Source organism: Luteipulveratus mongoliensis (assembly GCF_001190945.1).
GTDB lineage: Bacteria > Actinomycetota > Actinomycetes > Actinomycetales > Dermatophilaceae > Luteipulveratus > Luteipulveratus mongoliensis.
The window spans coordinates 1,752,359-1,808,104 of record NZ_CP011112.1; the positions used below are offsets into that span (position 1 = coordinate 1,752,359).

General features: G+C 68.9%; 58 protein-coding genes and 2 tRNA genes (2 of these 60 only partly in view). 41 read left to right on the forward strand and 19 right to left on the reverse strand.

What is annotated here, in order from left to right:
• The 8 genes from VV02_RS08360 to VV02_RS26885 form a co-directional block, all read left to right on the forward strand.
• Positions 1-591, forward strand: partial view of a molybdopterin molybdotransferase MoeA gene (locus tag VV02_RS08360; protein WP_281177336.1) — the final stretch only. Its footprint begins 636 nt before the window's first position; 591 of the gene's 1,227 nt are visible here — the last part of the coding sequence; its start codon lies beyond the left edge, outside the window; it ends in the stop codon at positions 589-591.
• Entirely contained in the window at positions 588-1,085 is a 498-nt protein-coding gene (moaC, locus tag VV02_RS08365) for a cyclic pyranopterin monophosphate synthase MoaC (RefSeq protein WP_052590952.1), read from the forward strand. Before VV02_RS08360 ends, moaC begins: the two co-directional genes overlap by 4 nt.
• Positions 1,082-1,558 (forward strand): MogA/MoaB family molybdenum cofactor biosynthesis protein, encoded by a 477-nt coding sequence (locus VV02_RS08370; protein WP_083450014.1) that lies wholly within the window; start codon positions 1,082-1,084, stop codon positions 1,556-1,558. Before moaC ends, VV02_RS08370 begins: the two co-directional genes overlap by 4 nt.
• The gene (locus VV02_RS08375; RefSeq protein ID WP_052590954.1) at positions 1,558-2,175 is read left to right on the forward strand and encodes a GNAT family N-acetyltransferase; all 618 of its coding nucleotides are present in this window, start codon (positions 1,558-1,560) and stop codon (positions 2,173-2,175) included. Before VV02_RS08370 ends, VV02_RS08375 begins: the two co-directional genes overlap by 1 nt.
• 61 nt (positions 2,176-2,236) lie before the next feature.
• Positions 2,237-3,208 (forward strand): hypothetical protein, encoded by a 972-nt coding sequence (locus tag VV02_RS08380; RefSeq protein WP_052590955.1) that lies wholly within the window; start codon positions 2,237-2,239, stop codon positions 3,206-3,208.
• 114 nt (positions 3,209-3,322) lie between these two features.
• Positions 3,323-4,525, forward strand: a complete 1,203-nt coding sequence (locus VV02_RS08385) for an inorganic phosphate transporter (RefSeq protein ID WP_052590956.1) — start codon at positions 3,323-3,325, stop codon at positions 4,523-4,525.
• A 13-nt stretch (positions 4,526-4,538) separates the two neighbouring features.
• Positions 4,539-4,835, forward strand: a complete 297-nt coding sequence (locus VV02_RS08390; RefSeq protein ID WP_245633024.1) for a hypothetical protein — start codon at positions 4,539-4,541, stop codon at positions 4,833-4,835.
• Positions 4,832-5,524: a DUF3349 domain-containing protein gene (locus VV02_RS26885; protein ID WP_218917382.1), complete on the forward strand. Its 693-nt coding sequence runs from the start codon at positions 4,832-4,834 to the stop codon at positions 5,522-5,524. Before VV02_RS08390 ends, VV02_RS26885 begins: the two co-directional genes overlap by 4 nt.
• Before the next feature lie 7 nt (positions 5,525-5,531).
• On the opposite strand, the gene VV02_RS08400 is transcribed toward VV02_RS26885, so the two are convergent.
• The gene (locus tag VV02_RS08400) at positions 5,532-6,014 is read right to left on the reverse strand and encodes a hypothetical protein (RefSeq protein ID WP_052590957.1); all 483 of its coding nucleotides are present in this window, start codon (positions 6,012-6,014) and stop codon (positions 5,532-5,534) included.
• A gap of 74 nt (positions 6,015-6,088) precedes the next feature.
• Here VV02_RS08400 and VV02_RS08405 point away from each other — a divergent pair, with 74 nt between their 5' ends.
• The 3 genes from VV02_RS08405 (at position 6,089) to VV02_RS26890 (ending at position 8,795) form a co-directional block, all read left to right on the forward strand.
• The gene (locus VV02_RS08405; protein ID WP_052596734.1) at positions 6,089-7,042 is read left to right on the forward strand and encodes an aldo/keto reductase; all 954 of its coding nucleotides are present in this window, start codon (positions 6,089-6,091) and stop codon (positions 7,040-7,042) included.
• Between the two features lie 134 nt (positions 7,043-7,176).
• Positions 7,177-8,247, forward strand: a complete 1,071-nt coding sequence (gene tmpA / locus VV02_RS08410) for a 2-trimethylaminoethylphosphonate dioxygenase (protein WP_218917383.1) — start codon at positions 7,177-7,179, stop codon at positions 8,245-8,247.
• Entirely contained in the window at positions 8,244-8,795 is a 552-nt protein-coding gene (locus tag VV02_RS26890) for an HD domain-containing protein (protein ID WP_083450016.1), read from the forward strand. The genes tmpA and VV02_RS26890 overlap by 4 nt, the downstream gene beginning before the upstream one ends.
• On the opposite strand, the gene VV02_RS08415 is transcribed toward VV02_RS26890, so the two are convergent.
• Positions 8,770-9,528: a GntR family transcriptional regulator gene (locus VV02_RS08415; RefSeq protein WP_052590958.1), complete on the reverse strand. Its 759-nt coding sequence runs from the start codon at positions 9,526-9,528 to the stop codon at positions 8,770-8,772. The genes VV02_RS26890 and VV02_RS08415 overlap by 26 nt on opposite strands.
• 188 nt (positions 9,529-9,716) lie before the next feature.
• Between VV02_RS08415 and VV02_RS08420 the strand changes: the two genes are divergently transcribed.
• Genes VV02_RS08420 through VV02_RS08435 form a run of 4 tightly spaced genes read left to right on the forward strand, consistent with a single transcriptional unit; the run spans position 9,717 to position 13,665 of the window.
• Entirely contained in the window at positions 9,717-10,880 is a 1,164-nt protein-coding gene (locus tag VV02_RS08420; RefSeq protein ID WP_052590959.1) for an ABC transporter substrate-binding protein, read from the forward strand.
• A gap of 9 nt (positions 10,881-10,889) precedes the next feature.
• Positions 10,890-11,801 carry an ABC transporter permease gene (locus VV02_RS08425; RefSeq protein ID WP_218917385.1) on the forward strand — a complete coding sequence of 304 codons (912 nt, stop codon included), beginning with the start codon at positions 10,890-10,892 and terminating at the stop codon, positions 11,799-11,801.
• Complete coding sequence (locus VV02_RS08430) at positions 11,789-12,601, forward strand: ABC transporter permease (protein ID WP_052590960.1); 813 nt, start codon at positions 11,789-11,791, stop codon at positions 12,599-12,601. Before VV02_RS08425 ends, VV02_RS08430 begins: the two co-directional genes overlap by 13 nt.
• A complete protein-coding gene (locus tag VV02_RS08435; RefSeq protein WP_052590961.1) occupies positions 12,598-13,665 on the forward strand; it encodes an ABC transporter ATP-binding protein in 1,068 nt (355 codons plus the stop codon). The genes VV02_RS08430 and VV02_RS08435 overlap by 4 nt, the downstream gene beginning before the upstream one ends.
• 17 nt (positions 13,666-13,682) lie before the next feature.
• Here the strand turns inward: VV02_RS08435 and VV02_RS08440 are convergent, their stop codons facing one another.
• A complete protein-coding gene (locus VV02_RS08440) occupies positions 13,683-15,425 on the reverse strand; it encodes an ABC transporter ATP-binding protein (protein WP_052590962.1) in 1,743 nt (580 codons plus the stop codon).
• A complete protein-coding gene (locus VV02_RS08445; RefSeq protein ID WP_052590963.1) occupies positions 15,422-17,128 on the reverse strand; it encodes an ABC transporter ATP-binding protein in 1,707 nt (568 codons plus the stop codon). Before VV02_RS08445 ends, VV02_RS08440 begins: the two co-directional genes overlap by 4 nt.
• A 140-nt stretch (positions 17,129-17,268) precedes the next feature.
• On the opposite strand from VV02_RS08445, the gene VV02_RS08450 reads away from it, so the two are divergent.
• The gene (locus tag VV02_RS08450) at positions 17,269-17,829 is read left to right on the forward strand and encodes a dihydrofolate reductase family protein (protein ID WP_052590964.1); all 561 of its coding nucleotides are present in this window, start codon (positions 17,269-17,271) and stop codon (positions 17,827-17,829) included.
• 35 nt (positions 17,830-17,864) lie between these two features.
• Positions 17,865-18,458: a methylated-DNA--[protein]-cysteine S-methyltransferase gene (locus VV02_RS08455; protein ID WP_052590965.1), complete on the forward strand. Its 594-nt coding sequence runs from the start codon at positions 17,865-17,867 to the stop codon at positions 18,456-18,458.
• A gap of 10 nt (positions 18,459-18,468) precedes the next feature.
• Here VV02_RS08455 and VV02_RS08460 read toward each other — a convergent pair whose 3' ends face one another.
• The gene (locus tag VV02_RS08460; RefSeq protein WP_052590966.1) at positions 18,469-19,191 is read right to left on the reverse strand and encodes a TetR/AcrR family transcriptional regulator; all 723 of its coding nucleotides are present in this window, start codon (positions 19,189-19,191) and stop codon (positions 18,469-18,471) included.
• Positions 19,192-19,279: 88 nt separating this feature from the next.
• Here VV02_RS08460 and VV02_RS08465 point away from each other — a divergent pair, with 88 nt between their 5' ends.
• Positions 19,280-20,188: an alpha/beta fold hydrolase gene (locus VV02_RS08465; protein WP_052590967.1), complete on the forward strand. Its 909-nt coding sequence runs from the start codon at positions 19,280-19,282 to the stop codon at positions 20,186-20,188.
• A gap of 62 nt (positions 20,189-20,250) precedes the next feature.
• Here VV02_RS08465 and VV02_RS08470 read toward each other — a convergent pair whose 3' ends face one another.
• Positions 20,251-20,454 carry a hypothetical protein gene (locus tag VV02_RS08470; RefSeq protein ID WP_052590968.1) on the reverse strand — a complete coding sequence of 68 codons (204 nt, stop codon included), beginning with the start codon at positions 20,452-20,454 and terminating at the stop codon, positions 20,251-20,253.
• 165 nt (positions 20,455-20,619) lie between these two features.
• Positions 20,620-21,375, reverse strand: coding sequence for a C39 family peptidase (locus VV02_RS08475; protein WP_052590969.1), 756 nt, complete (start codon positions 21,373-21,375; stop codon positions 20,620-20,622).
• A gap of 88 nt (positions 21,376-21,463) precedes the next feature.
• Between VV02_RS08475 and VV02_RS08480 the strand changes: the two genes are divergently transcribed.
• The gene (locus tag VV02_RS08480; RefSeq protein ID WP_052590970.1) at positions 21,464-22,825 is read left to right on the forward strand and encodes a cryptochrome/photolyase family protein; all 1,362 of its coding nucleotides are present in this window, start codon (positions 21,464-21,466) and stop codon (positions 22,823-22,825) included.
• Between the two features lie 9 nt (positions 22,826-22,834).
• On the opposite strand, the gene VV02_RS08485 is transcribed toward VV02_RS08480, so the two are convergent.
• The 3 genes from VV02_RS08485 to VV02_RS08495 all read right to left on the reverse strand — a co-directional run bounded on the left by VV02_RS08485 (position 22,835) and on the right by VV02_RS08495 (position 26,485).
• Entirely contained in the window at positions 22,835-24,121 is a 1,287-nt protein-coding gene (locus VV02_RS08485) for an alkaline phosphatase family protein (protein WP_179945355.1), read from the reverse strand.
• Between the two features lie 109 nt (positions 24,122-24,230).
• A complete protein-coding gene (locus VV02_RS08490; RefSeq protein WP_052590971.1) occupies positions 24,231-25,208 on the reverse strand; it encodes a TolB family protein in 978 nt (325 codons plus the stop codon).
• Positions 25,205-26,485: an MFS transporter gene (locus tag VV02_RS08495; RefSeq protein ID WP_052590972.1), complete on the reverse strand. Its 1,281-nt coding sequence runs from the start codon at positions 26,483-26,485 to the stop codon at positions 25,205-25,207. Before VV02_RS08495 ends, VV02_RS08490 begins: the two co-directional genes overlap by 4 nt.
• A 155-nt stretch (positions 26,486-26,640) precedes the next feature.
• On the opposite strand from VV02_RS08495, the gene VV02_RS08500 reads away from it, so the two are divergent.
• Both VV02_RS08500 and VV02_RS08505 read left to right on the forward strand, forming a co-directional pair.
• Entirely contained in the window at positions 26,641-27,627 is a 987-nt protein-coding gene (locus tag VV02_RS08500) for a helix-turn-helix domain-containing protein (RefSeq protein WP_052590973.1), read from the forward strand.
• Positions 27,628-27,731: 104 nt separating this feature from the next.
• Positions 27,732-28,169, forward strand: coding sequence for a pyridoxamine 5'-phosphate oxidase family protein (locus VV02_RS08505; protein WP_157063334.1), 438 nt, complete (start codon positions 27,732-27,734; stop codon positions 28,167-28,169).
• 101 nt (positions 28,170-28,270) lie between these two features.
• Here the strand turns inward: VV02_RS08505 and VV02_RS08510 are convergent.
• From VV02_RS08510 to VV02_RS08520, 3 genes are all read right to left on the reverse strand, one after another.
• Positions 28,271-28,343: transfer RNA gene (locus tag VV02_RS08510), tRNA-Ala, on the reverse strand.
• Between the two features lie 119 nt (positions 28,344-28,462).
• Positions 28,463-28,792, reverse strand: a complete 330-nt coding sequence (locus VV02_RS08515) for a hypothetical protein (protein ID WP_052590975.1) — start codon at positions 28,790-28,792, stop codon at positions 28,463-28,465.
• 75 nt (positions 28,793-28,867) lie between these two features.
• The gene (locus VV02_RS08520) at positions 28,868-30,262 is read right to left on the reverse strand and encodes an amino acid permease (protein ID WP_052590976.1); all 1,395 of its coding nucleotides are present in this window, start codon (positions 30,260-30,262) and stop codon (positions 28,868-28,870) included.
• A gap of 82 nt (positions 30,263-30,344) precedes the next feature.
• Between VV02_RS08520 and VV02_RS08525 the strand changes: the two genes are divergently transcribed.
• Both VV02_RS08525 and VV02_RS08530 read left to right on the forward strand, forming a co-directional pair.
• Positions 30,345-30,827 (forward strand): PH domain-containing protein, encoded by a 483-nt coding sequence (locus VV02_RS08525; RefSeq protein ID WP_052590977.1) that lies wholly within the window; start codon positions 30,345-30,347, stop codon positions 30,825-30,827.
• Positions 30,824-32,368, forward strand: a complete 1,545-nt coding sequence (locus tag VV02_RS08530) for a PH domain-containing protein (RefSeq protein WP_052590978.1) — start codon at positions 30,824-30,826, stop codon at positions 32,366-32,368. The genes VV02_RS08525 and VV02_RS08530 overlap by 4 nt, the downstream gene beginning before the upstream one ends.
• A 99-nt stretch (positions 32,369-32,467) precedes the next feature.
• Here the strand turns inward: VV02_RS08530 and VV02_RS08535 are convergent, their stop codons facing one another.
• The gene (locus tag VV02_RS08535; protein ID WP_245633025.1) at positions 32,468-34,183 is read right to left on the reverse strand and encodes a dolichyl-phosphate-mannose--protein mannosyltransferase; all 1,716 of its coding nucleotides are present in this window, start codon (positions 34,181-34,183) and stop codon (positions 32,468-32,470) included.
• A 219-nt stretch (positions 34,184-34,402) separates the two neighbouring features.
• On the opposite strand from VV02_RS08535, the gene rsmI reads away from it, so the two are divergent.
• Entirely contained in the window at positions 34,403-35,254 is an 852-nt protein-coding gene (rsmI, locus tag VV02_RS08540) for a 16S rRNA (cytidine(1402)-2'-O)-methyltransferase (RefSeq protein WP_052590979.1), read from the forward strand.
• Between the two features lie 215 nt (positions 35,255-35,469).
• Positions 35,470-35,697, forward strand: a complete 228-nt coding sequence (locus VV02_RS25945) for a GIY-YIG nuclease family protein (RefSeq protein ID WP_245633026.1) — start codon at positions 35,470-35,472, stop codon at positions 35,695-35,697.
• A 175-nt stretch (positions 35,698-35,872) separates the two neighbouring features.
• Here the strand turns inward: VV02_RS25945 and VV02_RS08545 are convergent, their stop codons facing one another.
• Together VV02_RS08545 and VV02_RS08550 are read right to left on the reverse strand one after the other, a co-directional pair.
• A complete protein-coding gene (locus tag VV02_RS08545) occupies positions 35,873-36,229 on the reverse strand; it encodes a hypothetical protein (protein ID WP_157063335.1) in 357 nt (118 codons plus the stop codon).
• 3 nt (positions 36,230-36,232) lie between these two features.
• A complete protein-coding gene (locus tag VV02_RS08550) occupies positions 36,233-36,835 on the reverse strand; it encodes a DUF4126 domain-containing protein (RefSeq protein ID WP_052596740.1) in 603 nt (200 codons plus the stop codon).
• A 202-nt stretch (positions 36,836-37,037) separates the two neighbouring features.
• Between VV02_RS08550 and VV02_RS08555 the strand changes: the two genes are divergently transcribed.
• From VV02_RS08555 to VV02_RS27315, 4 genes are all read left to right on the forward strand, one after another.
• Complete coding sequence (locus tag VV02_RS08555; RefSeq protein ID WP_052590981.1) at positions 37,038-38,291, forward strand: MFS transporter; 1,254 nt, start codon at positions 37,038-37,040, stop codon at positions 38,289-38,291.
• 34 nt (positions 38,292-38,325) lie between these two features.
• The gene (metG, locus tag VV02_RS08560; RefSeq protein ID WP_083450019.1) at positions 38,326-40,392 is read left to right on the forward strand and encodes a methionine--tRNA ligase; all 2,067 of its coding nucleotides are present in this window, start codon (positions 38,326-38,328) and stop codon (positions 40,390-40,392) included.
• Between the two features lie 8 nt (positions 40,393-40,400).
• Complete coding sequence (locus VV02_RS08565; RefSeq protein ID WP_052590982.1) at positions 40,401-41,258, forward strand: TatD family hydrolase; 858 nt, start codon at positions 40,401-40,403, stop codon at positions 41,256-41,258.
• A gap of 302 nt (positions 41,259-41,560) precedes the next feature.
• A complete protein-coding gene (locus tag VV02_RS27315; protein ID WP_169787663.1) occupies positions 41,561-42,337 on the forward strand; it encodes a resuscitation-promoting factor in 777 nt (258 codons plus the stop codon).
• A 36-nt stretch (positions 42,338-42,373) separates the two neighbouring features.
• Here VV02_RS27315 and VV02_RS08575 read toward each other — a convergent pair whose 3' ends face one another.
• Positions 42,374-43,231 carry a helix-turn-helix domain-containing protein gene (locus VV02_RS08575; protein ID WP_052590984.1) on the reverse strand — a complete coding sequence of 286 codons (858 nt, stop codon included), beginning with the start codon at positions 43,229-43,231 and terminating at the stop codon, positions 42,374-42,376.
• 72 nt (positions 43,232-43,303) lie between these two features.
• Between VV02_RS08575 and VV02_RS08580 the strand changes: the two genes are divergently transcribed.
• The 5 genes from VV02_RS08580 to VV02_RS08600 all read left to right on the forward strand — a co-directional run bounded on the left by VV02_RS08580 (position 43,304) and on the right by VV02_RS08600 (position 49,309).
• Entirely contained in the window at positions 43,304-44,155 is an 852-nt protein-coding gene (locus VV02_RS08580) for a phytanoyl-CoA dioxygenase family protein (RefSeq protein WP_052596741.1), read from the forward strand.
• A 46-nt stretch (positions 44,156-44,201) separates the two neighbouring features.
• Complete coding sequence (gene rsmA, locus VV02_RS08585) at positions 44,202-45,059, forward strand: 16S rRNA (adenine(1518)-N(6)/adenine(1519)-N(6))-dimethyltransferase RsmA (protein ID WP_052596742.1); 858 nt, start codon at positions 44,202-44,204, stop codon at positions 45,057-45,059.
• A gap of 56 nt (positions 45,060-45,115) precedes the next feature.
• A complete protein-coding gene (locus VV02_RS08590; RefSeq protein ID WP_052590985.1) occupies positions 45,116-46,051 on the forward strand; it encodes a 4-(cytidine 5'-diphospho)-2-C-methyl-D-erythritol kinase in 936 nt (311 codons plus the stop codon).
• A 98-nt stretch (positions 46,052-46,149) separates the two neighbouring features.
• Entirely contained in the window at positions 46,150-47,982 is a 1,833-nt protein-coding gene (locus VV02_RS08595; RefSeq protein ID WP_052590986.1) for an ABC-F family ATP-binding cassette domain-containing protein, read from the forward strand.
• A 184-nt stretch (positions 47,983-48,166) separates the two neighbouring features.
• Positions 48,167-49,309, forward strand: coding sequence for a helix-turn-helix domain-containing protein (locus VV02_RS08600; RefSeq protein WP_052590987.1), 1,143 nt, complete (start codon positions 48,167-48,169; stop codon positions 49,307-49,309).
• 19 nt (positions 49,310-49,328) lie between these two features.
• Here the strand turns inward: VV02_RS08600 and VV02_RS08605 are convergent, their stop codons facing one another.
• A complete protein-coding gene (locus VV02_RS08605) occupies positions 49,329-49,832 on the reverse strand; it encodes a MarR family winged helix-turn-helix transcriptional regulator (protein ID WP_052590988.1) in 504 nt (167 codons plus the stop codon).
• 115 nt (positions 49,833-49,947) lie between these two features.
• On the opposite strand from VV02_RS08605, the gene VV02_RS08610 reads away from it, so the two are divergent.
• Complete coding sequence (locus VV02_RS08610; RefSeq protein WP_052590989.1) at positions 49,948-50,742, forward strand: methyltransferase domain-containing protein; 795 nt, start codon at positions 49,948-49,950, stop codon at positions 50,740-50,742.
• Positions 50,739-51,098, forward strand: a complete 360-nt coding sequence (locus tag VV02_RS08615) for a VOC family protein (RefSeq protein ID WP_052590990.1) — start codon at positions 50,739-50,741, stop codon at positions 51,096-51,098. The genes VV02_RS08610 and VV02_RS08615 overlap by 4 nt, the downstream gene beginning before the upstream one ends.
• A gap of 3 nt (positions 51,099-51,101) precedes the next feature.
• Here the strand turns inward: VV02_RS08615 and VV02_RS08620 are convergent, their stop codons facing one another.
• Positions 51,102-51,734 carry a TetR/AcrR family transcriptional regulator gene (locus VV02_RS08620; protein WP_342667825.1) on the reverse strand — a complete coding sequence of 211 codons (633 nt, stop codon included), beginning with the start codon at positions 51,732-51,734 and terminating at the stop codon, positions 51,102-51,104.
• A 182-nt stretch (positions 51,735-51,916) separates the two neighbouring features.
• Here VV02_RS08620 and VV02_RS08625 point away from each other — a divergent pair.
• From VV02_RS08625 to VV02_RS08645, 5 genes are all read left to right on the forward strand, one after another.
• Positions 51,917-51,995: transfer RNA gene (locus tag VV02_RS08625), tRNA-Gln, on the forward strand.
• Between the two features lie 173 nt (positions 51,996-52,168).
• Entirely contained in the window at positions 52,169-53,665 is a 1,497-nt protein-coding gene (gene glmU, locus VV02_RS08630) for a bifunctional UDP-N-acetylglucosamine diphosphorylase/glucosamine-1-phosphate N-acetyltransferase GlmU (protein WP_052590992.1), read from the forward strand.
• A complete protein-coding gene (locus VV02_RS08635; protein ID WP_052590993.1) occupies positions 53,662-54,645 on the forward strand; it encodes a ribose-phosphate diphosphokinase in 984 nt (327 codons plus the stop codon). The genes glmU and VV02_RS08635 overlap by 4 nt, the downstream gene beginning before the upstream one ends.
• A gap of 337 nt (positions 54,646-54,982) precedes the next feature.
• On the forward strand, positions 54,983-55,645 hold the full coding sequence (locus tag VV02_RS08640; RefSeq protein WP_052590994.1) for a 50S ribosomal protein L25/general stress protein Ctc: 663 nt from the start codon (positions 54,983-54,985) through the stop codon (positions 55,643-55,645).
• Positions 55,646-55,729: 84 nt separating this feature from the next.
• A protein-coding gene (locus VV02_RS08645; RefSeq protein WP_245633028.1) for a phosphotransferase enzyme family protein crosses the window boundary here: on the forward strand, positions 55,730-55,746 show its 5' end (the start). It continues 754 nt past the right edge of the window; the window shows 17 of its 771 coding nt (coding positions 1-17); its start codon is at positions 55,730-55,732; its stop codon lies off the right edge, out of view.

Below are 55,746 nucleotides of genomic sequence, written 5' to 3' on the forward strand. Positions count from 1 at the left end.
GCCGGAGCCACCTGCGTCGAGGTGCTCCACGTCGGTGACCGCGACGACGAGTCGCTCGCGGACGTCGTACACCGCATTGCCGCCGAGGTCGACGCGATCGTGACGTCCGGTGGGATCAGCGCGGGCGCGTACGAACCGGTCAAGGAGGCTTTCGCTGGAGGCGGGGCCGTGCAGTTCGACAAGGTGGCGATGCAGCCGGGCAAGCCGCAGGGCTTCGGTGTGGTGGGGGAGCGCGGCGTCCCGCTGTTCGCGTTGCCGGGCAATCCCGTGTCGTCGCTGGTGTCGTTCGAGGTGTTCGTGGTGCCGGCGCTACTCCGGATGGCTGGACGTTCCGGCGATCGAATTTCGGTGCGGGCCAAGGCTGTTCGTGGTTGGCGGTCGCCGCCCGGACGCGTCCAGGTCGCCCGGGTCGTGCTGTCTCACGGTGACGAAGGCTGGGTCGTCTCGCCGTCCGGAGGCCAGGGCAGCCACATCCTCGGCGGCTTGGCGGTCGCGAATGCGTTGGCGCTCGTGCCCGCTGAGGTGGTCGAGGTAGGGCAGGGTGACGTCGTGGAAGTTCACCTGCTGCCCGGCGAGGAGCTGCCCTCATGATCGTGTCGCAAGGTCCCAGCACGGATCCGCGGCTGACGCACGTACGCGAGGACGGCACCGCACAGATGGTGGACGTCAGCGCCAAGCCGGTGACGGCGCGCGAGGCGTCCGCGGCCGGTCGGGTGCTGCTGTCCGCTCAGGCGGTGGCGGCGCTACGCGATCACACGGTGCCCAAGGGCGACGCGCTCGCGGTGGCCCGCATCGCCGGCATCCAGGCGGCCAAGCGCACCCCCGACCTGATCCCGTTGGCCCACCCGGTGGCGGTGCACGCGGTCACCGTCGAGCTGACCGTGGCCGACGACGGCGTCGACATCACCGCGACCGTCCGCACGGCTGACCGCACCGGCATCGAGATGGAGGCGCTGACCAGCGTCTCGGTTGCCGCGCTGGCCCTGGTCGACATGGTCAAGGCGGTCGACAAGCACGCCCGCATCACCGACATCAGGGTGACCGCCAAGTCCGGCGGCCGATCGGGCGACTGGACCGAGGCGTGAGATCCTCGGCCGTCGTCATCACCTGCTCGACGCGGGCGGCTGCTGGGACGTACGCCGATCGCACGGGTCCGCTGATCGTCGAGGCCGCGCGTGGCTGGGGCTTCCAGGTGGAGGCGGCCGTCGTCGTACCCGACGGCCCGCAGGTCGAGCAGGCGCTACGGGATGCTCTCGCGTCCGGGGCTGTTCTGGTCGTCACGACTGGTGGCACCGGACTCACTCCGACCGACCGGACCCCCGAGGCCACCCGCGCGGTCATCGACCGTGAGGTGCCCGGCATCGCGGAAGCGATCAGGGCCGCGGGAGTGGCAGCCGGCGTACCGACCGCGATGCTGTCCCGCGGCGTGGCCGGTCTCTCCGGGCGCACCCTGGTCATCAACCTGCCCGGCTCGACCGGCGGCGTACGCGACGGGCTGGCGGTGCTCGAGCCGGTCGTCCGCCATGCGGTGGACCAAGCGGCCGGAGGCGATCACTGATGACCGAGCGCAACTGGCCGGTCGCCCTCGAAGGCGTGCACAACGGCACGATCATCAGGTTGAGGGGGCTGCGCGGGCGCAAGGACCGCAAGGCCTTCATGGGCCTGCGACGCGACAACGCGGAGTGGACCAAGCGCTGGGACTCGACGTCGCCGTACCCACGGATGCGGCAGGTGAGCTATGCGCACATGGTGCGCGAGCAGGAGCGAGAGGCCAAGGCCGGCCGGCTGCTCCCGCTGATGATCGACCTGGACGGCCGGATGACGGGCCAGATCCACCTGTTCAACATCGTGCGGGGAGCGCTGCAGAGCGGGTCGATCGGCTACTGGATCGATGAGCGGGCGGCCGGGCGTGGGGTGGTGCCGTTCGCGCTGGCCATGGTCATCGACCACGCGTTCGGGCCGATGGGGCTGCACCGGGTCGAGGTCAACATCCGCCCGGACAATGCCAAGAGCCTGCGGGTGGTCGACAAGCTCGGGCTGCGGGATGAGGGCGTGCGCCGGGCGTACCTGCACATCGACAACGAGTGGCACGACCACCGATCGTTCGCGCTGACGCTCGAGGATCTCGCCGGTGAGTCCGCCCAGCACCGTCTGTACCGTCTTTCACAGCAGTAACTCCTGCGACACGCGGCCGAGGTCCATCGGTGCGCACGCGATCGCACCTAACGTCGATCGCGTGAGGAGCAGCAGCCTGATTTTCCTGGTCATTGTCATCATCTGGGCTGCCTACCTGCTCCAGCACTGGGTGCGTCGTCGCGAGCACCTCGCCACTGCTCGTTCGGTCGATCGATTCTCCGAGGGCATGCGGGTGCTGGAGCGTCGCCCCACCGTGCACGGCGCCGAGGTGCCGCTGCCCACCAGTGACGGGTCGGGTCGCCCGTCGGTCCTCGCGGCTGCTGTCGCTGAGCCGCGCCCCTCCCTGCGTGCAGGAGTGCCCATGACCAACGACGCCGAGCCCGTTCGTCCCGACTCCCGCCCCGCGAGTGCCGACGCCGAGGGCGCCGACGCACGCCAGGTCCGCGGCCTGACGCTGGTTGCGACCGTCGCGCTGTTCCTGGCCGTGGTCGTCATGACACCGATGGGTGTGACGCCCTGGTGGTCCCCGCTGGTCATGCTCGTTGCGCTCGGCGGCGTGATCGGCTGGCTGCGCAGTGCAGCGGTCAAGGCGGCCAGCAGTGCGGCGCCCGCGCCGAGCCAGGAGCGTCCCGCCCGTCCCGCCCCACGACGTACGCCGTCGCAGGCCGGCCGGGTCTCCGGCGCCGTGGCCGCGGAGTCGGTCTACGACGTGTCCGGGCCGGCCGCCGCGACCGCAGAGCCGGTCGCAGCCGAGGTGCCCGTCAAGACGGCGCCGGCCGCCCAGCTGCAGCCTGGCGACTGGGAGCCGGTCGCCGTACCGCCCCCGACCTACACGCTCAAGGCGAAGGCCGCGGAGCGGGCCGAGCCCGCGCCGGCTGCCACGGTCGATGACACCCCGGTCTTCGACGCTCAGTCGATCACCGAGCCCGAGCCCGAGCAGGCGCCCGAGGCGACGCCCGCACCTGCTCCGGCACCGTCGTACGCCGAGATGGCCGTCGAGGACCTCCCGTTCGACGGCCTGGCACTCGATGAGGATCTCGAGGACCTGCCGCCGGTTCACCGCGCGGGCTGATTCGGGTCAGTTCGGCGGCGCTTCGGCAAACGCCGTGCAAAATCTCGTCGATCGCCGGTCTGGGTAGTCCAGTCGAATGGACGGCAAGCACGTCAGGGCCTCACACTCCGTTGTATGAGCGGTGAGTTGTTCATCCTGATCCTGGTCGTGATCACGGCACTGGGATTCGACTTCACCAATGGCTTTCACGACACCGGCAACGCGATGGCCACCTCCATCGCCACCGGTGCGCTCAAGCCGAAGGCTGCGGTGGCGCTGTCAGCGATCCTCAACCTCTTCGGAGCCTTCCTGTCGGTCGAGGTGGCGACCACCGTCACCAAGGATGTGCTGAAGATCCAGACCAGCTCAGGTGGGCTGGTCTCTGGTCTCGATGGCGAGAAGGCGATGACGATCATCTTCGCCGGCCTCATCGGCGGCATCGTCTGGAACCTGCTGACCTGGCTGCTCGGGCTGCCGAGCAGCTCCTCGCACGCGCTGTTCGGAGGCTTGATCGGGTCCGGGCTGGCCGGTGCAGTCACCATCAACTGGAACGGCATCTTCAGCAAGGTGTTGATCCCGGCGGCCCTGTCGCCCCTCATCGCGGGCGTCGTCGCGGCGCTCGGCACCGCCACGGTCTACGCGATCACGAGATCGGCGCGGCCGAAGAAGCGTGACGAGGGCTTCCGTTGGGGTCAGGTCGGGACGGCGTCACTCGTCTCGCTCGCGCACGGCACCGGCGACGCGCAGAAGACGATGGGCGTCATCGCGCTCGCCCTCATCGCGCACGGCAGCCTCACCGGCGAAGGTATCGAGAACAACGGCCTGCCGGTCTGGATCATCGTCAGCTGCGCGGTCGCGATCGCGCTGGGCACCTACCTCGGCGGCTGGCGGATCATCCGTACGCTCGGCAAGGGCCTGGTCGAGATCGAGTCACCGCAGGGCATGTCGGCGGATGCCTCATCGGCGGCGATCATCCTGACGTCGAGCCACTTCGGGATGGCGCTGTCCACCACGCACGTCGCGACAGGCTCCATCCTCGGCTCAGGCGTCGGCAAGCCCGGTGCGCAGGTTCGGTGGGCTGTGGCGGCGCGGATGGCGGCTGCGTGGCTCACCACGCTTCCGTCGGCCGGTGTCGTGGGCGCAACGTGCTACTTCATCGCTCATCTGATCGGTGGCGTGACGGGCGCGGTGGCGATCTTCCTGATCCTGATCGCGCTCTCCGGTTATATGTACCTGCGCAGCCGAGCCCAGAAGGTCGACCACAGCAACGTCAACGACGAGTGGGACGGCACAGCTGAGGCGACTGAGGCCGGCGACGTCGTCTCTCGCGTGGGTTGAGGAGGAGAAGCAGATGAACCTTGACTGGGCGAGCATGGCGTCCGCGAGCCTCAGAGTGCTCGTCGCCGGGCTGCTCTTCGGTGCCGGTCTCCCGGCGCTCTTCGCGACCGGCGTACGCCTGTGGAGCGACGGCAGCGGAGAGGTCGCGGATGACGGCACCGTGACGCGCCCGCGCAACGCCGTCCGAATGGCAGCGGCGTACGTGCTCTTCGCGGTCGTCGTGATCATCATCGCCCTGGCCGTCCTGTGGATCACCCGCAAGAGCCTGGACCATTACTTCGGGTGGCAGCCGTTCGGAGAGGCCAAGTGAGCGCCGGACCGCTGGGCTCGATTCTCGGGTGGCTGCGCGCGGGTTATCCCGAGGGCGTACCCGCCAAGGACTTCCACCCCCTGCTGGCGCTGCTGACTCGGACCCTGCAGCCGGCGGAGGTGGAGCAGGTTGTCGAGCAGCTCGTCGCCGACCGACCCGAGTCCGGAGTGACGGTGCCGCAGGTGCTGGCGGCGATCGAGGCCGTCAAGCAGGCGCCGCCGAGCGACGAGGACGTACGCGCGGTCTCGGCTCGGCTGGCCGCGGTCGGCTGGCCGCTGGCCGGCGGTAGCAGTCGGATGGACGACGAGACCGCCGCGCCGACCGAAATGGCACCGCCCGAGCCGCAGGCTGAGCCCGAGCCGGCTCCCGCTCCCGTGCAGGAGGATCGGCCTGCCCTGCTGCGCAGGATGCAGGAGTGGCTTCGGGCGGGCTATCCCGAGGGGGTGCCGTCCACGGACTACGTGCCTCTCCTGGCCCTGCTGCGGCGTCGTCTGACCGATGACGAGGTCAAGCAGATCTGCCGCGAGCTGATCGCCGCAGAAGGCGGCAAGGACGGCCCGCGCACCCCGATCAGCGCGATCGACGCGCAGGTGCTGATCACGAAGGTGACTCAGGAGATGCCTGCCGAGTCCGACATCACCAGGGTGCGCGAGCGCCTCGAGGCCAAGGGCTGGCCGGTCGAGGCTTAGGTCCTTGTCAGTCGGCCGGCACTGCCGGCGGCGCAGGCGTGGTCGGGGGCTGCGGCGTGGGAGGCGGTCCGGGCTTCGGAACCGGTGGCTGAGTCGACGCGACGCCGAGCGCCTGCGTCACCTTCGCGATGATCGCCTGCTCGGACGATACGACGCCCTTGCTCGCCTGGGCGACCTGCTGGACGGCCGTCGTGATGACGTTCTTGTACGCCGCCTGGTCGGCCGGGTTCTTGGCCAGCAGCTGGACGGCCTGGCTCAGCTCGGAGAGCACTGACTGCTCGACCTGCGTGGCGTCTCCCTTGGGCGGTGCGATGAGGCCGCCGCGGAAGAAGCCTTTGATGGTGTCGGGCGCTGTCGCCAGCACCTTGGACCCGGCTGCACTCTCCTTGAAGGTCGCGAAGAAACCGGGGTCTGCCTTGGACACCAATGCGATGGCACCGAAAGCGGCGCGACGAATGACGTCCTGCTCCTGCTCGTTGTAGTCAGCCATGGGGTCACAGTAGGAGGGCTACGGCGGTCGCGGAAGGTTAGACGCGCGCGGGTAGCGTCGCTCCTGTGACGGACATGACGCAGCGCCCGCTGGGCGACTCGGACCTGATGGTGAGCGCAGTGGGCATCGGCTGCAACGCGTTCAGCAGGCGCGTGGACCTCGATGGCGTGCGCGACATCCTTGCAGCGGCGCGTGATGTCGGCGTCACCCTGCTCGACACCGCTGACATCTACGGCAACCCACCGGGTGGGTCAGAGGCGCTCCTCGGTGAGGCTCTCAAAGGCCAGCGCGACGAGTTCGTGCTCGCGACGAAGTTCGGCATGGACATGCAGCGTGTCGACGGTCCGGAGCCCGGTCCGCGGTGCTCCCCGGCTTACATCCGGCACGCCGTCGAGCACAGCCTGCGCCGGCTGCAGACCGACCACATCGATCTCTACCAGCTGCACCGACCCGACGAGGTCACGCCGATCGAGGAGACGCTGGGCACACTGACCGAGCTGGTCCAGGAGGGCAAGGTCCGCTACATCGGCTCCTCCAACCTGGCCGGCTGGCAGGTGGCCGATGCCGACTGGACCTCTCGTACGCAGGACCTCGCCCGCTTCGTGTCCGTCCAGAACCGCTACTCGTTGCTCGACCGGTCGATCGAGGACGAGGTGGTCCCGGCGGCCGAGACCTTCGGCGTCGGCGTGCTGCCGTTCTTCCCGCTCGAGTACGGCCTGCTCACCGGCAAATATCGGCGCGGCTCGGCCGCGCCGGAGGGTTCGCGTGCGGCGGTCGACCCGACACGGGCCGGTTGGCTGGCCACCGCGGACTGGGACCGCATCGAGGCGCTGGAGTCGTACGCCGCCGCTCGGGATCTGTCGATCCTGGAAGTCGCGATCGCCGGGCTTGCCGCCCAGCCGGCCGTGTCCTCAGTGATCTCCGGCGCCACGTCGGGCGAGCAGGTGCGCGCCAACGCGGCGGCCATGCGTTGGGAGCCGACCCTGGAGGACCTCGCCGAGCTGGACACGATCACCCGCGCCGACTGACGTCGTACGGCGCGCTCGTCAGTCGGCTCGCGCAGCCGGACGGACGTTCTCGGTAGTTCATCTCTCCGTCACGCCATGGACAACATGTACAACTACGTTCAAACGTGGCTATACACGTGAAGTAGGGAGAGATGATGACCGTCCTTGACGCGCCCGCGATCTGGTTGCGTGACAACTGCTCATGCGCTGAGTGCAAGCACCCCGACAACGGCCAGAAGCTGTTCAACATCGGCGACCTGGCCGACGGCATCCGCGTCGATGAGACGCACGAGCAGGATGGCGAGGTGCACGTCCGGTTCGCGCCGGACGGCCACGCCTCTGTGTTCGACAGCGCGTGGCTGCGGCGTTGGCTGCCGGAGGCGAGCGAGGCCCCGACCGATCCTCGGGCCGAGGATGCCAAGCAGATCTGGGACGTCAGCGATCTTGGGCCACTGCCCGAGGCGAGCTGGGAGTCCTACCAACGCGATCCGGCCGTGAAGGCTGCGGCGCTGGAGGCCGTGGTGCGTACCGGATTCGTGGTGCTGCGCGGGGTCGAGACCACGCCGCGTCGGGTGCTGGATGTGGCTGCGACCTTCGGCTTTGTCCGGACCACCAACTATGGCGACCTGTTCGACGTCCGGATCGAGCCGAACCCGATCAACCTGGCCTTCACCGGCCTCCCGATCACGCCGCACACCGACAACCCCTACCGCGACCCGGTGCCCACCCTGCAGATCCTGCACTGCCTGAGCAACGCTGCTCCGGGCGGTGACTCGGGCTTCGTCGACGGGTTCAAGGCGGCCGAGGTGCTGCGTACCGAGAGCCCGGATGCGTTCGACATCCTCAGCGGCACCGAGGTGACGTTCAGGTTTGTCTCGGAGGACACCGAGCTCAGCGCGACGCGATCCATGATCGATGTGGATCCGTACGGACGGGTCCGCGAGGTTCGCTTCAACAACCGGTCGCTCCAGCCTGTTCGGCTGCGACCGGAGGACACCGAGCGGTTCTACGTCGCGTACCGCGCCTTTGCCGAGGTGATCAACCGGCCGGAGCACCAGGTCGTCTTCCGCATGCAGCCAGGGGACTGCGTCATCTTCGACAACATCCGGCTCCTGCACGCCCGCACCGGATTCGAGGGTGAGGCCGGCGAGCGGCACCTGCAAGGTTGCTACGCCGACCTTGACGGGCTCGAGAGCACGTTGGCGGTCCTGAGGAGGGCTCGATGAGCGACGTCGTCGACCGCTTGCGCGAGCTGTTCGAGGGCGAGGGTGGGCGCGACTACCTCGGCGAGGACGTGAGCATGGCGCAGCACATGCTCCAGGCTGCCCAGAACGCACGGGCGGCCGACGCTGCTGACCACCTCGTGGTGGCAGCGCTCGTCCACGATGTCGGTCACTTCACCGGCGTGGTGTCCGGACGAGAGCTGATGGCTGGCAAGGAAAACCATCACGACGACGCCGGTGCGGACTGGCTCGCCGAGTGGTTCGGTCCCGAGGTGACCGAGCCCGTACGACTCCATGTCGCGGCGAAGCGCTACCTGTGCGCAGTCGAGCCGGCGTACATCGACGCCCTCTCCGAGGCATCGGTCTACACGCTAGATCTGCAGGGCGGACCGATGAGCGCTGCGGAAGTCGCGGAGTTCGAGGCGAACTCGCACCATGCGGATGCCGTCACCCTGCGCCGCTGGGAGGACGCGGGCAAGGACGCGAACGCCTCGACCGTGGACTTCGAGGAGTTCGTGCCGACGATCAGGGCCGTGGCGACGACTGCTTGAGCAGGTGGCTGACGTCCCGCGTGTTGCGCACGGTGAACGCGATCGCGTTGGCCTGCCAGCGATCGTCGGACCACTCGACGGGCATCCCGGCCAGGTCTGCCGTACGCCGGCGCTCGCGCAGCAGCGGCGTCCTCGGCCGAAGGTCCAGGAGCCGGGCGTCCTCGGCGGACGCGACCACGGCGTCGATGGTGTGCTCGGCAGAGTGCAGCACCACTCCGAGCTCGTCCAGCCGGTCGGTGATGGAGTCGGTGTCCAGCTGCATGCCCGGCAGCAGGGCACCGACTTTCTCGACATACGCTGTCCGCTCGATCATGACCGGCTCTTCGGCCAGCAGCCGCACCCGGGTCAGGTGATAGACGCGGTCCCCGTGCGCGAGCTCCAGCCGGTGGCGTTCCTCGGGCGTCGCCGCGCGTAGCTCCAGCGCGACCGTGTGGCTCGACGGTGTGGAGCCGGACGCCCGTGCCCAGTGGGAGAAGCTGTTCAGCTCATCGAAGCTCTGCACCCGCGGGGACGCCACGACCGTACGACGGGCACCCCTGCGTGAGGAGATCACGCCGTCGGCGCGCAGCTTGGCGAACGCCTGCCGGATGGTGCCGCGCGACACGTCGTACCGCTGCGACAGGTCGGCCTCCGAGGGCAGTGGGGTGCCGTCGCTGAACTCGTGAGCGGCGATGCGGTCCAACAGATCAGCAGCGATCTGGCGGTATCTGGCCGAGGGCTCGGATCGCTGCATCACGCGGTCAGGCTACCAACGGCCGACGTCCGCCCAGCCCGTCCCAACGGCGTCGAAGATGTCTAGCCATGTTGGCTCTTCGTGGGGTGATCTCTTACCTGTCGTTTGCCTTCTGTGCATCTCCACCGAGTGCACTGACCACTACTTGTCCAGCCAAGTTGGACTCTGCTGAACCACGAGGAGACATCGTGCTCGCCACCCGTATCCGCCTGGCCGTGCTGGCCGCCACCGTGACGGTGGCCGGTGCCACGCTGACCGCCTGCGGCTCCGCGCCTGACAACGCTGCTGCCGACGGAGGGTCGGGCGGTGCCAAGAGCGCCAAGACTGCCACCTCCGTCGCGGATGTCGGCGGGCTCGACCAGCTCGTGAAGGCCGCCAAGAAGGAGGGGACGCTCAACACGATCACGCTGCCTCCCGACTGGGCGAACTACGGCGCCATCATCAAGGCCTTCGAGACGAAGTACGGCATCAAGGTCAAGAACGAGAACCCGGACGGGTCCAGTGCCGACGAGATCAGCGCAGTGAAGTCCCGCAAGGGCCAAGGTCGCGCGCCGGATGTCCTCGACCTCGGCCAGTCGTTCGCGATCAGCGGCGCGCAAGAAGGCCTCTTCGCGCCCTACCAGGTCAGCACCTGGGCCAAGATCCCCGCCGGCCAGAAGCACCCGGACGGCGCCTGGTTCAACGACTACGGCGGCTACGTCTCGATCGGCTGTGACGCCGCCAAGATCACGGTGTGCCCGCAGACGTTCGCCGATCTGCTCAAGCCCGAGTACAAGGGCAAGGTCGCACTGAACGGCAACCCGACCAAGTCCGGGTCGGCGTACGCCGGCGTCTTTGCCGCCGCACTCGCCAACGGCGGTTCACTGGACGACATCTCGCCCGGTGTGAAGTTCTTCGGCAAGCTCAAGAAGGTCGGCAACTACAACCCAGTCGAGTCGACCCCGGCGACCATCGAGAAGGGTGAGACGCCGATCAGCATCGACTGGGACTACCTGAACGTCGCCTACGCGGACAAGTACGCCGGCAAGGGCATCCAGTGGAAGGTCGCTGTCCCGGCCGACGGAGTCCTCGCGCAGTACTACTCGCAGGCGATCAACAAGGCCGCCCCGCACCCGGCCGCGGCGCGGCTGTGGCAGGAGTTCCTGTTCAGCCCTGAGGGACAGAACATGTGGCTGAAGGGATACGCGCGACCCGTCACGCTGCCCGCCATGACTGCCGACGGCAGCGCGGACGCCGGTGCAGTGGCCAAGCTCCCCAAGGTCAAGGGGACGCCGACCTTCCCGACCGAGGCCCAGGCGACCCAGGCCAAGAAGGTCCTGTCCAGTACCTGGGCGACCACGATGGCCGGCTGAGCGATCACCGTGGCCACCGCGACGACGGAGATCCCGTCCAGTCCGAAACACGCCTCCGGGCGACCGACCCAGAAGGCGGCCAAGAAGGCGCCCGCCTGGCTGGCCGCGCTGCCGTTGCTGGTGTTCCTCGCGCTCGCGTTCGGCATCCCGGCCATCGCCGTCCTGGTGTCGGCCTTCTCGGTCAAGGACCCGGCGACGGGCACCTCGCACCTGGGCCTGGACAACATGACCGACAGCCTGCAAGGCGCGTACCGGACCGCGTTGTGGTCGAGCGTGAAGCTCTCGGCCGTGGTAGCCGTGGTCGGCGGCGTCCTGGGCACGATCCTGGCCCAAGCAGTCGTGGCCTCACGCAGCACCATGCTCCGCGAGGCCGTCCTGACGGCGTCCGGTGTCCTGGCCAACTTCGGGGGCGTCCCGCTGGCGTTCGCGTGGATCGCCACGCTCGGCAACGCGGGGCTCCTCACGACGACGCTCGGACTCGGCGACGCAGGGTGGAGCCTGTACACGTTCTGGGGACTGGTCATCGTCTACCTGTACTTCGCGATTCCATTGATGGTGCTGGTCATGACGCCCGCGTTGGACGGCCTGCGCCCGCAGTGGCAAGAGGCTGCGGCGTCCAGCGGCGCCACCGGATGGCAGTACTGGCGGCACGTCGGCGTACCCGTGCTCACGCCCGCCCTGATCGGCGGCATGGTGCTGCTGTTCGGGGGAGCCTTCGCGGCGTACGCCACCGCGGCCGCCATGGTCGGGGCGACGGTGCCGCTGGTGACCCTTCAGATCGCCGACGCACTGAGCGGCAACGTCCTGGTCGGACACGAGAACCTCGCGCTTGCCCTGAGCCTCGACATGGTGATCGTCGCTGCCCTCGTGATGGCGGTCTACCTGCCGCTGCGCAAGAGGAGCTCGCGATGGCTGGACTGACGGTCTCGCGACCCCGCCTCGGCCGGACGGCGGTCCTCGCGATTGCCGGCGTCTACTTCCTGCTGCCTCTTGCCGCGTCCTTGTGGTTCACCGTGCACAGCGAGGGCAAGGGCTTCTCGTTCAGCACGTACGGCGACATCCTCACGGCCGACGGGTTCACCCAGTCGCTGCTCATGTCCCTGGGCCTCGCGGTCGCCACCATCGTGGTCGTGCTGGCTCTGATGCTGCCTGCCCTCCTCGCGGTCCGGCTGTCGGCGCCGAGGCTCGGTCAGGTGCTCGAGGTCGTGTGCACGCTGCCGCTGGTCGTGCCACCCATCACGTTCGTCGCTGGCATCAGCACGGTGCTGCGATGGGGTCCCGACCATCTGGCGAACACCCCGTTCTGGCAGACGCTGATCGCCATTCAGGACCCGGACTTTCCCTGGGTTCTCGTCCTCGCGTACGTCGTGCTCGCGACACCGTACGTCTATCGCTCGCTCGACGCCGGCCTGCGAGCCATCGACGTACGGACCCTGGTTGAGGTCTCCCGCAACCTGGGCGCCGGGTGGATCACCGTGGTGTTCCGGACGATCCTGCCCAACCTGCGCACGGCGCTGGCGAGTGCGGCATTCCTCACTCTCGCACTGGTACTCGGGGAGTACACCATCGCCGTCCTGCTCGGATTTCGACCGTTCGCCGTGTGGATCGTCACGATCTCCGGCGCGAATGCGCAGCTGTCCGTTGCTGTCTCGCTGCTCAGCCTCATCGTCACGTGGGCACTGCTGCTCCTGGTGTCCGGAGTTGGAAGGAAACGCACATGACCTCACGCGTAGAGCTGCGCCACCTGCGCCGCGCCTTCGGGTCGACCGTCGCGCTCGACGACCTCGACCTCACGATCGAGGCGGGCGAGCTCGTCGCCCTGCTCGGGCCCTCGGGATGTGGCAAGACGACGGCGCTGCGTTGCATCGCCGGATTCGAGCGGCCCGACCGCGGAGCCGTGCTCGTCAATGACCGGGACATCACCGCTGTACCTGCCAACAAGCGCGATGCCGGCATGGTGTTCCAGTCGTACAGCCTGTTCCCCCACCTGTCTGCACGCGACAACGTCGCCTTCGGCATGCGGATGCGCAAAGTGGTTGCTGCCAAACGACATTCGCGTGCTGATGAGCTGCTGGAGCTCGTGGGCCTGCCCGCGATCGGCGACCGTTACCCGCATCAGCTCTCCGGTGGACAGCAACAACGCGTCGCGCTTGCTCGCGCCCTCGCCCTCGAACCCAGCGTCCTGCTGCTCGACGAGCCGCTGTCGGCGCTCGACGCCAAGGTTCGGGTCAGCCTGCGTGAGGAGATCCGCCGCCTCCAGATCAGCCTCGGGGTCACCACCTTGTTCGTCACCCACGACCAGGAGGAGGCTCTGTCGATGGCCGACCGCGTGGCCGTGCTCCGGTCCGGACGACTGGAGCAGGTGGCCAGCCCTGACCGCATCTACGAGCACCCGGCCACGGCGTTCGTCGCGGAGTTCATCGGCTCCATGAACCATCTGCCGGGGGCCGTCGAGGGCGATCGGGTGATCGTCAATGGGCAGGCGTTGCCCATTGACGGCGCTATTCCGGTCGCCGCCGAGGTCGACGTACTCGTGCGACCCGAGGCCGTCCGGCTTCAGAGCGCCCCGAACGGTCCCGGTCTGGTGACCCGATCATCGTTCCGCGGTGCGACCGCCCGGCTGCACGTCGATCTCGACGGGCGGCAGGTCCAGGCCGATGTCCCTGGTCACGACGCGTCCGTGCTCGCCCCTGGCACGCGGGTCGTGCTCACGCTGGTCGACCGGCCGGTCCTGGTCACCGAACGCACGCAGACCAGCGCGCCTGCGGCGGTGACTGTGTCCTGAGCGGGGCTGCTCCCGCCTCAGCCTGACCAGGCTTCCCACAGCTCCGCATAGCGACCGCCGGCCGCGACGAGCTCGTCGTGGGTGCCTTCCTCGACGATGACGCCGTCGTGCATCACGAGCACCCGATCAGCGGACTCGGACTGGGTGAGTCGGTGCGCGACGACCAGTGCCGTACGTCCCTCGGTCACGGCGAGCGCGGCCCGCTCCAGCTCGCGTGCGCCCGCTGACCCGCCCTCGGCGGTCGCCTCATCGAGGATCACCACCCACGGATCGGCCAGCGCGACCCGCGCGAGTGCGAGCTGTTGCGACTGCGCTGCGGTCAGCGGGTGTCCGTGCTCACCGACGACGGTGTCGAGGCCGTCGGGCAGCGCCTTCACCCACGGCCAGGCGAACGTCGACTCGAGTGCACGCTGCACCTCGTTGTCGCTCGCATCCGGTCGGGCAAGAGTCAGGGACTCGCGGACCGTGCCGGTGAAGACGTGAATCTCTTGACTTACGAGGCTGATTCGGTCACGCACGGCGCGGGAGCCGAGGTCGTCGTACGACGTGCCGGCGAGGGTGACTCGGCCGGTGGAGGGGGCGAGCACCCCGGCCGCGATGGCTCCGAGCGTGGTCTTGCCTGCGCCGCTGGCTCCGACCAGTGCGACGCGTTCGCCGGCGGCCAGCGTGATCGTCGTACGTCGGAGCACGGGTTGGCCTGGTACGTAAGCGTGCTCGACGTCTTCGAGGCAGAGGGAGCCCGGATGAGATGGCGGCTCGGCGCGCGCCGGCTCCGCTTGCGGGATGGTGGCGACACCGGCGAGCCTGCTGAGCGACGCGCCTGTCGACTGGACCTCGTCGAACATGAACAGCAGCGCGCCGATCGGGTTGAACAGGCGGTGGAAGTAGAGCGCTGCTGCGGTCACCGCGCCGACCGAGGTCCACTCCTCACGCACCAGGAAGAAGCCCGTGACCGAGATCGACAGGAGCCCGATCATCTCGGCGCGGTTGTTGCGCGCGAGGAACCTGGTGAGCAGCCCGAAGACGTTGAGGGCGATGCCGACGGTCCGGCCGGACGCGTCCTCGATGCGGGCGCGCTGGAGGTCTTCGGTGCCGAACGCTCTGACGGTCGAGGCGGCTTGGAAGCCGACGACGAGTGCGCCCGCACGCTCGCCTTGCGCCACCCGCTCCTCGCGATACAGGGGCGCGGATCGTGGGAGATACCAACGGAGTCCGAGCACATAGAACGGGACGGTGACCAGTCCGGCAAGCCCGAGGCGCCAGTCGAGGGCGAACAGCCCGATGGCCGTGAACCCGACCGCGACCACCGAGCTGACCAGGAGCGGGATGACCTCGTTGAGCGCTGTGGTCACCGTGCGGACGTCATCGCCGACACGCGAGAGCAGGTCGCCCGTGCCTGCCTGCTCGACGGTCGCCGCGTCCAGGTGGAGCGTCCGCTCGAGGACGTCCTCGCGCAGCTCGGCCAGGGCGGGCTCGCCCGCGCGCGCGAGGAGGGCGACGGCCAGCCCGGAGAAGACGGCGCCGAGCACTGCTGCGACGGCAATCGCGACGGCAGAGGTGATGACGTCCGCGGAGTCCGCGCTCCGGCGTACGTCATCGACGATGCGCCCGAGCAGCCATGGCGGGACCATCGCGGCGAGCCCGGCGAGGGCGAACGCCAGCACCGCGCCCAGCGTCGCCCGCCGATGGGTGGACAGCAGGCGCCGGGTGAGCCGGACTGTCGTACGCCGGTCGGCGATAGGCAGCAGGGCGGCGCTCATCGGAGCACCAGGTCTCGGTAGTCGGCGTCGTGGCTCAGCTCGTGATGGGTGCCGGTCGCGACGACCCGGCCGCCGCGCAGCACCACGACCCGGTCGGCCTGCGCAAGAAGGGCGGGACTGCTCGTGATGAGCCAGGTGGTCAGGTCGCTGCCCTCCGGGTGACGAGCGCCGCGCAGGCCCTCGGCGATGCGCTGCTCGGTGACCGCGTCGACGGCCGTGGTCGGGTCGTGCAGGACCAGCGTCGCGGGCCGGGCGGTCAGGGCTCGGGCCAGCGCGACGCGTTGTCGCTGGCCACCGGAGAGGGTGCTCGCGTCGGCCACGACCGGCTGGTCGAGACCTTCGGCGTGCAGGTGTACGACGTCCTCGGCTACCGAGGCAGCGAGGACCTGCTGCAGCTCGGCCCCGGTGTGCGTCCCCCGGGGGTCGACGTTGCTGCGGAGGGTGCCCTCGAAGAGGTCGGGGTGATGTGGGCTGACGAGCAGTCGCGCCCGACGGGCCGCGACGGTGAGGTCGGAGAGGGGCTCGCCGTCGAGCGACACGTCACCCTTGAGATCGTCAGCGGCGACCTCACCTGCCAGCAGGCGGACGAGCGTGCCTGCTGCTCCAGGATCTTCGACGACGAGACCGAGCAGCTCGCCGGGGCGCGATGACACGGTCAGTCCGTCGAGCGGACCGGTGTGGACGTCGTCCAGGCTCAGCCCGGTCGCCCGCCCGATCGGCGTACGGTCGCCGGTCTCGATCAGCGGCGGGGACTGCAGGAAGTCCACGATGCGTTGAGCGGAGGCGTGTGCGCCGGCCACCTGTGCGCTGACGCGACCGAGGGCACCGAGCGGCTCGGCGAGGAACTGTGTCAGTCCGACGACGGCGACGAGCTCGCCGATGGTGATGGTGCCGTCGAGCGCTCGGAGGCCGGCGATGAGGGCGACGACCGCGAGGAACAGCCCGCTGAGGCCGGTCGTGAGGCCCTCCATGGCGCCGTACGAGCGAGCGGTGTGGATGCCCGCGACCTTTGCCTCCTGGCTGCGGAGCCGGTAGCGCGCGGTGGCCGCGTCCTCGGCCCCGACACCCTTGAGAACCCGCAGCCCGCGGACGAAGTCCGTGGCCGTGCCGCTGGTGCGCGCGATGCGGGACTGCTGGACGTGGCTGCGGCGCGAGATCGCGGGGCTGACGACCTGGATCGCAGCCAGCACCAGGGGCACGCCGATGAGCACGACCAGGCCGATGACCAGGTCGGTGCGCAGCAGGATCACGGCACTGAGGATGACGGAGGCGGCCGAGGCGATCGCGGAGCCGAAGGACCGCGCCACGGTGCCGACGGCCTCGGCGTCAGAAGTCGCCAACGAGACGGTCTCACCGGTCAGCAGCGAGGTGCGTACGCCACGAGGGGCAAGGGTGTGGTCGGCGATCTCCATCCGCAGCAGATGAATCTCCTGCTGCATCGCGCCGAACCCGAGCCGGGAGCCGAATCGGTAGCCGTAGCTGAGGAATCCGAAGAGGACCACGAGCGCGCCGCCCCAGATCAGCAGGGCTCGGCCGTCGCTCGGCGCGACGGCCTGATCGATGATGACGCCGATCAGGACAGGGACCAGCGCCTCGCAGATCTGCCACATCGCCAGGAGCGCGAAGCAACCGGTGAGCCGGAGGCGGTGGCGACGGATGATCCGGGTCAGGAGGTCGCGCGCTGAGGTGGGTGCCTGGCGCATCGGCGCTCGCTCGGGAGCGTCAGCAGATGGTCGAAGCACCCGGCCAGGTTAGTCGACCCTAAGTTGGGCTCGACGCGGGTGGGGCCGCAGCCAGAAATCGATACCCTCGAAGCCCGCACCGTGACGGACGGAGACCCACGATGGGCCGGCTGATCTACTCCACGATGGGCTCGCTCGACGGCTACAGCGCGCGGCCCGACGGCACCTTCGACTTCGGTCTGATCGACGAAGAGGTGCACCGGCACGTCAACGAGACCGCGCGCCCGATCGGCACCCATCTCCTCGGTCGGCGGATGTACGACGTCATGAGCTATTGGGAGACCGCGCCGGTCTCGGGAGACGAGGCTTCGGCGTACGAGCTGGACTTCGCCCGCATCTGGCAGGCGGCCGACAAGGTCGTCTACTCGCGCACGCTGAAGGACGTCGCCACCGAGCGGACCCGCATCGAGCACGACTTCGACCCGGCAGCGGTCGCGCGGCTCAAGGACGAGTCGGACCGCGACCTCGGCATCGGCGGACCCACGCTGGCGGCGCTCGCGATCCGGGCAGGGCTGGTCGATGAGTTCCAGCTCTACCTCGGGCCGGCGCTCGCGGGTGGCGGCCTGCCGTTCTTCCCGCCGGGTGTGGATCTGCCGCTCCGGTTGGTGGACGAGCAGCGGTTCGGCAACGGCGGCGTCTACCTCGCGTACGCCCCGCGCTGACGCGCGTGTCGGTGGTCAGGGAGAGGATGGGGGACATGGTCGACCAGCAACCGTCGTACGCCGGCTGGACCCAGTCCGCGGTCGCCGAGGCCGAGGGTTTCGCGTTGTTCGAGACCGCCATCGGCACGTGCGGGGTGGCGTGGAGCGAGCGCGGGATCGTACGCATCCTGCTGCCGGGCGAGAGCGACGACGCCGTGCGGACACGGCTGGCGCGCGAGCTGCCGGCGTCACACGAGCAGGAGCCGCCGCCGGCCGTGGCCGAGGCCGTCGTGCGGATGCGCGCGCTGATGGCGGGGGAGCAGGACGACCTTGCTGACGTCCAGCTCGACTGGAGCGGAGTGTCGGACTTCCACCGCCGGGTCTATGAGATCGCTCGGGCGATCGAACCCGGCTCGACCCTGACCTACGGAGAGGTCGCCCACCGCCTGGACGACCCGGGCGCCGCACAAGCAGTGGGTCAGGCGCTTGGTCGCAACCCGTTCCCGATCGTGGTGCCGTGCCACCGCGTGCTGGCTGCGGGTGGCAAGTCGGGCGGCTTCTCTGCGCCGGGTGGAGCGAAGACCAAGCTGCGCATGCTGGTCATCGAGGGTGCTCGCGAGCCCGACCCGCCCACTCTCTTCGACGTCTGACCGAGGCGCCCTAGCGGCTCGACGTGTGGTCCCGCGGATCACTGAGCAGTCCGACGAGGACGCGTCGCACGATCCGGTCGAACTGCACCGCCGGTTCGTCGGGACTCATTCCACTGACCTCGCTGAGCGCTCGCGCGAGGTGCGGGTGCTCACCGGCGGCCGCGGTCCGCATGAGATATCCCGTCCGGCCAGCCTGCTGGAGAGCTGCACCGGGGTGAGGTTTGTCGCGCTGGGCCTCCTCGTGGACGAGCAGGCGCACCGTGGCGCTGAGGATCGCGACCGCCTCCAGCCTGGTCGCGGCCGGGACGTCGATGTCGGCGAGCAGGCCGAGCGCGTGGTCCAGATAGGCCACCACACGCGGCCCCATCGGCGTACGTGTGGCGACGACGTCAATGATCCACGGACGGTCGAGCAGGATGCGTCTGCTCTGCCGGGCGAGCTCGAGCAGGTCGGCGAGCCAGTCGCCGGTGGGCGGTGACGTGAGGTCGAAGGCCGCGTAGGCCTCGTCGATCATCAGCTCGACCAGGTCGTCGCGGTTCTCGACGTAGCGGTAGAGCGAGGCCGAGCCGGCGCCGACCTCCCGCGCGACCGCCCGCATGGTGACGGCATCGATGCCGTGCGCGTCCGCCAGTCGCAGCGCAGCGCGAGCCAGCTGCGCCCGTGAGAACGTCGGCGCCGGGCCGCGGCTGCTGCGCTCGGGTCGGTCCCAGATCAGGACGTGCTCCTCGGCCACCACATCTCCTTTTGCGAACACCGTCCGCAGTAGCCTAGTCTTGGTTTACTGCGAACGATGATCGCAGTAAACCAAGGAGGAGCACGAGATGACGCGCCAGGACAGGTGGACCAGCACGGAGTACGCGGACAACGGCGGGGTGCGCCTCGCGTACGACCGCTTCGAGGGCAGCCACGGTGAGCCCCTTCTGCTGGTGATGGGTTTGGCGACATCGCGCTTCTGGTGGCCGGACGGCCTGTGTCAGGCCTTCGCCGACCAGGGCTTCGAGGTGGCGCGCTATGACCAGCGCGATGCCGGTGAGTCGACCCGGATGCCCGACACGACGACCCGCAACCCGTTCGCCGCGCTGCTCGGCAAGAAGGGTGACGCCTACACCTCCGAGGACATGGTGGACGACGCCGCGGCGGTGCTCGATGGCCTCGGCTGGGACCGCGCCGTCATCTTCGGCCACTCGATGGGCGGCCTCATCGCACAGCGCATCGCGCTTCGTCATCCCGACCGGGTCCGCGCGGTGGTCTCGTCCGCGGCGGTGCCGAGTGACGTGTCCGGTCTGAGGACGATGCGCTACCTGCGGTTCGGCCTGCTGTCCAAGCTGGCTCGCGCGAAGTTCCCCGAAGGTCGCGAGGGCGACATTGAGGCGGGGATGGCCGTCGCTCGTGGAGTGGCGTCGCCGGGCTATCCGTTCGACGAGGAGCGGGTGCGCGCCTGGGTCGAGCAGCAGGCCGACAGCGGGCCGCGTGACGAGAAGGCGCAGGGCCGGCAGATCGGTGCGCAGTGGCACGGCGCCAAGCTGTCCGAGCTGAGCGTCCCGACTCTCGTCCTGCACGGCGAGGACGACCCGATCCTGAAGGTCGCGGCGGCGCGCGCGGTGTCCCGAGCGATCTCCGGGTCGCGGCTGATCACCTGGCCGGGAGTCGGGCACGACATCCCTGAGGCCCTGTGGCCGAGGGTCGCGGCGGAGACCAAGCGACTCCTCACACCTGCTCCCGTGCCCTGAACGCGGACGCACAGCAGAGCCCCGCCGGACCATCGCTGGTCCGGCGGGGCTCGCGGTCGTGACTACTGCGCCACTGTGTTGAACGTCAGGCCGCGCCACGTGTCGGTGTAGTAGTTGCTGGAGCCGTTGCTGTACTTGAAGCAGCCGGACCCGCACGAGCCGGCATAGACGTACGACGCGGCTGCGGACGCCGACTCCGCAGCGGCCAGACCGATTCCGAGCGGGACGGTCGCGACAGCCAGGACCCCGATGATCTTCTTCTTCATGGCTTCTCCCTGATGTTCTCCACCGCCGTGTGCGGTGCGAGTACGCCGAAGGTAGGTCTGGGGGCAGGGCCGCCGAATGCGTGAAGACCGCCGCACTCGTTGAGTAGTTCTGCCTTGCCAGGTCAGGTGGTCACTTCCGTGAGGACTCTGCCGGGTTCGACAGACCTAGTTGGTCTGTCCGGTGAGGTCGGCGGCGTACGCCACCCCGTCGTCACCACTGACGTTCAGGATGTTCGCGAGATCCTGTGTCGGCACCGCGTACTTCTGCGGCACGTTGGCATAGTCGTCGTTCATCCCGGACGCCGGATCCGCGACGTAGAGCGTGTTGCCGTCTTCGGAGTATCCGTAGACGGTGATGTAGTGGTAGACGTCCCGGTCCGGGTAGGCATCGTTGAGCTTGTGCTCCTCGGTGGACCTGATGTTGACGACCATGGCATGGCCGGACCGTCCGATGCTCTGGCGCGCGTTGTCCTTCAGGACGTCTGCGACGGAGGGGTCCCCCTTCTTCCCCAGGCTCGGGATCTCCACCGCTGTGTAGGCCTGCGGAAGGCCGCTGATGTCCAGCGCCTCGTTCATGCCGTCTGAGGCGGCGCCCACATCGGCCGTCTGCCAGTCGAAGGGATTGGACCAGGACGGCTCATAGGTCACCATCAGGTCGGCGAGGCCCCCTTGGCCCATCGGGTTGTTCACCCACGACTTGAGTGCCATGCGCGAGGCAGCCGGGCCGCACCACCACCCCTTCTCCTCCTGCTCCCACTGGATGTCGAGGACGCGGCTCGACGGGAAGTCCGTACTCGTGCCTCCGACCCCACCCCCGGCGCCTGCGTCATCTGAGGCCACAGAGGTGGCTGCAGGAACGACGAGTGCCGAGGCCAGTACGACTCCGGCAGCAACGATGGAAGTACGACGTACGCGTGACATGTTTTCTCCCCGGTAGTTGTTTCGACATGGACGTGCCTCACCCGTGCGGAGGTTCCTCTCTGGATGAGCGACGACCTAGGCTCGTGACATGTCTGGTCCGACGATCCTCTGGTTGCGCCGAGACCTTCGGCTGCGCGACCACCCGGCCCTGGTCGAGGCGGCCCGTCAGGCCGAATCTGCAGGCGTGACAGCGGTTTTCGTGGTCGATCCACGTCTGTGGGCGGGCGGTGGCGATGCCCGACGGCGCTGGCTGGCGGACAACGTCCAGGCCCTCGAGCACGCGTACGACGGGCACCTCGTCCTCCGCGTGGGTGCGCCCGAGGAGGTCATTCCGGCTCTGGCGTCCGAGGTGGGCGCGCGGGCCGTGCACATCTCAAGGGAGTCGACGCCCTACGGCCGCCGTCGGGACGAGCGAGTCCAGGCGGCACTTGGTGACGTACCGCTCGTGGCCACCGGCACGCCGTACGCCGTCGGTCCCGGCCGGGTGCTGAACGGCAGCGGCAGCGCCTACAAGGTCTTCACGCCCTTCGCGCGAGCCTGGCGCGAGCACTGCTGGCCGGCTCCGGCGGACGTGCCGTCACCGCTGCGCTGGCACGACGCACGCTCTGACCAGCAGGCTCGCGCACTGCTCAAGAAGGCTCGCGAGACGGGTCCGGCGCCGGCCTTCGCTGCGGGCGAGGAGGCGGCGCTCGCCCGGTGGGACGAGTTCGTTGACGAGGCCGTCGCGACATACGACACCGATCGTGACCTGGCTGCCGTCGACGGGACGTCTCGGATGTCCCCCTATCTCAAGCTCGGCATAGTGCACCCGCGGACCTTGCTGGCCAGCCTGGGCGCGCGTCGAGGAGACGGCGTCGAGACGTTCCGCACCGAGCTCGCCTGGCGCGAGTTCTACGCGGATGTCCTTTGGCACCAACCACATTCAGCCTGGAAGGACCTACGCGGCAACCTGGCGGGAATGGCGTACGACGAGCCCGGCGATGACGTACGCGCCTGGCAGTCGGGGCGGACCGGGTTCCCGTTCGTGGACGCCGGCATGCGTCAGCTGCTCGCCGAAGGTTGGATGCACAACCGAGTGCGCATGGTGACGGCGAGCTTCCTGACCAAGGACCTGCACGTCTGGTGGCCGATCGGTGCGCGGCACTTCTTGGAGCATCTCGTTGACGGAGACCTGGCCTCGAACAACCATGGCTGGCAATGGGTTTCGGGGACGGGAACGGATGCGGCGCCGTACTTCCGTGTCTTCAACCCCATCACGCAAGGTCAGCGGTTCGACCCGGACGGGACGTACGTGCGCCGCTGGGTGCCGGAGCTGCGGCACCTTGAGGGAGGGGCCGTGCACGAGCCGTGGAAGCACACCGACGGCTACGTGCACGGCTATCCGGAGCGGATCGTCGACCACGCGGAAGAACGCCGAGAAGCGTTGCGCCGCTACGAGAACGCCCGCTGACGACCGGCCCTACTGCACCGGCTTGAGTGTCCAGACCTGAGACGTGGTGGACTGCGTGAGCCCGGTGCCGGCGCTGGTCCCGCCGGAGGTCAGGTTGAGCCCGCTGGACGCTGACACGAGCTTGTCGCCACCAGTCGTGGCGACGCGCTTCCAGCGCTGATTCGCGTTGCCGGTGCAGGTCCACTGGATGATGCGTGCGCCGACCGCGGCCGAGCCGTTGGCGACGTCGACGCACAGCCCGCTGTGCACGTTCTTGATGGAGAACGTCCCGTCACCATTCGCGTTGAACGCGAACTTCTGGTTGTCGCCCGTGTGCGCCGGCCACTGGATCAGCTGGGTGCCTGTGGCGGTCGAGCTGTTGGGGACATCGATCGCGTTGCCGCCGGACACCACCTGGTAGGTCTTCGAGGCGGACGCCGTCGACCACGGCTGGCTGATCGCCGTCTTGTCGGCGGCGTTGCCGAGCGCGGGCAGCCCGTACATGTCCTCGAGCGTGCGCAGCACGTTGTAGTGGTTGATCGTCTCGTTGTAGGTGCCGGGCGTGATGTTCGCACCGACCAGCACGGTCGCGATCTTGTTGACGGAGGTGAAGTTGTCCTCGTCGAACGTGAGGATCAGCAGGCTGTTGTGCGTCTTGGCCCACTGCGCGTAGCCGTCCAGGTTGTCCTTGGTCCAGCTGTCGCCGGTGCCGACCGAGCAGTCGTGCATGTCGCTGCACATGTTGGGGACCACGAACGAGACGTCGGGCAGCGTCGAGTAGTCGCTCGGGAACTCCGAGAAGGGCACGTGGACGCTCTGGTCGACGTTGTCGAAGTCGGCCCACGGCGCGTGCTTGCGTTGGTAGTCATCGGACGAGCACCCGTCGTAACCGGCGCTCGGCAGGTCCTCGGAGTACGCCTTGAACGTCTTGCCGGCGTCCGCCAGCTGGGCGCCCAGGTTGTCCTTGCCGGTGAAGTCCTGCGGGCAGCTGTCGCCCGTGACGCCCTGGGTCGACCCGGAGAACAGCGCGATGTAGTTCGGCTGGCTGGGGTGCGTGACGCCGTAGGAGTCGGACATGTACGCGCCCTGCTTGGCGATGCTGTTCCAGTACGGCGCGCTGCTGCTGCCGATGATCGAGTCGTAGTTCTTGTTCTCGTACATCGCGACTACCACGTGGTCGTACGTCGGCAGGGCCGCGGCGCTGACCGCTGCGGGGGTGCTGGACGCGTCGGCTGGAGCTCCGGTGGCGGCGCTGGTCACGGCTGCGAGGACGGTCACGGCTGCCACGCCGGCGGCGGCGACAAGGGGGATGCGCATCAGGAGGTCACCTTCTGTGCAGGGACGAGATCGGGTAACCCTGGTTGTACCGGCAGCGCGGGTCCGCACGGGGCCCCGTGGTGACAGCGGCACAGGTGTGCCGCGTGGTTCAGCGCAGGCTCGCCGGGGACTCCGCGTCCCGCACCGCAATCGTGGGTTTGCCGCTGCCGTCGGCCGGCACCGCCCAGACATCCGAGTGCCGCGCGTCCCGAGGGACGCCGTAGACCACGGTCCGGTCGTCGCGCCACGCGGCCTGGTCGTCCACGTTGCGGGTCTCGGCCAGCGGTGTCTCGGTCATCGTGGCGAGGTCCAGGACCGTCAGCCGCCACATGTGGGCCGGGTCACTGGAGACCCGCTTCTTGTACGCCAGCCGCGTCCCGTCCGAGGACAGCGACGGGCACTCGACGTTGTCGTGCAGCGTGCGCACCGACTTCGTGGCGATGTCGCCGGCCACCAGGTAGCGCTTGCCCGCAGTCGACATGGTCGCGTAGAAGCGGTTGTCGTCCTTGGTGAACGTGATGCCCCAGTAGTTGATGTCCGCCTTCTTGTACGGCTTGCCGTCCAGCGTGACGTGGAAGGTCTCGAGGGTGGCGACGACATCCTTGGTTGCGGTGTTGAGGATCCCGGAGCGGGTGGAGAAGCGGCCGCCGTTGTAGGAGTCGCCGGCCACGAACACCGTCCAGGCGACCATCTTCCCGCTCGGGGACGTACGCGCTCGGCTGGGCACTCCGTTCAACGGCAGCGTGCGGCGGACTCCGGCGTGCTCGTCGAGCACGGCCACCTCGAACGTGCCGGGCGCCTCCTTGCTCGGCCGCAGGCAGACGCCGTTGGTCCCGCTGTAGTACACCCGCGCACACGTCAGGCTCGTGGTCGTACGACTGCCGCTCGTTGACATGACGGCGAGCCGGCCGTAGCCGGGTCCGTCCGCAGTGCTGCGGATCAGCAGGCCGCGGGTGTGGTCGAGGGCGACGACTCCGGCAGGTGCGGCACCGGCTGTTCGCCGGGCGGCGACGATGACGTACGCCACCGCGCCGGTCGCGAGCAGCAGGGTGGCAATGAGCGCGAGCACGATCCGGTTCTTGGTCATGATGTGGTCAGCACCTCTGCCTGGTGAGCGGCGCGCCGCAGCAGCAACGCCGAGAACGGCAGCGCGATCAGCACGCCGACGGCCGCGGCCCACGCCGCATGCGTACGGCTGTCGAACTGCCAGATCGCGCCGAATGCCACGGATGAGACGAGGTAGGCCAGCGCCTGCCCGGTCTGGAGCAGCGCGATCCCGGTGGTGCGCAGGTGCGTCGGCAGCACCGGTCCGGCCAACGCCATCAGCACGCCGTCGGTGGCCGCGTAGAACACGCCGTACAACGCGATCGGGATCAGCACGGCGAACCAGCCGGCCGCACCGCCGGTGAGAGAGACGTACACCAGCAGCAGCGCGACATGGCCCCCGAGCACCACGCGCCAGCGGCCGATCCGGTCCGCGAGCACACCGACCGGTCCGGCCAGGGCGAGGTAGACGAGGTTCAGCCCGACGGCGAGCAGCGGGAACCAGTGCACCGGAAAGTCTTCGCGCTGCTGGAGCGTGAGATAGACGAAACCGTCGCCGACCGTGACCAGGCCGAGCAGGATCGCGGCCAGCTGAATTCGGCGAAACCTGTTGTCCCGCAACAGGTTCAGCGCCTCGAGGAAGGTGCCGTGGGCGCGCAGTGGCTCGCCGGGCCGTTCCTTCGTCGGCAGGGTGTCCGTGCGCTCGCGGACGAACAAGGCGAGCAGGATGACGCCGAGCACGGCGATGCAGAAGCTCACCACGAAGACCGCGTCGTACGCCTGCCCCGTGGCCGACAGGACAAGGAGCGCGACCAGGGGCCCGAGGAAGGCGCCGATCGCGTCCATCGTGCGGTGTACGCCGAACGCGGCACCGAGCGCGTCCGGCGGAGCGGATACCGAGATCAACGCGTCCCGCGGGGCGGTGCGGACTCCTTTGCCGATCCGGTCGACCGCCAGCATCGCGCTGATCCCGCCGATCGAGCGGCCGACCGTGAGTAGTCCCAGCTTGGCCAGCGCGGACAGGCCGTAACCCATCCCGGCGACGAGCTTGCGTGCTCGCAGGCGGTCTGCGACATAGCCGCCGATCAGGCGGGTCACGGCGGTGATGCCTTGATAGAGACCGTCCACCACGCCATAGCCGACCATCGACAGGTGCAGGCCGAGCACGAGGTACGCCGGCATGATCGCCGTGACCATCTCGGAGGACACGTCGGTCACCATGCTGACGAGCCCCAGGGCCAGCACGTTGCCGGTGACCACCCGGCGCAGCGTGCCGCCGCCGGTCTTGGGGCGCGGAGTGCGGACCGTGGACAGGTACATCCTTGGTGGTCTCCTCGGACAGAACTGGTTCGCCGGTGGGCGGTGGCCATTGTGGAGGGTCGAGGCCAGGAGCCGTGGCCTGCCTGTGCCATCGGCGCAGCGGTGTCAGCCCGTCTTTCGTGGCATCAGCGCCCGGGCGTCACCATAATGCGGACGTGACCTCGACCGACCTGATCGGCCAGCTGCGGGTTCTCGGCCTCAGCACCCTTGCGACACGGGTCTACTCCCAGTTGCTGGACACCGGCGCCGCCACCGAGGCCGAGCTCGCTGCAACGCTCAGCATCGACGCCGCCGAGGCGCGTGACGCGGCAGCACAGCTCGTGGAGGCCGGGTTGCTCAGACCGGCTCCGGCCGACACCGCGTTCACGCCGGTGCCACCCGAGACCGGGCTGGACATCCTGACGAGCCGGGCGCAGTCCGCGCTGCACGAGGCCCGAGTGGTCACGCTGAACGCGTACGACGCCTACCGTCGCTCGGGACTGGGACCCTCCGGCGACGACTTGATCGAGGTGGTCAGCGGGCCGGCCATGCTGCAGCGCATCAAGCAGATGGCCAAGGGTGCGCAGCGCAGTGTGCGGCGGCTCGACAGCCCCCCGTACTACGCCAACAACACCCTGAGCAATCCCCGAGAGATCGCGCAGCTGAAGGCGGGTATCGAGTACCGCGTGGTCTACGCACGCGCTTCCCTAGAGCGGGAGAACTACCTGGAGGGCAACGTGCTGCCCTGCATCGAAGCCGGCGAGCAGGCACGAGTGCTGCCGGAGGTGCCGGTCAAGCTGACACTGGTCGACGATGTGATGGCGGCGGTGTCGTTCACGCTCGGCGAGGCGGACGTACACGCGGTCACGCTCTTCGTGCACCCGTCCAGTCTGCTGACCGCTTTGTCCGGACTGTTCGAGCTGGCCTGGCGCGCCGGGCTGGACCTGCATCGAGACGGCAGCTCGTCCGAGCGCCGCCTCACCGCGACGGAACGCCGGCTGCTGGCTCTGCTGGCTGCCGGCGTCAATGATGACGCCATCGCCCGGGAGCTCGGGGTGAGCCGGCGGACGTTCTTCCGGCACATGGAAAAGCTGATGGTCAGCGCCGGTGCCGCCAACCGCTTCCAGCTCGCCCTGCACGCGGCCAACAACAACTGGTTGTGACCATGTCTTAGAAGTGCTGCGAGTGCGAAGCGGGAGGGACTCCGTCCTGCATGAGTCGCGGTCAAATGACGACCGCGGCAGGGACTGAGTGCGACGCTGTTCGGGTGTGCAACGCGGTTGAGCTGAACGGTCGGGATCTCGTTGGGGCGCGGGTCACAGGGGTCGTCTCCTCGGTGTACGTGGATGGCTCGACTGGTGATCGCTCTCTGGTGCATGTGTGGCTGATGCTCGATGGGAAACCGGTGTTGTTTCACACGATGTCGGGCGTGCGCATCCTCCGCTCTGACATCGAGAAGCCTTATGAGATGGCTGAACTGGGCGGCAGGGTGGTGGTTGAAGAGTCGGCCGGCGAACCTTGGGATGCCTTGGTTGGGCGGACAATCACGGGCGTTGCCCGCTTGTGCCCGGATCTGGGCGAGGACGGGTGGCTGCTGAGGGCGAGCGGATATCAGATGGCGGTCATGGATCTGGGCGACGAGCTCGTCGCCCGCCTGTGGCCGGATGCATCCTGGGGCAACCTGGCTGTGGTCGAGCTGTTCTGAGCATCCGGGCCAGGCTCATTGCAACCCGAACGGGAGACGAGCAGGTGCCAAAGACGAAGCCCCGCCTCGCGCTGTGCGAGACGGGGCTTCATCGTGCTGGGTGGAGCTGAGGGGATTCGAACCCCTGACCTTCTCATTGCGAACGAGACGCGCTACCAACTGCGCCACAGCCCCAGAGCGGGAGCAACGATAACACCGCCCAGGCCAAGGTCTGAAACCGAGTGCGTGGGGTGTCAGACGTGAACCATGGCTCACGTCTGACACCCCACGTCGAGGCGGTGTCCCGGACCCAGCTACCAGCAGAAGGTCGGCGGATTCACGAACAGGTTGGCGACCACGAACGTGCCGATGGTGATCGATGCTGCATCCAGCGCGGTCCAGAGCGGGTTGCGGAACCACGCCGCACCAATGACGAACGGCGCTGCCCAGATGAGCACGGTGCCGATCACGAACCATCCTCCGTCCATGTTGACGTGGTTGTCACCGACGGAGTTGGGGCAATGGGAGGCAGCGAACAGGCCGAGGCCGACCGCGTAGGCAGCGACCACCGTCCAGCTGACGAGCACGATGCCGACGATCACCCACAGGGCGGCACGGCGTGCGAGACGTTGATCCTGGTCCATAGAGAGAGAGTCGATGCTTGCCGTGGCGCACAGAAGAGCGGAACTACTCAGCAGCGGAGCACTTCGCCCGGACGCCTACGGAGCGTCCGCGGACTCCTGCTGTACGCCGGCTGCCGGGCTCTGGTCGTCGCCGCCACGCAGTCCGTGCTTGAAGATCCCGGCGCCGATGATCACGGCGGCTACGGCGACCGAGAGCCACAGCTCCAGCCGCTGACCGTGGCGGACCGCCATGATCATCAGGACCACGACGATGAACGCGATCGTCGCCCGCGTCAGCCACGGGAAGGCCCACATCCGCACCGGCGGGTCGACGCCCTCGTCCTCGAGCTGACGCCGCATCCGCAGCTGCGAAGCGGCGATGACGATGTAGACGAACAGTGCGATGGCTCCCGAGCTGGCGAGCAGGTAGCCGAAGATCTTGTCCGGCAGCAGGTAGTTGCCGATGACGCCGAGGAAGCCCACCACCGTGCTCACCACGATCGCCCACGCAGGCACGCCGCGCGACGTCGTGGTCGACCAGGCCCGCGGAGCATCGCCGCGCGACGACAGCGAGAACGCCATGCGTGAGGCGGTATAGAGCGCGGAGTTGAGGCACGAGGCGACCGCCGTGAGTACGACGATGTCGAGAACCGTGGACAGGCCGCCGAGGCCCATTCGGTCGAGTGCGTACTGGTACGAGCCGTTCTCGAGCAGGTCGGGCGACTTCCAACTGACCAGCGCGACCACCACGAAGATCGAGCCGAGGTAGAACAGGCTGATCCGCCAGATCACCGAGTTGACGGCCTTGCGGATGCCGCCGACCGGGTCGGGCGACTCGGCCGCCGCGATGGTGACGATCTCGGTGCCCATGAAGGTGAACATCGTCGTCAGCATCGCCGCGATGATGCCGCCGAAGCCGTCGGCGAAGAATCCGTTGGACCACAGGTGCGAGATGCCGGACGTGTGCGAGCCGGGCAGCGCGCCGATCATCGCCAGGACGCCCACCGCGATGAACGCCACGATCGCGATGACCTTGACCAGTGCGAACCAGAACTCGAACTCGCCGTAGTTGCCGACGCTGAACAGGTTGGTGCCCATCAGCAGAGCCGTGATGAGCAGCGCGAACACCCACTGCGGCCAGTCCGTCCACGACGACAGGATCGCCGCGCCGGCCGTGGCTTCGACCGGGATCACCACGACCCAGAACCACCAGTACAGCCAGCCGATCGAGAAGCCTGCCCAGCGCCCGATGGCGCGGTCGGCGTACGTCGAGAACGAGCCCGTGTCCGGATGCGCGGTGGCCATCTCGCCGAGCATCCGCATGACGAGGACGACGAGGGTGCCGGCGAGGCCGTACGAGATCAGGACCGCCGGTCCTGCGAGCTGGATGGCCGTGGCCGACCCGACGAACAGGCCGGCGCCGATCACTCCGGCGATCGAGATCATGGTGACGTGTCGCGGTTTGAGGCCGCTTCCGAGCTGATTGGACATCTGGGCAGCCTGACATCCGACACTGCCTCGGGGTGCGTTGCGTGGCAGCGGTTTTCGAAGGCCAGCGTGAGAAGGTGAGGCCATGGATCTGCGGGAGCCTGCCAACCTTGTGAGCCCCCGGGCCAAGATCTACTGGGCCCTGCGCGCGGGCATCGGGTGGCTCATCGTGCTCGCTGCGCAGATCGTCGTGCTCGTCCTCGTCGACGAACGCCCTTGGTGGCAGTGGGCATTGGTCGTCGCGACCGTCGTCGTCGCACTCGGCGTGCTGCTGGTGATGCCGGCCTGGCGCTACCGCGTGCACCGCTGGGAGGTGTCGCCGACGGCGGTCTACACCCAGACCGGATGGGTCACCCAGGAGCGCCGCATCGCACCGATCTCGCGGGTTCAGACGGTGGACACCGAGCGTGGACCGCTCGCGCAGCTGTTCAAGCTGTCGACCGTGACCGTCACGACAGCCTCCTCCGCCGGCGCGCTGCAGATCGAGTGCCTCGACCGCGATGTCGCTGCTCGGCTGGTTGACGACCTCACTCGCGTCACCGATCGCACCGAGGACGACGCGACGTGACCGACGCCGCTCCCCTCGAGGCGCCTGGCGCTGATCAGTGGCGCCGGCTGAGCACCCGGATGCTCCTGGTCCACCCGGTCAAGGAGTTCATCCGCTTCCTGCCGGCCGTCGCGGGCCTGCTCATCGCGGGCTCCACTAGCAACGGTGGGCAGTGGTGGTGGGGCCTCATCGGTGCGGGCCTCGCCATCGGGCTGGGTCTGCTGCGCTGGTTCACCACGCGCTACCGGTTCACCGCTGACCAGGTCCAGCTGCGCCACGGGCTGTTCAGCCGAAGCACGGTGACAGCGCCCATTGATCGGGTCCGCACGGTCGACGTCACGTCGTCGGTGCTCCACCGGGTGCTCGGTCTCGCCGAGGTCAAGATCGGCACGGGCGCCGACGACAAGGAGCTGGCGCTCGACGGGCTCACGACCCAGCAGGCCGGTGCGCTACGCCATGAGCTGCTGCACCGGCGCCGCGGTGTTGCTGACGGAGCCACGCCCGAGGGTGCCGTTCCGGGAGACGAATCAGTAGATTTACCAACAGGTTTCGCGGATGAGGAAGAAATTCTGCGACTGGACCCGCGGTGGATCCGGTTCGCGCCGTTCGGTCCGAGCGGGCTCATTGCGGCCGCCGCCATCATCGGTGTGAGCCTGCAGGTCATCAATGAGGCCGGCTTCAATCCTGACGAGAACTCCACCGTTCAGAACGGCATCGACCAGGCCGAGCGGATCGGTGTCTGGGTCGCCGTACTGATCCTCGTGATCGGTGCTGCCCTGCTGGTCCTGCTGCTCTCGCTCGGTGGCTACCTCCTGCTCTACTGGGGATTCCGGCTGACCCGCCACACGCGAGGCGGCACCCTCCATGTCGCCCGTGGGCTGCTCACGACACGGGCAACCACGTTGGAAACTCGAAGGATTCGCGGTGTCGAGCTGCAGGAACCCCTGGCCTTGCGGCTGGTCGGTGGTGCCCGCTTGGCCGCGATCACGACCGGGCTCAAAGGCAGTGACGACCGCGCGCAGAGCTCGATGCTGGTCCCACCCGCTCCGGTCGCCGTCGCCCGAGGAGTGGCCGATCGCGTTCTTGGAGTGCCGGGTACGACGGAGGTCGCCTTGCGTCGACACGGTCCAGCAGCCGTCCGCCGCCGCTACTCACGCGCGCTGCTCGGGGGAGCTGTACTCGCGGTCGCCGCAGGGGTGGCCGGATTTCTGGTGACGCCATGGCTTGCCGTCGTCGCGGTCGTACCGCTAGCGGCTTCGGCGCTGCTGGCGGGGGACCGGGCGCGTTCGCTGGGCCACGCGTTGACCGAGCAGCACGTCGTGTCACGGTCGGGCAGTCTGCTGCGCGGTACGGATGTGATCGGGCGGTCCGGCGTCATCGGCGTGAGCCTGCGGCGGTCGTACTTCCAGCGACGGGCGGGACTCACCACGGTGACGATGGCGACTGCTGCGGGCGACCAGCGGTACGACGTCATGGACGTCACGCAACCGGTCGCAACGGCCCTGGCCGACGACCTGCTCCCCACCCACCTCGCACCCTTCACGAATTCGCCGGTCGAGTAGCCGGAGCGCCAGCGGGGGCGTATCGAGACCAGGTGCGCGCGGTCGCCGGGTCTCGATACGGCTCGGCTGGCGCCTCGCCTACTCGACCAGCGGTGGCGGCTAGATCCAGCTGGGGAACCACATGTGCAGCTGCCACTGCCGGTAAGGGATGACCTGCGCGGTGTAGAGCGGCCACCAGAACACGAAGAACGCGACCGCGAGCGAGACGTAGCCACCGACGACAAGCCGCCCGACCCGTCGCCGTTCGGCGGAGTCGGTCTCCTTGCCCAGGACCAGGCCGCAGATGTAGACCACGGCGAGCACGACGTACGGGGCGAACGTGACGGCGTAGAACGTGAAGATCGTCCGCTCCTGGTACATGAACCAGGGCAGCCACCCCGCCGCGATACCGCCGAGGATCGCGCCGGCGCGCCAGTCGCGGCGCAGCAGCCAGAAGAACAGGAGCACGAACAGCGCGACCGTCGCCACCCACCAGATGGAGACGTTGCCCAGCGAGGTGATCGCCTTGCTGCAGGAGTCCACGTCGCAGCCCTGCTGGCCGCGCTTGGGGCTCTCGTAGAAGTAGGAGGTCGGGCGCGCCTGCACCATCCAGGACCACGGGTTGGACATGTACTCGTGGAAGGAGGTGATGTTGGCGGCCGAGTTGTACATCTCGACGTGGTACTGCCACAGCGAGCGCATCGAGTCCGGCAGCCAGCCGAACAACGACGAGTCGGGTGAGATGCCGTTGTCCTGGTTGGCCGGGTGGGTCGCGGCCCAGTGGCGCTGGTAGCTGTTGTCGGCGCGGAACCAGCCGGTCCAGGTGAACAGGTAGGTCACGATGGTCAGCCCGACCATGGTGAAGGCCGCGGGGATCGCGTCCTTGATGAACGTCGCCGAGATCCACCGACGTACGCCGACCGCGCGTCGCGCGCCGAGGTCCCACAGCACCGTCATGAGCCCGAAGGCGACGAGATAGAAACCGTCCGACCACTTGGTCGCGGTGCCCAGGCCGAGGCAGATACCGGCAACCCAGCGCCACGGCCGCCAGCCGAGCCGGGGCCCACCGAGCCGGTTGGACCCGATGAACGTGCCGGCGTCACGCATGCCAGCGACCTTGTCGGCCAACCGTTTTCGGGCGTAGTCGCGATCGGCGAGGATCGCTACGAAAGCGGCGAGCGCCCAGAACATCACGATGATGTCGAGGATCCCGACGCGCGAGTGGACGAACTCCATGCCCTCGACGGCGAGCAGCACCGACGCGATCGTGGCCAGCGTGGCCGACCGGAACAGGTGCCAGGCGGCGCGACCGACCAGGTAGATCGCGATCGTGCCGACGACCGCCACCGCGAAGCGCCAGCCGAACGAGTCGTTGATGCCGAAGAAGTTCTCGCCGATGCCGATCATCCACTTGCCGACCGGCGGGTGGACCACGAGATCGGCATCGGTGCCGTACGCCGTCGGGTGCAGACCGTTGGTGAAGTAGGAGTCGGCCACCTGTCCCTGGTGATCACCAGGGACGTTGAAGGTCGAACCGCCCTGCACGATGGTGTCGCGGACCCTGAGCTCGTAGCCGTTCCGGATGACCGACCAGCCCTGCTTGACGTAGTAGGTCTCGTCGAAGATCAGCTGGTGCGGGCGCCCGAGGTCCCAGAACCGCGGCAGTCCGCCGAGCACCGTCACGATCGCCGGACCGAGCCACGCCCACAGACGCTCCTTGGCCGTACGCGGCCTCCCGAGCAGGCGGCGTCGCAGGACCGATTGCGTACTGCTGACCCCGTGACGTGGCGTCTTCGGTGTCGCCGTCTCGGCGTCCCGCGTCAGCGTGCTCGCCACGCGCCCTCCCTCGTCTCTGCCGGCTCGTTTGCCGGCTCGTCGTTCGGCACCCCGGGTGAGGTTAACCGAGAGTCCTGTCCCGTGGCCGGGGGTCGGCCCGACCCACACGTCCTGACCGGTACGACGAGACGACGATGCCGGACCGAGGGAGCCTGCGACCTCGGCCGGAGGAGGAGTCTCGTCCAGAGAGATCAGACACCGGGTGGGAGGCTTGCGCTCATGGCTGGACTTCTCGTGCTGGCGGCGACACCCATCGGTGACCCCGCGGACGCCGCACCCCGACTCGGGCGGGAGCTCGCAGGTGCCGATGTGGTCGCCGCGGAGGACACCCGTCGTACGCGCCGGCTCTGCGACTCGTTGGGTGTCACCACCCGGGGCGAGGTGCTCAGCTATCACGAGCACAACGAGGCGTCCCGTACGCCGGACCTCGTCGAGCGCCTGCGCGGCGGCGCCCGCGTCGTACTCGTCACGGACGCGGGGATGCCTTCGGTGTCGGACCCGGGCTACCGCCTCGTGGCTGCCTGCGTGGAGGCCGACATCGCGGTCACCTGTGTGCCAGGGCCGAGCGCGGTCCTGATGGCGCTCGCGGTCTCGGGGCTGCCGGTCGACCGGTTCTGCTTCGAGGGCTTCCTGCCGCGCAAGGCGGGGGAGCGCAGCCGGGTGCTCGGCGATCTGCGCACCGAGCGCCGGACGATGGTCTTCTTCGAGGCGCCGCACCGGCTGGCCGAGTCATTGGCGGCGATGGCGACGGCCTTCGGGGACGAACGACGAGCCGCGGTCTGCCGAGAGCTGACGAAGACGTACGAGGAGGTCCGCCGCGGTCCGCTCGCTGAGCTGGCGGAGTGGGCCGTCGAGGCCGCACGCGGCGAGATCACCGTCGTGGTCGCGGGAGCGCCGCGCGTCATCGCGACGATCGAGGGCGTCGTCCCGGACGTGCTCGAACGCGTCGCCGCCGGCGAACGCATGAAGGACGTCTGTGCCGAGCTCGCGCAGGAGACCGGACTGTCCAAGAAGGCCCTGTACGACGCCTCCCTCGCCGCCCGCCGCGCCCTACCTAAGCCGGTCGAGTAGGACCGGCCACCCACCGCTGGTCGAGTAGGACCGGAGCGCTAGCGGAGGTCCGTATCGAGACCCGGTGCGCGCGGTCACGGGGTCTCGATACGGGCTCGCCCTTTGGGGCTCGCCCTACTCGACCAGCGAGTCGCCCTACTCGACCAGCGAGGGCGCTTATCCACAGATTCCTTCGCGCGCTGCTGGCGGCGGTCTTGGCGCGCGACGATCACGACATGGCCTGGACGTACATACTTCGTTGCTGCGATGGCAGCTACTACGTAGGCAGCACGACCGATCTGGAGCGACGGCTGGCACAGCATCAGCATGGCGAGGGAGCCTCGTACACCCGCCTTCGGCGCCCGGTCGAGCTGGTGTGGTGCCAGGAGTTCGCGCGTGTCGACGAAGCGTCGCACTCGAGAAGCAGGTGCAGAACTGGGGCCGGGCGAAGCGCGAAGCTCTGATCACCGGTGCCTACGACCAGTTGCCAGCGTTGGCACGTAAGCGTTTTCGCCCGCTCCCGCTGGTCGAGTAGGGCCGGAGCGCTAGCGGAGGTCCGTATCGAGACCAGGTGCGCGCGGTCACCCGGTCTCGATACGGGCTCGCCCAGGGGCTCGCCCTACTCGACCAGCGAGAGGGTCAGCAGAGGGAGTCGAGGGGGAGGCGTACGCGACTGCTGCCCGGCTCGTCGAGCTTGAAGCAGATCCAGGCGACCTTGCCCTGGGCGACGTACGACGTCGTACGCACCTCGTGGGTCGCGGTGTAGTCCCGACCGTCCACGCGGTAGCGCAGCGTGAGCGCGGTCTGGTCTCCCTTGGCCTCAGTCCGTACGACGGTCGTGCTCGCCATCCCGTCCGGCGGCGGGTCGTGCTGGGTGCGCCGCCAGATGATCCACCCGGTCAGCGCGATCACGACGGCGAGCCCGATCAGGAACATCGGACGCGGTCGAGCCGGCGCGAGGGGAGCGGGGCGTAACGGCTGGTTGCGTGCTGGCATGCGTCAGGCGGGCTGGCTCACGCCGCCGCGCCGCCGCCGCTTCAGCCGCCGGAGCCGACGGCGCAGCGCCCACACCGCCCAGATCATCAGCACGAACGCGCCGATCACCAGGATCGGCAGGAACACCGCACTGATGCTGAGCCCGATCGAGGCGACGTCCTCGACGCCGGAGATCACGGGTGCTCCGATACCTGCGGTCGAGACGTTGACGGCTGGTCTGATCGCGGCCTTCGTCGTATGGACCAGCCCGGCGATGACGACACCGCCGATCGCGCCGACCCACGGGTGGTCCTGCATCCACGTGGTCTTGTCGAGGTCCTCGGCCGACTGCGTCGCGGCGAACACGACACCGCCGATCGTCGGGCGGACCGCGGTGCCGATCAGGTCGTTCATGCTGTCGATGGCGGGGATCTTGTCCAGGATGACCTCGGCGACGAGCAGCACGGCCGCTCCGGCGATGGCCCAGGGCGACTCGATCCAGGCGAACGACGCGGGCAGGGTGATGACGTCGCTGAAACGCGCCACGAGCGCGACCATCAGGAACGGGATGTAGGCGTTGAGGCCGGCCGCAGCCGACAAGCCGGCTCCGGTCAGAGCGGCAAACATCGTCGTGAACCTCCCACGTCGGACCACCCACGGGTCCACGTGAGCCCCACATTCCCACAAGCGCCGCTTCCTCGGCGGGAGCGGATGGCCGTGCCGGAGGTGTTTATCCGTGCGGCGGTCGAGTTCGACGCGCCGCTCCCTCGAGCCGGCTGGACGAAACTCGGTTGCCGGTCGGATCGCGGCAGGAGCAGCGTGCGTCCTGATGATGCCCTCGAGGCCTCCGTTCTGGCCGGTGCGTGCGCGCTCGCGGTCGCCCGTCCGTGTCTACTACGCGCTCCAGCTGTTGCGACACCTGCCGACCTCACTCGTGGTCGTGGTCCACGTCGTGTCCGACCTGCATCTCGGGCCGCTGGATCTGGTCCTCATGGGCGTCACCATGCAGGCCGCCACGGTGCTGTGCGAGCTCCCGACCGGGGTCATCGCAGACATCTTCGGCCGCCGTGCCTCCATGGTTCTCGGCTTCTTCGGCATGGGCGTCGCCTGGTTGCTGGTTGGCCTCGTGTCGTCTGCGATCACGATCATCGTGCTGTGGGGCCTGTACGGCGTCGCCCAGACCTTGGTCAGCGGCGCCCGGGAGGCGTGGCTGGCCGACGAGATCGGTGAGGAGCGGATCGGCGCCGTCCTTCTGGTCGGTGCGCGGGTGCGGTACGCCGGGTCGGTGCTCGGCCTGGTCGGACAGCTCCTCCTGGGGCTGGTGTCGCTCCGGGCCGCGATCGTTGCTGGCGGTCTGGCACTGGTCACCTGTGGCTGTGTCTGTCTGCTGCGGATGCCGGAGACCGGGTTCGTCGCCGCCGGAACGGCCGGTGGGTCGGCGCGTCCACTCGTTGTCCTGCGTCGTGGCTGCTCGGTGGTCCGGGCGTCCCGCGTAGCGACTGCGGTGCTGGTGGCCCAGCTCCCGCTGGGAGCGGTGGCGGCGACGTTCGACCGGTTGCGGGAGGCCCACTTCCTGTCCGACATCGGGTTGCCGCGCATCGGTGATCTGGATCCGCTGATCTGGTTCGGGATGCTGTGGCTGCTGGCGATGTGCCTGGGCTTTGCGGGCACAGGAATGGTGATCAGGTTGGAGGCGCGCGGCGGCGTACTGGCCGTCGGCCACGCCTTGACCGTGCTCACCGTCATCGAGCTGCTAGCCCTGCTTGCCTTCGGTCTGACCGGGTCCACCTGGTTGGCGCTCGGTGCCGTACTCGCTGTCTTCTTCGCGCGGGACCTGGCCGGCCCGGCCCGGACGATCATGCTGAACGCTCAGATCACGAGCTCGGCCGTACGCGCGACGGTGTTGTCCCTGAGCGGCCAGGTTCAGGCGGTGGGCCAGGTCGTGGGCGGAACCGCTCTGGGACTGATCGGTGGCGCGTGGGGAATCCGGGCAGCGCTGGTCGGTGCCGCCGTCACCGGGATTCCGGCGATCCTGCTGTACGTCCGAGGGGCGCGGGAGATGGCGCGGGTGAAACGCGGGTGAGGGACGCTGCGCGGCCCTCCTAGGATTGCGTCCCATGAGCAAAGTCCTGACTGCCGTCGCCTGGCCGTACACCAACGGCCCGCGCCACATCGGCCACGTGGCCGGTTTTGGTGTGCCCTCTGACGTGTTCAGCAGGTACATGCGCATGGCGGGCCACGACGTACTGATGGTCAGCGGCACCGACGAGCACGGCACCCCGATCCTGGTCCTCGCCGATCAGGAAGGTGTCACCCCGCGCGAGCTGGTCGACAAGTACAACGCGGTGATCGTGCAGGACCTCACGGACCTGGGGCTGTCGTACGACCTGTTCACCCGGACCACGACGGCCAACCACTACGCGGTCGTGCAGGAGATGTTCGAGACCTGCCGCCGCAACGGTTACATGGTCGAGCAGACGACGCGCGGCGCGATCTCGCCGTCGACCGGTCGTACGCTGCCCGACCGCTACATCGAGGGCACCTGCCCGATCTGTGGCTTCGGTGAGGCGCGCGGCGACCAGTGCGACAACTGCGGCAACCAGCTCGACCCCACCGACCTGATCGAGCCGCGCTCGAAGATCAACGGTGAGGTGCCGAAGTTCATCGAGACCCAGCACTTCTTCCTCGACCTGCCCGCGCTCAAGGATGCGCTGACCGAGTGGCTCGACGGGCGTGCGGCGAGCGGTGACTGGCGCCCCAACGTCATCAAGTTCAGCCAGAACATCCTCAAGGACATCCGGCCGCGCGCGATGACCCGCGACATCGACTGGGGCATCCCGATCCCGGTGGACGGCTGGGAGACCAAGCGTTTCTACGTCTGGTTCGACGCCGTCATCGGCTACCTCTCCGCCTCCATCGAGTGGGCCCGCCGCCTCGGCGACGACGACAAGTGGCGCGAGTGGTGGAACACACCAACGGGACAAGGGAACTCGAGCACTACGCAAGCGGACTCGGCGAAGTCGACGGAGCTCGGAGGAGCCGACGAAGGAGGCGCCACCGAGCGGAGGAGCGAAGCCCAGAAGGAGTCAGAAGGGTGCATGGAGTCTGCCGACGAAGGAGGCAGAGTGCATGCGTACTTCATGGGTAAAGACAACATCGTGTTCCACTCCCAGATCTGGCCGGCCGAGCTGTTGGCGTACGACGGCCGCGGGTCGCGCGGGGGCGAGCCGGGTCCGTACGGCGACCTGGCCCTGCCGACCGAGGTGGTCTCGAGCGAGTTCCTGACGATGGAGGGCAAGCAGTTCTCCACGTCGCGAGGGCACGTGATCTACGTGCAGGACGTCATCGCCCGCTACGGCCCGGACCCGCTGCGCTACTTCATCTCGGCGGCCGGCCCGGAGAACCAGGACTCCAACTTCACCTGGGCCGAGTTCGTGCAGCGCAACAACTCCGAGCTGGTCGCCGGCTGGGGCAACCTGGTCAATCGCACGGCGAGCATGATCCACAAGAAGTTCGGCGAGATCCCGAAGCCCTGGCCGCTCGAGCCGGTCGATGAGAAGGTCCTGCGCACCGTCGAGGACGGCTTCGGTTCGGTGGGTGAGCTGATCGGCAAGCATCGCCAGAAGGCCGCACTCGCCGAGGCGATGCGACTGGTGGGCGAGGCCAACAAGTACGTCTCCGACACCGAGCCCTTCAAGCTCAAGGCGAAGGACGAGCAGGAGCGCCTGGCGACGATCCTGCACACGCTGGCGCAGCTGGTCAGCGACCTCAACACGATCCTGGCGCCGTTCCTGCCGCACGCCTCCAACAAGGTGCACGCGGTCATGGGCGGCGAGGGTGAGTTCACGCCGATGCCGCGGGTCGACCAGGTCACTGACCTCGACGACGGCCGCCCCTACCCGATCATCACGGGTGACTACTCGGCCACGCCGCGCTGGGAGCGCCGACCCGTCACGGTCGGCACGTCCATCGAGAAGCCCGCGCCGGTGTTCATCAAGCTCGACCCGAGCGTGGTGGACGAGGAGCTGGCACGCCTCACGCCCGACACGTCTCACATCGTGGAACAAACGGAGGGGTCTCCGGACGCGTCGGCGAGCCCTTCGTCGGCCCCGGCGAACGACCCGGTCGCGGGCGCCTCGGAGGTCACTGAAGCGACCTCCCCGACGTCGACTCCGCGGGCCTGAGGACGACGATGAGCAAGGTTCACGAGACGGGTCACGACGGCACCAAGCCACCGGCCCCCGACCGACTTCCGCTGCCGGTCGTGGACAACCACACCCACCTCGACATGGCCCGCGACGACGGCCCGCCGCCGGACCTGCGTGCGGTCATCGACGAGGCGGTTTCGGTCGGCGTCAACCGCATGGTCCAGATCGGTTGTGACCTCGACGGCGCGCGGTTCACCGCGAAGGTCGTCGACGAGCACCCGGAGCTCCTCGGTGGGGTGGCGATCCACCCCAACGAGGCGCCCCGGATGCACGAGCGTGGTGTCCTCCAGGAGGCGTGGGAGGAGATCGAGCAGATCGCCGCACACCCCCGCATCCGTGTGATCGGCGAGACCGGCCTCGACTACTTCCGTACGGGCCCCGAAGGCGTTGCGGCACAACAGGATTCGTTCCGTTGGCACATCGATCTCGCCAAGCGCACCGGCAAGGCGCTGCAGATCCACGACCGTGACTCGCACGAAGACGTGCTGCGCATCCTCAAAGAAGAAGGTGCACCGGACAAGACGGTCCTGCACTGCTTCTCCGGCGACATCGAGATGGCACGCGAATGCATTGATCGTGGATATTTCCTGTCATTCGCCGGGACGGTCACGTTCAAGAACGCGCGCCCGCTGCGCAACGCGCTGTCGATCGTGCCGCTGGACCAGATCCTGGTCGAGACCGATGCGCCCTACCTGACGCCGTCACCGCACCGCGGCGCGACCAACGCGCCCTACCTCGTGCCGCTCACGATCCGCACGATGGCCGGTGTCCTCAACGTCGACGTACCCGCTCTGTGCCGAGCCGTCTCGGAGGCCAGCGAGAGGGTCTACGGACCCTGGTGATTCGTCGTCCGCCGACGCGGTGGCGGCGACGGTCGTACGACGTCGGTCGCCTCGCGCGCGACGCGTGCGAACGCGAGTGTGACCCAGGCTTCGTTACCGAAACTTGACCCCACCCCAGGGCCTCCTCCAGTGTGGTCGCTGTCCAACCCGAGCGTGATCGACACTCGGACGCGGCCCCATGACGGGCTGTAGGGCAGGCGCCCGCGGGGAGCGCCGCCGGGACATCAGCGCACGACCTCAGTCAGCTGATGAACCATGCCTGCGTCCAGATCGCAACCGGGGTCGCACGACATCGGAGAACCGTGACTTTCAGCGCCAAGAAGACCACCATCCGTACCGCCGCGCTGGCCCTGCTGTCCGTGACCGCTCTCGCCGGTTGTGGCTCGCAGGTCCCCGAGGGTTCGCAGCAGGCCAACCTCCAGCTGCCGAAGCCGACCAGCACCTCGGTCGCCCCGGCCCCGAGCACCAGCACCAGCACCGCCACCCCGACGACGACTAAGCCTGTGTCGCGTCAGAAGGCCGCTGCGAGCGTTGCGACGACCCGCGTGGTCAAGAAGAACCGGACGGTCGAGTTCGGCACCGACCGCAAGACCAGCGACGACTTGGCCAAGGGCAAGACCAAGGTCACCCGTGAGGGCGTCAACGGCACCGCGGTCGTCACCGTCCGCGAGACCCTGATCGACGGCAAGGTCGTCAAGACCAAGGTCCTCGACACCGACGTCACCAAGGCCGCGGTCGACCGCGTCCTCGTCGTCGGCACCAAGACTTCCGCCCCCGCCGAGCGCAAGTCGGCCCCGAAGCCGACTCCGTCGGAGGAGCCCAAGCCGAGCGGCAAGGGCATCGACATGCGTCGCGCGTCCATGTGGGACCGGATCGCGCAGTGCGAGTCCGGTGGCAACTGGAGCATCAACACCGGCAACGGCTACTACGGCGGCCTGCAGTTCAACCTGCAGACCTGGCGCGGAGCCGGCGGTGGCGACTTCGCCTCGCGTCCGGACCTCGCCTCGCGCGCCGAGCAGATCACCGTCGCGAACCGCGTGTACGACGACCGCGGCTCGTCGGCCTGGGGCTGCGCCTGACCTGACGATCTGTACGAACGAACGCCGCCGGATCCCTCACGGGTCCGGCGGCGTTTCGTCGTCCCCCCGCGGCGGCCGGCCGCGTTGCTGCTGCTCGCGAAACGCGCTCGGTGGCAGACCGATCTGTCGGCTGAACAGCCTCGAGAAGTACGCCGGATCCTCATAGCCCACCCTCGCCGCGATCGCCGCCACCGTCAGGTCGGTCTCGGCCAGCAGCGACTTGGCCGCGGACATCCGCGCCTGCACGACGAACTGCTGCGGTGTGCACCCGGCCCCGCGGCGTACGGCGGTGCGCAGCTCCCGCAGTGTCAGGCCCGCGGCGCGGGCATGGTCCTCGACCGACCATGCCCGTGCCGCGTTCGCGGTGAGCCGGCCGAGGGCGTACGGAGCCTCGATCACCCGGTCACGAGCCTGGGCAGCCGCCACGACGACGCGATGCGTCTGCGCTCCGGCCATGGCGTCGCGGTGCGGCTGGTCGGTCCGGGCGCACAGCTGACGGAGCAGCGTGAGCTCCTGGATGAGCTGGGTGGGTTCGACCGGCGTCGCCGGGCGCCTCGCGTCGAGCACCCCAAGGGCGGCGTACGCCTGCGCGTCCTTCCCGTCGAACAGCACCCAGCGCTCGGCCCACCCGTGCGTGTCGGGGCCGTACGAGTGGGGCACGCCCGGCGCGAGCCAGAACGCGAAGGGCGCGCGCACCGCGTGGCGCCGGCCGTCGTACTCCAGCCAGCCCTGTCCTTGCTCGATGAGAACCAGCGCGTACGAGTCGAGGGAGCGGGCGCGGACCGGCTCGACGGGCCCGGACTGCTCGCCGACGCCCAGGCAGGTGAGGCCGAGGCGGCGATGCTGCGCACCGGGCGTCAGATAGCTCGACCACGAGGAGGCGGCAGGAGTCATCTGTAGAAGAGTCCATCAGCCCGACACGCTTGTCCATGGCGGCGAGTGGGGATGTCCGCGGACTCTGGTCACATGCTCAGCTCGAACGGCTACGTCCTCGATGAGTCCGACTCCCGGCTCGGCCGGCTGGAACCCGTCCCCAGGCGCGAGCTCGGCGACCGTGCGCTGCTGTGGGAGCGGCTGCGCCGCGACGGCTACCTGTACCTGCGCAAGGCGCTGGACCCGGCGTACGTCATGGCGTTCCGGCGGCACTACTTCGAGACGCTCGCGGAGTCCGGCCTGGTCAACGCGGGCACCGACCCGGCTGACGGCATCTCGGGAGCCGGCGATCTCGATCGCGCGCGCTTTCGTGAGCTGCTGTTCGGGCGCATCGTCCCTGGCCGGGAGTACGCCGACTTCTGCACCCAGCCGGCCCTGCGCGACTGGTTCGCCTGGCTCTTCGAGGCCGACCCTTTCCTGCACCGCCGCAAGATCATCCGCCACGGGCGTCCCGGCGAGGCCGGTATAGGCACGGCGACTCAGGCGCACTACGACCTGGTCTACCTGCGCGAGGGCACGGATCGACTGCTCTCGGCCTGGATCCCGCTCGGGGACTGTCCGCTGGCCCGCGGCGGGCTGACCTACCTGGAGGGCAGCCACCACGTCGTCCGACGCCACGAGGCGAGTGAGAGACGTCAGCACCCGGCCGCGTCCATCACGGCCGACCTGCCCGCCCTGGCCGAGCAGCACGACGCCCGCTGGCTGGTGGCCGACTACGAGGCGGGCGACGTCGTGGTGCACTCGCCGCACATCGTCCACGCATCGCTGGACAACACCGACCCGGACGGTGTGATGCGGCTGTCGACGGACATCCGCTACCAGCGTCGGGATGACCCGATCGACTGGCGGTGGGGCCAGGACTGGCACATCGACGACGGGCTCTGATGAGCCTCTCGGGGCCTGCGGCCGACGCCGCCTAGAGTTGCCGTCCATGACGGAGCCCCACCTGCTCGGCGCGAGCGAGATCCGCGAGATCGCCGGTCGCCTCGGCATCCGCCCCACCAAGCACTGGGGTCAGAACTTCGTCATTGACGCCAACACGGTCCGCAAGATCGTCCGTCTCGCCGAGGTCGGTCCCGAGGACTGCGTGGTCGAGGTCGGCCCCGGACTCGGATCGCTGACCCTCGCCCTGCTCGGCGCCGCTGCCCATGTGACCGCGGTCGAGGTCGACCCGGCGCTCGCGGCCGAGCTGCCGCTCACCGTCCAGGCCCAGGCGCCGGCGTACGCCGACCGGTTGACTCTGGTGACCGCGGACGCCATGACCGTGACCTGGCTGCCGGACCCGCAGCCGACCGCGCTGGTCGCCAACCTGCCCTACAACGTCTCTGTGCCCGTGGTGCTGTCGTTCCTGGAGCGGTTCCCGACGCTGGAGCGATCGCTCGTCATGGTCCAGCTCGAGGTCGCCGAACGGCTCGCAGCGTCACCCGGCTCCAAGGTCTACGGCGTGCCCAGCGTCAAGGCGGGCTGGTACGCCGACGTCCGGCTCGCCGACCGCGTCGGCCGCAACGTGTTCTGGCCGGCGCCCAACGTCGACTCGGGGCTGGTGTCACTCGTCCGTCGACCGCAGCCGGTGACCACCGCGCGGCGTGAGGACGTCTTCGCCTGCATCGACGCAGCCTTCGCCCAACGACGCAAGACGCTGCGCGCGGCACTGTCCGGGTGGGCCGGCTCTGCGCCCACGGCAGAGACCTACCTGAGGGCCGCCGACATCGATCCGCAGACCCGCGGCGAGCGGCTGCGGATCGAGGACTTCGCCCGCATCGCCGAGGCCAAGCAGCAGCTCACCTGAAGACTGCTGCGGACGGTGGGGCTGGCTGCTCACCGACTACATCTAGGGTGGGCCGCATGAGCGCTGCGATCCTTCCGCCCCGCGGTGTGGTTGCGCGCGTGCCGGCCAAGGTCAACCTGGAGCTTCGGGTCGGCCCGCGCCGTGCGGACGGCTTCCATGCGCTCTCGACCGTCTACCACGCCGTCGACCTGACCGACGAGATCACCGTCGAGTCCGCCGAGGAGTGGGGTGTGACCGTCCTCGGCCCGTACGCCGGCCGTGTCCCGACCGACGAATCCAACCTCGCGATGCGCGCGGCGCGTGCCGTTGCGGCGCTCGCCGACGTCGACGAGCCGGTCCACATCACCATTGACAAGTCGATCCCGGTCGCCGGCGGCATGGCGGGCGGTTCAGCCGATGCGGCCGGCACGCTGCTCGCGTGTGACTCGCTGTGGCAGACCGACCTCAGCCGCAGTGACCTCGAGGAGGCCGCGGCCGAACTGGGCAGCGACGTGCCGTTCCTGCTGACGGGCGGCACCGCCATCGGCTCCGGTCGTGGCGAGCAGGTCGTGCCGGTGCTCACCCAGGGCACGTTCCACTGGGTCTTCGCGCTGCACCACAGCGGACTGTCCACGGCCGACGTCTATGCCGAGTGCGACCGGCTGCGCGCTGACGAGGACGTCCCGGTGCCCGAGCCGTCCGGAGAGCTGATGACCGCGCTGCGAGCAGGCGACGTCGACCAGCTGGCGTCCGCCCTGATGAACGACCTCGAGCCGGCTGCCTGCTCGCTCGACTCGACGCTGCGCAAGACGATGGCCGCCGGCCTGACCCACGGAGCGCTCGCAACGACGGTCTCCGGGTCTGGGCCGACGGTCGCGTTCCTCGCTCGTGACAAGGCCGCAGCGCTCGACCTGATGGTCTCCCTGTCTGCCGACGGCGTGGCGGACGATGTCGTCCACGCGCGTGGTCCGGCAGCGGGGGCCCACATCCTCAACGACATCACGGTCCGATGAGCGGCTTCACCGCCGGAACTGAGTACTGGTTGTTCGACGCGGTTCCAACTGAGTCGAACCACCGGTACTCAGTTTCGACGGACAGAACTTAAGGCAGAATGGCGAATCTTCTTTCGGCCGAACGCATCTCATTGATGCTCGGCACACGGCACATCCTTGACGAAGTCTCACTGGGCATCGGCGGCGGCGACCGGATCGGCGTGGTCGGACGCAACGGCGGCGGCAAGTCCACGCTGCTACGCGTGCTCCAAGGAGACCAGGCGGTCGACTCCGGTCGGGTGACTCGCGTCGGCAGTCTCACTATCGGCGTGCTCTCACAGGTCGACACGCTGCCGGCCGGCGCCACCGTCGCCGACGCGGTGCTCGGTGACCGCGCCGAGCACGAGTGGGCGGGTGACTCGCGGATCCGAGACGTCCTCAACGGTCTCCTCGGCGGTCTTGAGTTCGCAGGACTCGGCGGTCCTGACGCCGTCGTCGGCCCTCTATCCGGTGGCGAGCGGCGCCGAATCTCGTTGGCACGCCTACTGATCGACGACCCTGACCTGCTGCTCCTGGACGAGCCGACCAACCATCTCGACGTCGAAGGCGTGCAGTGGCTGGCCGACTTCCTCGTCCAGCGCCGCACCCGGCCGGACAGCGCCGTCGTCACGATCACGCACGATCGGTGGTTCCTGGACGCGATCTCCACGTTCACCTGGGAGGTCATCCAGGGCCGGGTGGAGTCGTACGAAGGCGGTTACGCGGCGTACGTCCTCGCCAAGGCCGAGCGCACCCGCGTCGCGGCGGTCACGCAGGAGCGGCAGGACAACCTGCTGCGCAAGGAGCTGGCATGGCTCCAACGCGGAGCGCCGGCACGGACGAGCAAGCCGAAGTTCCGGATCGAGGCGGCCAATCAGCTCATCGAGCGGGAGCCGCCGCCCCGCGACGACGTGGCGCTGGCGAGGTTCGCGACCACGCGGCTCGGCAAGGACGTCATCGACCTGCTCGACGCGACCGTGCAGCTGGGCGACCGCACCATCCTGGACAAGCAGACCTGGCGCCTGGCTCCAGGCGAGCGGACGGGCATCGTCGGCGTCAACGGCGCGGGCAAGTCGACGCTCCTGCGCGCGATCAGCGGCGAGGTGCCGCTCAGCGCCGGCAAGCGCAAGGTCGGCAAGACCGTCGAGCTGGCCTACCTGAGCCAGGAGGTGCGCGAGCTCGAACGCCTTCTCGGGATGAGCGTGATCGACGCGATCACCGAGGTCCGCTCCTTCACCATGCTGGACGGCAAGGAGATCAGCGCGAGCCAGCTGGCGAAGCGGCTCGGGTTCGACGGCCCGCGCCAGCAGGTGCGGGTGAGTGCCCTGTCCGGTGGCGAGCGTCGGCGCCTGCAGCTGCTGCGGCTGCTGATGCAGGAGCCCAACGTGCTGCTCCTCGACGAGCCGACCAACGACCTCGACATCGAGACGCTGACCTCGATGGAGGACGTGCTCGACGGCTGGGCCGGCACGCTGCTGGTCGTCTCGCACGACCGCTACCTGCTCGAGCGGATGTGCGACCGCCAGCTCGCGCTCATGGGCGACGGTCAGATCCGCGAGCTGCCCGGCGGTGTCGAGCAGTACCTCGCGCTCCGTCACGACCAGCACCAAGAGGTCGAGCGACGCACGGCCCGTACGTCGAAGGCTGCGGCCGCGCAGCCGCCGTCGCCGGCGGCAGGTGACCCGTCGTCGTACAGCCCGGCGCAGCAGCGTGAGGCCCGTAAGGAGCTGGCACGGGTCGAGCGCGCGCTGGCCCGACTGACCGAGCGAGAGAAGCGGTTGCACGACCAGATGCTGGACGCCGCCACTGATCACGAGCAGACCACGAGCCTCAGCGGCCAGCTGCGTGAGGTTCACGACGAGAAGGAACGGCTCGAGCTGGCCTGGCTCGAAGCGGCGGAGATCGCTGACTGAAGCGGTTTAAGCCGCTGCTGCGGAACCCCCGACACACCCCACCGCGTCACTAATCTGTTGAGGCGGACCATCCAGCCGAGACACAGTGGCCACCGACATTGCCGGCGGATCCGACCCGCGTGTGAGCACGGTCGGAGCGTTCTGGAATTCTTGGTCCGAGCGAGCGACGAAAAGGGGATCGAGCGTGAACGAGGTTGGCAGCAGGCTTCGCCGACTTCGTCGCGACCTCAGGCTCTCCCAGACCGACCTGGCCGGAGATCGATTCACCGCCAGCTACGTGTCGCACATCGAGCGCGGACGGCGCCGCATCAGCGCCGAAGCCCTGGAGTATTTCGCCCAGCAGCTCGGTGTTGACCAGGACCAGCTGCGCGACGAACGCCGCGACGGCCACGAGCCGACACCGAGCGCGATGGCCACCAACTTCCTGGTCGAGTCGGACACCGCGTGGCGCGAGCAGGACCACGCCCGCGTCCTGCGGCTGACCGAGGAGGCCGTGGCCGGTATCGACCGCCGCGAGCACCCCGAGCTGTGGTGGGTCGTCCAGCACCGCCGGGTCGATGCGCATCTGGCGCGTGGGGAGCATGCCGACGCCCTGACCGTGTGCCAGGACCTGCTGCGCGAGCCCGTCACCCGCGCCGACTCCTCCCTGCACATGCGCGTGCTCGCCAAGAAGGCGGACGCGGCGCGCGGTCTGCGGCGGATGGGCGATGCGGTCTCCGCCGCGCAGGAGGCCGTCAACCGTGCCGCCGAGCTGTCGCCCGAGCACCGTCTCCTTGCGCTCCGTTCGCTGATCGCAGCGGCTGCGGCAGCCGATCACGAACCCATGCTGCAGCGAGCGCACAGCCAGCTGCGCGGTCTCGACATCACGCACCTCCCGCCCGTGGCAGCCGGTCAGGCCTACTGGGCGATGGGAGACGCCTGGCTGGTGCGCGGCGAGGTCGTGCACGGCAGCCGCTGCCACGAACGCGCGGCTCTGCTGATGCGCGGTCAGGTCGATCTGCGCACCTGGGGGCGGTTCTGCAAGGACAGCGCTCGCGTCCGGATGGGTGCCGGCATCGTCGACGGGATCCGGCCGCTGGTGCAGGAGTTCACGGTCTGCCTCAACCGGGCCGGCACGGCGACCGACCGCGCGGAGGCGCTGGTCGTGGCGGCTCAGCTCGCGGTGCTCACGGGTGACATGGCCGAGGCGACCCGCCTGCTCGCGGCCGCGGACCGCTCGGTCGGCGACAGCGACGACGAGGTGCTGGCGCTGCGCGACCGGCTGCGTGCCGAGGTGGCGCGCGACAAGCGACCGGTGCCCGCAGCCGTACGCCGACGGGCCACCTGAGCGGTCGACTTCCAGCCGGTCAGCCCTCGAGGGCGGCCAGCAGAGTGCGCAACGACATGGCCAGCCGGTCCCGTTCGCGTACCGGCAGGTGACTCAGCAGCTCCTGCTCGCGCTCCAGCAGATCGGCCATCGCGGCATCGACAACCTGACGACCGTCGTCGGTGAGCCGCACCAGGACGCCGCGACGATCGCTGGGAGCCGGCCCTCGGCGTACGAGACCACGCTTCTCCAGGCGGTCCACCCGATTGGTCATGGTGCCGCTGGTCACCAGCGTCTGCTGCATGAGCGAGCCGGGGGACAGCTCGTAGGGGTCGCCCGCGCGACGCAGAGCGGACAGGACGTCGAACTCCCAGCCTTCGAGCTGGTGCTCGGCAAAGGCCGTCCCGCGCGCCAGGTCCAGGCGGCGGGCCAGCCGCGAGATACGGGAGAGCACGTGCAGGGGTGCGACATCGAGGTCGGCGCGTTCGCGCTGCCACGCATCGACGATGACGTCGACCTCGTCCTGGCGGCCACGAGCTGTCATGCGGCAAGTGTAGTCAGCATCAAGTTTCTTGACATCGAGACATCTACGAGTATCTTGATGTCAAGATAGTTCGCGCTGGGGGCCATGCCCTCACCATCGTGCAAGGAGGCACGTCGTGACGACCTGGGACCCCGCTCAGTACGAACGCTTCGCAGACCACCGCACTCGACCATTCTTTGATCTGCTTGGCCGAGTCGGAGCCGAAAACCCTTCTCTCGTCATCGATCTCGGCTGTGGCAACGGGCCGATGACGCTCGCCGCGGCCGATCGGTGGCCAGACGCGCGGGTCATCGGCGTGGACAGCTCCGCAGACATGCTCGAGCGTGCCCGCGATCTCGACGCCGATGGTCGCGTCGAGTGGGTGGAGGCTGACGTCGCGGCCTGGGACCTCTCCGGAGTCGGGGCCCCGGACGTGATCGTCAGCAACGCCACCCTGCAGTGGGTGCCCTCGCACCGCGAGCTGATCCCGACGTGGCTGGAGGCCCTTCGGCCGGGCGGCTGGTTCGCGATGCAGGTCCCCGGCAACTTCGCCGCCCCTTCGCACGTGGCCGTCCGCGAGGTGGCCGCCGCCCAGCCCCGAGGACCCGAGCTGACCGCCGCACTGCGTGAGGCGCCGGTGGACGATCCGGTGGCGTACGCCGACCTGCTGGCCGGACGATGCCCTCACGTCGACGCGTGGGAGACGACGTACGTGCAGGTGCTCGACCCGGGCGGTGAGCAGCCCTCGCCTGTGCTCGAGTGGGTGAAGGGGACGGCGCTGCGGCCGATCTTGGATCGGCTCGATACGGAGGAGCAGGCCGCGTTCCTGGCCGAGCTCGGGACCCGGCTCGGGCATGACTACCCGCGCCGGTCGTACGGCACGCCTTTCCCGTTCCGACGGATCTTCGCGGTCGGGCAGGTGGCGTCATGACAGCGCTCGGGCTGCACCACGTCCAGGTCGCCTGCCCTGCCGGCTCGGAGGACGCCCTGCGCGGCTTCTACGCCGGCGTGCTCGGGCTGCCTGAGGTCGAGAAGCCTGAGGCCCTGCGGGCGCGCGGTGGGTGCTGGTTCCAGGTGGGGGAGGCGCAGATCCACTGCGGCGTCGAGGCGGACTTCCGACCCGCTCTCAAAGCGCACCCGTGCCTGCTCGTCGATGACGTCGACGCGCTGGCAGCGGCCGTGGCGGAGTCCGGTGGCGACGTGCGGTGGGACGAGCAGATCGTCGGCGTACGGCGCTTCCACACCGACGACCCGGTCGGCAACCGCATCGAGATTCAGCAGGCCTGACGGTCAGCTCTTGCGGCCCAGCTTCGGCTTGGGCTCCATGCCGGTCAGGCCGTTCCAGATGAGGTTGACCATGTGGGCGGCGAGCTCCTCCTTCTTGACCTTGCGGCCCGACTCCAGCCACCACTCGCCCGTCAGCGCGATGCACCCGAGCAGCATCTGCGCATAGATCGGGACGGACTTCATGTCGAGGTTGGTCTTCTTGAACGTCGTGGCCAGAGCCTGCTCGACCTGCACCGCGATGTCGGACATCAGGCTGCCCAGCGAGCCGCCGGTGTGCCACGACGGCGAGTCATGAGTCAGCACGCGGAAGCCGTCCGGTGAGTCCTGGATGTAGGTGAGCACGGCCAGCGCGGCGTCCTCGAGCAGCTGGTGCGGTGAGCTCTCGTCAGCGGTGAGCGCCTTGGTGATGACCTCCAGCATCCGCGCCATCTCGCGGTCGACCACGACGGCGTACAGCCCCTCTTTGCCGCCGAAGTGCTCGTAGATCAGCGGCTTGGTCACCCCGGCCTTCGACGCGATCTCCTCGACGGTGGTGGCGCCGACGCCGCGTTCGGCGAACACCTGACGTCCGACCACGATCAGCTGCTCACGACGTTGCTGGCCGGTCATCCGCGACCGGGACGGGTTGGTGCTCACTGACCCATTGTGACGCCCCACGCGGTCGGATCGGTCAGCCATCCTCGGTCATGCGGGACGCGACCGATGTGTCGCGTCCTGCATGACGGGGGCGAGGGCGAGCCGGACGCCCTGACGGCTCGACTACGCTGAACGCTGGTTCTGCCCGTGGCCGACCCCGATAGGGGCGGAAGGTGGGCCGTTCCCCGGTTGCTCTGCTGGCAGGGGCCGCCTGACTTTGAATCAGGATTAGCGACGTTGGTTCGATTCCAACCCGGGGAGCACATCGCAGTCGCTGCGGCGTACACAGGTTCCGATGTCGGCAGTTGTGTACGCCGGACCGGGCGCCCGCATCGCCTGCTGGCGTCCGCTGGGTGAATGACAGGTAACCTGTCGGCCTGACACGCGACCTCACCGTCGCGCGACTGACCCCCACCTCCCGGAGTGTCCTTCCTGTGAGCGTCTCCCGCCCCGCTGCCGTCATCGTCCTGGCCGCTGGTGACGGCACCCGGATGAAGTCCGACCTCAACAAGATGCTGCACACCATCGGGGGTCGCACCCTCGTGGCGCACGCACTGCTCGCCGCCGCCGGCACCCAGGCCGCGCATCTCGCGGTCACCGTGCGCGCCCAGCGCGAGCGCGTGGCGCCGCAGGTGGCGCAGATCGTGCCCGAGGCGGTCATCGCCGACCAGGACGAGGTCAAGGGCACCGGGCGAGCGGCTGAGTGCGCCCTCGACGCCCTGCCGCCGGACCTGTCCGGCACCGTGCTCGTGACCTACGGCGACACCCCGCTGCTGACCAGCGAGACGCTGCTCGACCTCACTCGCATCCACGAGAGCGCCGGCAACGCGGTCACCGTGCTGACCGCGCACCTCGAGGATCCGACCGGTTATGGCCGGATCTTCCGCGGCCCCGACGGCACGGTGCACGCGATCATCGAGCACAAGGACGCGGTCAAGGCCCGCGACGAGGGCAGCGAGTTCCAGCACGCCCTTGAGATCGGCGAGATCAACTCGGGCATCTACGCCTTCGACGTCGAGGTGCTGCGCACGAGCCTGGCCAAGGTCACCACCGACAACGCGCAGGGCGAGAAGTACCTCACCGACGTGCTCGCCATCGCCCGCGATGGCGGTGGCCGCGTCGACAGCCACAGCATCGAGGACGTCTGGCAGATCGAGGGTGTCAACGACAAGGTGCAGCTGGCGCGCATGGGCAAGGAGCTCAACCGCCGCACGCTGGACCGGCTGATGCGCGAGTCGGGCGCCATCGTCGTCGACCCGGACACGACGTGGGTCGACGCCGAGGTCACCGTCGGCCGCGACACGGTGCTCGAGCCCAACATCCAGCTCAAGGGCGCGACCAGCATCGGCGCGGGTGCCACGATCGGCCCGGACACCACGCTGACCGACACCGAGGTCGGAGACGGGGCCAGCGTCGTACGCACGCAGGCGCACCTGGCCGTCATCGGGCCGGAGGCGACCGTCGGACCGTTCTCCTACCTGCGTCCCGGTACGACGTTGGGCGCCAAGGGCAAGATCGGCGGCTTCGTCGAGACCAAGAACGCCGACATCGGCGCGGGCGCCAAGGTGCCCCACCTGACCTACGCCGGTGACGCGACGATCGGTGAGGGCGCCAACATCGGAGCCGGCACAATCTTCGCCAACTACGACGGCGTGGCCAAGCACCACACCAACGTCGGCAAGCACGCCTTCATCGGCAGCAACTCGGTGATCATCGCGCCGCGCACGATCGCCGACGGGTCGTACGTCGGGGCCGGTTCGGCGATCGAGGTTGACGTGAAGCCCGGACAGATCGCGGTCGCGCGCGGCCGGCAGCGCAACATCGACGGCTGGGTTGCCCGCCGACGGCAGGGGACCAAGACCCACGAGGCCGCCGAAGCGGCGCTCGCGCAGGACCAGGACACCAGTGAGGGCGAGGGCACTCCCGCATGACGAGCAGCATGAAGCGCACCACCGAGAAGAACCTCATGGTGTTCTCCGGCCGTGCACACCCAGGGCTGTCCAAAGAGGTCGCCAAGGAGCTGGGGACCGAGCTGGTGCCGACCGAGGCGCGAGCGTTCGCCAACTCCGAGATCTACGTGCGCTACGAGGAGTCGGTGCGCGGCTGCGACGCGTTCGTCATCCAGAGCCACACCGCTCCGGTCAACGAGTGGATCATGGAGCACCTGATCATGGTCGACGCGCTCAAGCGCGCGTCCGCCAAGCGGATCACCGTGGTCCTGCCGTTCTACGGCTACGCCCGCCAGGACAAGAAGCACCGCGGGCGCGAGCCGATCTCGGCCCGCCTGATGGCTGACCTGTTCAAGACCGCGGGCGCCGACCGGCTGATGGCGGTCGACCTGCACACCGACCAGATCCAGGGCTTCTTCGACGGTCCGGTGGACCACCTGATGGCGCTGCCGATCCTGGCCGACTACGTGCGCGAGAAGTACGGCAACGAGGACCTCGCGGTCGTCTCACCGGACGCCGGTCGCATCAAGGTCGCCGAGCACTGGTCCTCCCGCCTCGGCGGTGCACCGCTGGCGTTCATCCACAAGACCCGCGACATCACCCGGCCCAACGAGTCGGTCGCCAACCGCGTCGTCGGTCAGGTCGAGGGCCGTACCTGCATCCTGGTTGACGACATGATCGACTCGGGCGGCACGATCTGCCACGCGGCTGAGGCGCTGATGAACGACGGCGCTGCCAGCGTCGTCATCGCGGCCACCCACGCGATCCTGTCCGATCCCGCGGTCGAGCGGCTGAAGGCGTCCTCGGCCCGCGAGGTCATCGTCACCGACACACTCCCGATCGCTGCGGAGAAGCGGTTCGACAAGCTCACGGTGCTGTCCATCGCGCCGCTGCTGTCGACCGCGATCCGCGAGGTCTTCGAGGACGGATCCGTGACGAGCATGTTCGACGGCCGCGCCTGACGCTTCCGCTGGTCGAGTAGGCGAGCCGCTCTCGCCGGTCGAGTAGGCGAGCCCCCAGGGCGAGCCGTATCGAGACCAGCTGCGCGCGGCCACGGGGTCTCGATACGCCTCCGCTGGCGCTCCGGCTACTCGACCAGCGATGGGCGCGGATTTGGGGAGAGGCGACGGGTCGTCGTACGATCGTCGGCGTTGCCTCGGCGAGGGACGCTGCACGCGCAGCTCCGTGATCGACGCGGTGGCCCAGATGTCCTCAGGACGTCCGCGGGCTGACGTGTTGTTCGTGCCACGTCCCGCGTCGAGGCCACTGCCACCCCCCGTTGCAACCGAGGAGCCTGACATGGCCCAGTCCGAAACCCGTCTCGTCGCCGAGACCCGTACCGAGTTCGGCAAGGGTGCGGCCCGCCGCATCCGTCGCGCCGACAAGATCCCCGCCGTCCTGTACGGCCACGGTGAGGCCCCGACCCACCTGACCCTGCCGGGTCACGACACCTACCAGGCGCTGAAGAACGTCAACGCGCTGCTGACCATCGAGCTCGAGGGCGAGGACCAGCTCGCGCTGGCCAAGGACGTCCAGCGTGACCCGCTGAAGCCGGTCATCGACCATATCGACCTGGTCATCGTCCGCAAGGGCGAGAAGGTCACCGTCGACGTGCCGGTCCACCTCGAGGGCGAGGCCGCAGCCGAGACGGTCGTCAACCTCGAGAACTCCACCCTCGAGGTCGAGGCCGAGGCGACGGCGATCCCCGAGTCCGTCACCGTGTCCGTCGAGGGCCTCGAGGCCGGCAGCCAGATCCTGGCCAAGGACGTCACGCTGCCCGCCGGCACCACGCTCATCGCCGACGAGGAGCTGCTGGTCGTCAACGTCACCCAGCAGGTCTCGCAGGAGGAGCTGGACGCCGAGCTCGAGGAGGCCGACGCCGAGGCCGGCATCGAGCGCGACGAGCCCGAGACCGATGGCGATGCAGCCGAGGGCGACGCGAAGTCCTCCGACGAGGGCTGATCTTCAGCTGCACCACCTCGAGGGCCCCGGTCCGGCGTACAGCCGGCCGGGGCCTTCGGCATCCCCGCTGGCATGATGCGGGGCGTGCCGACAGTGTGGGG

Coding starts and splice junctions, on each gene's coding strand:
- moaC (WP_052590952.1), top strand. CDS start 588: ATGATCGTGTCGCAAGGTCCCAGCACGGATCCGCGGCTGACGCACGTA.
- VV02_RS08375 (WP_052590954.1), top strand. CDS start 1,558: ATGACCGAGCGCAACTGGCCGGTCGCCCTCGAAGGCGTGCACAACGGC.
- VV02_RS08385 (WP_052590956.1), top strand. CDS start 3,323: ATGAGCGGTGAGTTGTTCATCCTGATCCTGGTCGTGATCACGGCACTG.
- VV02_RS08390 (WP_245633024.1), top strand. CDS start 4,539: ATGAACCTTGACTGGGCGAGCATGGCGTCCGCGAGCCTCAGAGTGCTC.
- VV02_RS08400 (WP_052590957.1), bottom strand. CDS start 6,014: ATGGCTGACTACAACGAGCAGGAGCAGGACGTCATTCGTCGCGCCGCT.
- VV02_RS08405 (WP_052596734.1), top strand. CDS start 6,089: ATGACGCAGCGCCCGCTGGGCGACTCGGACCTGATGGTGAGCGCAGTG.
- tmpA (WP_218917383.1), top strand. CDS start 7,177: ATGACCGTCCTTGACGCGCCCGCGATCTGGTTGCGTGACAACTGCTCA.
- VV02_RS26890 (WP_083450016.1), top strand. CDS start 8,244: ATGAGCGACGTCGTCGACCGCTTGCGCGAGCTGTTCGAGGGCGAGGGT.
- VV02_RS08415 (WP_052590958.1), bottom strand. CDS start 9,528: ATGCAGCGATCCGAGCCCTCGGCCAGATACCGCCAGATCGCTGCTGAT.
- VV02_RS08430 (WP_052590960.1), top strand. CDS start 11,789: ATGGCTGGACTGACGGTCTCGCGACCCCGCCTCGGCCGGACGGCGGTC.
- VV02_RS08435 (WP_052590961.1), top strand. CDS start 12,598: ATGACCTCACGCGTAGAGCTGCGCCACCTGCGCCGCGCCTTCGGGTCG.
- VV02_RS08440 (WP_052590962.1), bottom strand. CDS start 15,425: ATGAGCGCCGCCCTGCTGCCTATCGCCGACCGGCGTACGACAGTCCGG.
- VV02_RS08445 (WP_052590963.1), bottom strand. CDS start 17,128: ATGCGCCAGGCACCCACCTCAGCGCGCGACCTCCTGACCCGGATCATC.
- VV02_RS08450 (WP_052590964.1), top strand. CDS start 17,269: ATGGGCCGGCTGATCTACTCCACGATGGGCTCGCTCGACGGCTACAGC.
- VV02_RS08455 (WP_052590965.1), top strand. CDS start 17,865: ATGGTCGACCAGCAACCGTCGTACGCCGGCTGGACCCAGTCCGCGGTC.
- VV02_RS08465 (WP_052590967.1), top strand. CDS start 19,280: ATGACGCGCCAGGACAGGTGGACCAGCACGGAGTACGCGGACAACGGC.
- VV02_RS08470 (WP_052590968.1), bottom strand. CDS start 20,454: ATGAAGAAGAAGATCATCGGGGTCCTGGCTGTCGCGACCGTCCCGCTC.
- VV02_RS08475 (WP_052590969.1), bottom strand. CDS start 21,375: ATGTCACGCGTACGTCGTACTTCCATCGTTGCTGCCGGAGTCGTACTG.
- VV02_RS08480 (WP_052590970.1), top strand. CDS start 21,464: ATGTCTGGTCCGACGATCCTCTGGTTGCGCCGAGACCTTCGGCTGCGC.
- VV02_RS08485 (WP_179945355.1), bottom strand. CDS start 24,121: ATGCGCATCCCCCTTGTCGCCGCCGCCGGCGTGGCAGCCGTGACCGTC.
- VV02_RS08490 (WP_052590971.1), bottom strand. CDS start 25,208: ATGACCAAGAACCGGATCGTGCTCGCGCTCATTGCCACCCTGCTGCTC.
- VV02_RS08495 (WP_052590972.1), bottom strand. CDS start 26,485: ATGTACCTGTCCACGGTCCGCACTCCGCGCCCCAAGACCGGCGGCGGC.
- VV02_RS08515 (WP_052590975.1), bottom strand. CDS start 28,792: ATGGACCAGGATCAACGTCTCGCACGCCGTGCCGCCCTGTGGGTGATC.
- VV02_RS08520 (WP_052590976.1), bottom strand. CDS start 30,262: ATGTCCAATCAGCTCGGAAGCGGCCTCAAACCGCGACACGTCACCATG.
- VV02_RS08525 (WP_052590977.1), top strand. CDS start 30,345: ATGGATCTGCGGGAGCCTGCCAACCTTGTGAGCCCCCGGGCCAAGATC.
- rsmI (WP_052590979.1), top strand. CDS start 34,403: ATGGCTGGACTTCTCGTGCTGGCGGCGACACCCATCGGTGACCCCGCG.
- VV02_RS25945 (WP_245633026.1), top strand. CDS start 35,470: ATGGCCTGGACGTACATACTTCGTTGCTGCGATGGCAGCTACTACGTA.
- VV02_RS08545 (WP_157063335.1), bottom strand. CDS start 36,229: ATGCCAGCACGCAACCAGCCGTTACGCCCCGCTCCCCTCGCGCCGGCT.
- VV02_RS08550 (WP_052596740.1), bottom strand. CDS start 36,835: ATGTTTGCCGCTCTGACCGGAGCCGGCTTGTCGGCTGCGGCCGGCCTC.
- VV02_RS08555 (WP_052590981.1), top strand. CDS start 37,038: ATGATGCCCTCGAGGCCTCCGTTCTGGCCGGTGCGTGCGCGCTCGCGG.
- metG (WP_083450019.1), top strand. CDS start 38,326: ATGAGCAAAGTCCTGACTGCCGTCGCCTGGCCGTACACCAACGGCCCG.
- VV02_RS08565 (WP_052590982.1), top strand. CDS start 40,401: ATGAGCAAGGTTCACGAGACGGGTCACGACGGCACCAAGCCACCGGCC.
- VV02_RS08575 (WP_052590984.1), bottom strand. CDS start 43,231: ATGACTCCTGCCGCCTCCTCGTGGTCGAGCTATCTGACGCCCGGTGCG.
- VV02_RS08580 (WP_052596741.1), top strand. CDS start 43,304: ATGCTCAGCTCGAACGGCTACGTCCTCGATGAGTCCGACTCCCGGCTC.
- rsmA (WP_052596742.1), top strand. CDS start 44,202: ATGACGGAGCCCCACCTGCTCGGCGCGAGCGAGATCCGCGAGATCGCC.
- VV02_RS08590 (WP_052590985.1), top strand. CDS start 45,116: ATGAGCGCTGCGATCCTTCCGCCCCGCGGTGTGGTTGCGCGCGTGCCG.
- VV02_RS08595 (WP_052590986.1), top strand. CDS start 46,150: ATGGCGAATCTTCTTTCGGCCGAACGCATCTCATTGATGCTCGGCACA.
- VV02_RS08605 (WP_052590988.1), bottom strand. CDS start 49,832: ATGACAGCTCGTGGCCGCCAGGACGAGGTCGACGTCATCGTCGATGCG.
- VV02_RS08615 (WP_052590990.1), top strand. CDS start 50,739: ATGACAGCGCTCGGGCTGCACCACGTCCAGGTCGCCTGCCCTGCCGGC.
- VV02_RS08635 (WP_052590993.1), top strand. CDS start 53,662: ATGACGAGCAGCATGAAGCGCACCACCGAGAAGAACCTCATGGTGTTC.
- VV02_RS08640 (WP_052590994.1), top strand. CDS start 54,983: ATGGCCCAGTCCGAAACCCGTCTCGTCGCCGAGACCCGTACCGAGTTC.